Raw genomic sequence first — 57,671 nt, 5'->3', positions numbered from 1 at the left:
TGTCCGCCCTCGTCTCCGCCGTCGTTCTCGCCTCCCCGGCGTCCGCGCACGGCGCTCCGATGATGCCCGGCAGCCGCACCTACCTGTGCTGGAAGGACGGCACGACCTCAAGCGGAGCCATCCAGCCGAAGAACCCCGCCTGCGCGGCCGCGGTGGCCAAGAGCGGCACCAACGCGCTGTACAACTGGTTCGCCGTGCTGCGTTCGGACGGCGCGGGCCGGATGTCCGGCTTCATCCCGGACGGGCAGCTGTGCAGCGGCGGCGCGGTCGTCTACGACTTCAGCGGTTTCGACCTCGCCCGCGACGACTGGCCGGTCACCCACCTGACCTCCGGGGCGACCATCCAGTTCAAGTACAACAAGTGGGCCGCGCACCCGGGCACGTTCCGGTCGTACATCACGAAGGACTCCTGGAGCCCGACCCGCGCACTGGCCTGGAGCGACCTGGAGTCGACGCCGTTCGACAGCGTCACCGACCCGCCGAGCGTCGGCTCGGTGGGCACCGAGGACGGCCACTACTACTGGAACGCCCGCCTGCCCTCGGGTAAGAGCGGCCGCCACATCATCTACACCGTGTGGCAGCGCTCGGACAGCAACGAGACGTTCTACAGCTGCTCCGACGTCGTCTTCGACGGCGGCAACGGCGAGGTGACCGGCGTCGGCGAGACGGGCAACCCGCCCGTCAGCCCGTCCCCCAGCCCGCGCGTCTCCCCGTCGCCCGGCACCACGCCGGACACGTCGCCGAGCCCGCGGGTCAGCCCCACGGTGAGCCCGACCCCCGGTGGCAACGGCGGAGCCTGCTCGGCCACCTACAAGGTCGTCAGCTCGTGGGGCAGCGGATACCAGGGTGAGGTCACGGTGACGGCCGGCTCCTCGTCCATCGGCAGCTGGGCGGTGAGATGGACCCAGCCGAGCGGCGCCACGATCACGCAGGTCTGGAACGGCACGCTCAGCCAGTCCGGCAGCGAGATCACTGTGAAGAACGTCAGCTACAACGGCAGCGTGAGCGCCGGAGCCTCGACCACGTTCGGCTTCCTGGCCAACGGATCGGGCAGCGGCACCCCGACGCTGACCTGTTCGACGACCTGACCCGACCGGCCTCGGCGCGGCCCGCCTGACCCGGATCGCGCCGAGGATCGGCTCAGGCCGTGAGCTCGGCCGCCCGCGCTCTCGCCCACGCGTCCGCCGCGAGGACCTCCTCGACGGACGCCGCCGGGCCGGGGGTGTGGGCGGCCACCACGCGTTCCACCGTGTCCACGATGCCGAGGAACGGCAGAGCGCCCTTCAGGAACGCCTCCACGCATACCTCGTTCGCCGCGTTGTAGACCGCCGGCGCCGTGCCGCCCAGGGCTCCGACGTGACGGGCCAGCCCGACCGACGGGAACGCCTCGTCGTCGAGCGGCTCGAAGGTCCAGGTGTGGGCCGTGGTCCAGTCGACCGCACGCGCCGCGCCGGGCACCCGCTCGGGGTAGGCCAGCGCGAGCGAGATCGGCAGCCGCATGTCGGGCGGGCTCGCCTGCGCGACCGTCGAGCCGTCGGTGAACTCCACCATCGAGTGGATCATCGACTGCGGGTGGACCACCACCTCGATCCGGTCGAACCCGATGTCGAACAGCAGATGGGCCTCGATCACCTCCAGGCCCTTGTTCACGAGCGTCGCCGAGTTCACCGTGATGACCGGCCCCATGCTCCAGGTCGGGTGGTTGAGCGCCATCTCAGGGGTCACGTCCGTCAGCTCGGAGCGCTTCCTGCCCCGGAAGGGGCCGCCGCTCGCCGTCACGACCAGCCGCCGTACGGCCACCGGGTCGGCCCCGCCCGGACCGGCCGCCCACAGGCACTGGGCGAGCGCGGAGTGCTCGGAGTCCACGGGGATTATCTGCTCCGGCCCGGCCAAGCGCTTGACCAGCGGGCCGCCCACGATCAGCGACTCCTTGTTGGCCAGCGCGAGCACCCGGCCCGCCTCCAGCGCGGCGAGCGTGGAGGTCAGCCCCAGGGCTCCGGTGATGCCGTTGAGCACGATGTCGCAGGGCGACGCCGCGATCTCCGCCACCCCTCCGGGACCCGCCAGCACCCGCGCCCGCGCGCCCGCCGCCGCCAGGGCCTCGCGCAGCGCCGGTACGGCCGAGGGGTCGGCGACCGCCACCGCCTCGACCTCGAAGTCGGCCGCCTGCTTCGCCAGGAGGTCGACCCGGCCGCCGCCCGCGGCGAGCGCGGTCACGCGGAACCGTCCGGGGGCGTTGGCGACGACGTCGAGAGCCTGGGTGCCGATGGAGCCGGTCGAACCCAGCACGACGACAGACCGGGGCTGCGGCAGGGATTGGGAGCTCATTCCCTCATTGTCTCCGAGACGGTCCGCGGGCCCGCAACGGCACGCGGCCGTACGCGGAGGGGCCGCCGAGGGGGCGGGCGCCGCGTCCAAAGATGCTGGGGAGAAACAAGCACATATATGCCCGAATCTGCCCATAACCGTATCGGCAGATCGTGAGAAATCCAGTTGAAGGCGTCGCTACTTTCCCGCGTCAGGACATCCCGACACGGAGGTAGCCGAGCATGCACCCCAGGGCACGACGTCTCGCCGTTCTCGCGGTCCCCGCCCTCGCCGCGGCGACCGGGACAGGAACCGTCACGCGGTCGGCCGCGGCCCCACGGCCCGCCGTGCACGAGGCGGCCGACACGGCGAAGGAACAGACCACGGTCAAGAAGTTCTGGACCGTCGCGCGCATGAAGGCCGCGAAGCCGCTGGACGCCCCCGGCACCGGCGACCGGCACTTCGCCGCGGCCGGCTCCGCGGACGGCTCCGCGACCGGCTCCGCGGGCGGCTCGACGGCGGCCACGGCGCGGTCCATGACCGTCTCCCCCACGCAGATCTCCCCGACGCAGACCTCCGCCACGCAGACCTCCGCCACCCTGACCGCGGCCACGACGTCCGCCGCGGCCCAGCCCTCGTCGCGTACCTCCGGGTCGTCCTGGACGGCGGGCGGGACGGTGGCGAAGACGACGGGCAGGGTGTTCTTCACGGTCACGGCCGGATCGGACGCCGGGCGCAACGCCTCCTGCTCGGGCACCGCCGTCACCAGCGCCAACAAGAGCGTGGTCATCACCGCGGGGCACTGCGTGAAGCTGAACGGCGCCTTCCACGCCAACTGGGTGTTCGTCCCCGGATACGACCAGGGCAACCGGCCCAACGGCACCTGGCCGGCGACCACCCTGCTCACCACCCCGCAGTGGAACTCCGGCGAGAACATGAACTTCGACATCGCGGCCGCCGTCGTCGCGCCGCAGGGCGGCAAGAACCTCACCGACGTCGTCGGCGGCCAGGGCGTCGCGTTCAACCAGCCGCGCGGGCAGCAGACGTACGCGTTCGGCTACCCGGCGGGCGCGCCGTACGACGGGTCGAGGCTGGTCTACTGCGGCGGGCGCACGTTCGACGACTACCTCAGCTCGCAGGACCAGGGGCTGAGCTGCGGCATGACCGGCGGCGCCAGCGGCGGCCCGTGGTTCGTGCGGTTCGACACGCGCACCGGCAGCGGCCTGCTCAACTCGGTGAACAGCTTCAAGTACAACTTCGCGTCCTACTGGATGTTCGGGCCCTACTTCGGCCCGGAGGCCGAGGCGGTCTACAACACGGCCCAGAAGACGGCCCTCACCTGATTCACGGAAAGTAGCGGCAAGAACACGCCGGGTGGTACACACTCGGGAGCCATGACTCCGAGCCTCCCCTTGCTTGCCGTCACCGCCCTCGTCACCGGACTCCTGAGCGCCCCCGGCCGGGACATCTCCCCTGTGGGAGACGTCGTGGAGCACGTGGCCGGGCATGTTTCCGAGACCTACTGGACGCCGCAAAGGATGGCGGGCGCGGTCCCGATCGGGCTGCTGGGGGGTCTGCAGAAGATCGCCGCCGCCCGGCCCGCCGCCTCCTCGGTGCTGAAGCCGGCCGCTCCCCCGGCGTCCGTGCTGCCGCCCGTCGCCCGGGCCGCCCTGCTACCGGCCGCCGGCGTGGTCCTCGCCTCCGAGCAGGCGGCGCGTACCTCCACCGGAACGGCCAGGACGGGCACGACCAGCAGGACCGGCAGGACGGCCAGGGCCCGGCAGGCGGCGGCGATGCCCCCGGCGACGACGAGCGGCACACGCTGGGCGGCGGGCGGCTCCGTGACGAGGACCACCGGCAGGGTCTTCCTCACGCTGAACGGCGTGGACTTCTCCTGCTCGGCCAGCGCCGTGCGCAGCGCGAACAGGGACCTCGTCGTCACCGCCGGGCACTGCGTCAAGGACGGCGCAGGAGACTGGGCGGAGAACTGGACCTTCGTCCCCGGATACGACGGCGGGCGGCAGCCGTACGGCTCCTTCCCCGCACGGCGGATGTTCGTCGCCGGGCCCTGGTCGCGGTCGGGCAACGACGACTACGACGTGGGCATGGTCGCCGTGGACGACCTCGGCGGGCAGCACCTGACCGACCTGGTGGGCGGGCAGCCCATCGCCTTCGACCCGCCCCGGGGCCGCCGGACCTACGGATTCGGCTTCCCCGCGGATCCGCCGTACGACGGCGAGCGGCTGCTCTACTGCGCGGGCGTCCCCCACGGCGACCCACAGAGGCAGACCCGCGACCAGGGCCTGCGCTGCGACCTCACGGCGGGGGCCAGCGGCGGGCCCTGGCTCAGCGGCTTCGACCCCGCCTCCGGCCGGGGCACGCTGACGTCCGTCAGCAGCTTCAAATACAGCAACGACCACCGCACGATGTACGGCCCCTACTTCGGCTCCGCCGTACGCGACCTGTTCCGCACCGCCGAGCGGGCATGACGGGCTAGAAGAAGACAGGGGTACGCGCGTCGATCCGGCGGAGGAAGGCCCACCAGGTCCACGCCTGGACCGCAGTCACGAGCGGAATCACGACCACGAGGAACGCGGCCAGCGCGTCCAGAGCGGGCCCGGCGGCGAGTGAACGCGCGGCGGCCGGTTCCAGGCGGAGGCCGACGGGCACCGCCGGGACGGCCGCCGCGAGCGCGGTCAGGGCCGGCGCGATGCGGGGCCGGGCCGCGACGATCCTGACCGAGGCGACCAGGGCGACCACGGCCGTCGCCTCGGCGGCGACCGCCCCGGTCCCCTGCGAGGGCGATCCGGTGAGGAGACCGGCGCCCAGCAACACGGCGTACGACGCGGCGGCGGCAGGGGCCAGGCGGCGGACCACCCGCAGCGGACCCCCGATCAGGTCCGCGGGCAGGCGCACGACGAGAAACGCGGCACCGTGGACGAGAAAGACGACGGTCACGGTCAGCGCCCACAGCAGCGGATGCCAGCCGAAGGGCATCCGGACCGGCTCCGACCCCGGCGGCGTGGTCACCACGTTGCCTACAAGGAGTCCGAGCGCCGCCGCGAAGGCCGTGCTCGCCCCGGTGAGCACGCGGTCCCACCCCCGCCGCCAGCCCGGCCTCTCCAGCCGGCTCCGGAACCAGACGGCGGCGTCCCTGATCATCCAGATCACCAGCACGGCCGCGATGAGGGGGTAGTGGGTGCGGAACAGCGCTCCCTCTAGACGGGGCAGTACGGCCAGGAACGTCGCCACCGTGACCACCAGCCACACCTCGTTTCCGAGGAAGAACGGGCCGAACGCGGTGACCGTGGCGCGCCGCGCCCGCTCCCCGGATCCGCCGGCGCGCAGCAGCATGCCGGCACCGATGACCGTGCCGTCCAGCATCAGGTAGACGCCGAACAGCGCACCGAGCAGGCAGAACCAGAACGTGTTCACATGTGCTCCCGGATGCTCGACGATGTCAGATCACGGCGGTGCCGACCGGCCCGGCCGGTTCGGCCTGGCCGAGGGGCGTGCCGAACGCGCCGTCCTCCGGTCCCCGCCGGGCGAAGCGGGCGATCAGCAGGCAGCCGGTGACCGCGAGCACCAGCATCACTCCGGCCGTCACCAGGAAGGTCGTGAGAACGACGTTCGCCGACATGGGCGTCACCGCCTGCTCGGTGGTGAGCAGGCCGTAGACGGTCCAGGGCTGGCGGCCCACCTCGCGCACCAGCCAACCGGCCACGACCAGCCCGAACGGAACCGGGATCGCCGCGACCAGGACGCGTAGAGGCACGCGAAGCCGGATGATCCAGTCGCGGAAAAGCAACACCGCCAGAGCCACGGACAGGAGCACCAGCCCGAATCCGGTCCGCAGCATGACCTGGTAGGCGACGCCGATCCATTCCGGCGGCGCGTGGTCACCGGGACGGATCGCCTCCAGCACCGCGAGCTTCATCGGCTGGATGTCCTCGATGACGACGAGTTGCAGCATCCCCCAATGAACGGTGGCGAGCGTCCCGACGGGCAGGACCGCGACGGCCATCCGCAGCGAACGCCGGAAGAACGCCGCCTCGCCGGTGCGCCTGAGCAAGTGCCAGGCGCTCACGCCTGCCACGAACATCGAGCCGACGATCAGCGAGGCGAACACCACGTGCAGGAAGGCGTCCCCCAAGGCGGGGTTGCCCAGCAGCTCTCCGAACCCGGCGAGCGGGCGGCCGTCCGCGTCCCGCGTCCCGACCGGGTGCTGAAGAAACGCGTTGGCGACGAGAATCCACAGCGCCGACGCGTAGGCGGAGATCCCCACCAGCCAGATGAGGACCAGGTGGGTTTTCCTGCCGAGCACGCCCCAGCCGAAAACCCAGGCGCCGAGAAGCGTCGACTCCACGAAGAAGGCGGTCAGGGTCTCCAATGCCAGAGCGCCGCCGAACGCGTCGCCGAAACCCTTCGTCAGGGTGCCCCAGTTCAGCGCGAATTGAAGTTCGACGACGATGCCGCCGATGACGCCCACTCCGTAGTTGACGACGTACAGCCGGCCCCAGAACTTCGCCAAACGCTCGAACGACGCGTTGCCCGTGACGACGTACGCGGTCTCCATGGCGATCACGAAAACGACGAGGCCGAGCGACAGCGCGACGAAAAGGAAGTGGATCGACGCGGTGGTCGCGAACTGCAGGCGGGCGATCGTCGCCACATCCATCATCCCTCCGGCACGGTCACCTAGTCGGCGCCGTCACACAGTCGGCACAGCTTGCGCGGTTTGCGCGGTTTGCGCGGCTTGCGCGGTTTGCGCGGGGAAGCCTCCTGGTGACGAGGCTGCCGCAGGCCCGGATGCCCGTCATCGCGCCGTGGGCGCCCGGCGCGTACGACCCGGGGAAGGATTTCGCACCCCCGCGATGTCCGGCAGTCGTACGGCGGATAATCCCGCGGGATGATCCGCACGCGCCTGCGACGTCGTACGGTCGATTGAGTGGGTCGCGAGAGCTTGCGCCGGATGCCCAGGGCGTTCGTCGTCGACTGTGCCTTGTCCTTCGCCGTCGCCGTCTCCACCGTCCTCACCAGCGTCATAGCCGGAGGCCGGGCGGAGCAGGGCCCGCCCGACTGGGTCGGCCACCTGCTGCTGGTGGTGGCCGCCGCGTTCCTCGTGGCGCGACGCCGATATCCGCCGCTGGTGATGGTCCTCACCATGCTGGTGTCGCTTGTCTATTTCGGCCTCGGATTCGGAACCGGCGCCTTCACCATCGCACCCGCCCTGGCCGTCTACACCGCGATCACCGCCAAGCACAGGATCGCCGGATTCGCGGGTGCCGCCGTCTACCTCGTCATCGTGCTGCTGGCCGACAGCTCTCGCGGACCGCAGGACGTCTCCGAGGGCCACGTCTGGCTGGTCATCTGGATTTTGGTGATCGTCGTGGCGGGCGAGGTGTCGCGCAGCAGGGCCGAACACCTGCGGATGATCGCGGAGCAGGCGGCACGGGCCGAGCTCACCCGCGAGATGGAGGCACAACGGCGGGCCGATCAGGAGCGCCTGCGCATCGCGCGCGAACTGCACGACGTGCTGGCGCACAACATCTCGGTGATCAGCATCCAGGCGGGCGTCGCCGAGCATCTCCTGCGCAGGGATCCCGACAAGGCCCACGCCGCGGTGACGACGATCAAGCGAGTGACCAAGGACGTGCTGGTCGAACTCCGCTCGATCCTCGACGTGCTCCGCCGTGTCGACGAAGCCGGCGAGATCTTCCCTCCGTCCGGCATCGAGGACATCGAGCGGCTGGCGGGCATGGCGGCCGCGGGCGGCATCACGGTCGACCTCGACGTACGGGGCCAGGCGAGCCGCGTGCCCGCGGACGTCGGCCTGGCCGCCTACCGCGTTGTTCAGGAGTCGCTGACCAACGTGATCAGGCACTCCGGTGCGGCACACGCGAGTGTCGTCGTCCACGTGAACGAGGCCGACGTACTGGTTCGCGTGCGGGATGACGGGCGGGGCGCCTCGGGGGACGATGTCCGGGCCGGCAACGGAATAGCGGGGATGACGGAGAGGGTGAGAGCGATGTCCGGCACGATCACGGCCGCGCCCGCGGACGGGCGCGGCTTCGTGGTGGAGGCGTGGTTGCCGCTGCGACGGCCCGAGCCATGATCCGCGTCCTGCTGGCCGACGACCAGCCGCTCGTGCGCATGGGACTGCGTACGCTGCTCGACTCCGAAGACGACATCGAGGTGGTGGGTGAGGCGAGCCGGGGCGACCAGGCGGTCGGGATGACCGTGGCGCTCCGGCCGCACGTCGTCCTCATGGACGTCCGCATGCCGGGAGTCGACGGCATCGAGGCCACCCGCAGGATCGCGAGAGACCCGCGCCTCGACCATGTCCGTGTCGTCATCCTCACCACGTTCGAGAACGACGAGTACATCTTCAGGGGGCTGCGTGCGGGAGCCGTCGGGTTCCTGGTCAAGGACATAGAGCCGACCGGCCTGCTGGAGGCGGTGCGAGTGGTCGCCGCGGGCGACGCCCTGCTGTCCCCCACCGTGACCCGGCGGCTGATCGAGGAGTACGTCGACCGCAGCGGCGACCCTGTGCACTTCCCGGAGCTGCGGCACCTCACCGAGCGGGAGCGTGAGGTGCTCGTGCTGGTCGCGCGTGGACTGTCCAACAACGAAGTGGCCGACGCCCTCCGGTGCAGCCCCGCGACCGCCAAGACGCACGTCAGCAGGATCATGACGAAGCTCGCCGCCAGAGACCGGGTCAGGCTCGTCGTCATCGCGTACGAGTCGGGCCTGGTCCGGCCGGGGTGGAACGTCGGCTGAGGGGTCTAGAACGGCGACAGCGGCTCGGCGTTGTCCTCGTCCACGATGTCGGCGGCGGACACGACGGAGGCGTCGCGAAGCTTCCGCAGCTCGATCTGCGGCAGCCGCTTGTCCCGCCGGGTCTCGTCCGCCCGGCACCGCCGTTCGCGTCCCTCAGCGGGAGATCTCGTCGAGATGGGCGGCGACGTCGGGCGGCAGGACGAGGTCGAGCCCGGCGAGGTTGGCGCGCAGCTGGTCGAGCGTACGCGGGCCGACGATGACCGAGGTCACCTCCGGCCTGCTCCGCACCCAGGCCAGCGCCACGGCCGCCGGGGCGACGCCGAGCTTTGCGGCGGCGTCGGCGACGTGCGCGGCGATCGCGAGGTTGCGCTCGGTCAGAAAGCCCTCGGCCCAGGTGCGGGCCGCGGGGATGGGCGACGCCATGAGCCGCCCCAGCCGGGTGTCGGCTCCGGGGGTCTCGCCGCTGCGGTAGCGCCCGCTGAGCACGCCGCCGCCGAGGGGCGACCAGACGAGCGTGCCGAGCCCATACCGCTGGGAGACGGGCAGGATCTCCGCCTCGATCCCCCTGGCAACCAGCGAATACTCCGGCTGGAGGCTGACGAACGGCGTCCCGCCCACGCGCTGCGCGGCCCACTGGGCCTCCACGATCTGGGCCGCGGTGAAGTTCGAGCAGCCGATGTATCGCACCTTGCCCGACCGCACGAATCCGTCCAGAGTCGCCATGGTCTCCTCGATCGGAGTCGAGTCGTCCCAATGGTGGCATTGGTAGAGATCGATGTGGTCGGTCCCGAGCCGGCGCAGGCTGTTCTCCAGCGCCCTGGTGAGGTGGGCCCGGGACAGCCCGTGGTCGTTGGGACCGGGCCCCTGCGGCAGGAACGCCTTGGTGGCGAGCACCACCTCGTCCCGCCTGCCCCGCACGGCCCGCCCGACGATCCGCTCCGACTCTCCGCCGGTGTAGGCGTCGGCGGTGTCGATGACGTTCCCGCCCGCCTCCAGGAACGCGTCCACGATGCGGGTGGCCTCCGTCTCGTCGCAGCCTCCAGGGGCGCCGAAGTTCATCGTGCCGAGGCCGGCTGTGGAGACCCGGAGTCCCGAACGGCCGAGCGTCGCGTACTCCATCACGTATCCTCCCGTAGTATCAGGAACACCCGTTCCGGTTGGTTCGGGACGATACGGAACATGCGTTCCGGATGTCAAACGTGCGAGGAGGACGATGACCGGCGAAGCGAGGCCCCGGCGTGCGGACGCGCAGCGCAACCGGGAGCGCATCCTGGAGGCGGCCGAAGCCGTGCTGGCCCGCGAGGGGACGTCCGCGTCCGTGCGCGCGGTCGCCGGGGAGGCAGGGGTGGGGCTCGGCACGATCTACCGGCACTTCCCCACCCAGGAGGCGCTCTACCAGGCGGTGATCGTGGACCGTACGCGACGGCTCCTCGCTGAGGCGGACAGGCCGTCGCCGGATCCGGGCACGGCCTTCTTCACGTTCCTCGAGCGGATCGTGGCACACGCGGCCCGGACGAAGACCGCCGCCGACCTGCTCGCCGAGTCCGGGGCCGATCCCAAGGCCGGGACGGCCGACGTCAGCCGCGACATGCGACAGGCGATCGGGCGGCTGCTCACGGCCGCGCAGCAGGCGGACGCGGTGCGGCCCGACCTCCGGACGCCCGAACTGCTGGCCCTGCTGTGCGGGGTGTGCCTGGCGGCCGAACGCGACGAGTGGAGCGACGAACTGCGTCGTCGCGCCCTCGCCGTCTTCTTCGACGGCCTGCGCCCCCGTCCCTGACCACGCCCCATGTCCCGGGGCGACAGGTCCTGGGGCGGCCTCTCATGAGGCGGCCGCTGTCATACGGCGCCCGCCGGGAACGTCACGGCGACGTCGAGGCCGCCACCGGGATTCGGGCGCGCCGCGACGGCGGCCCCGTGCGCCGCCGCGATGGACGCGACGATCGACAGCCCGAGCCCCGCGCCCTGCCCTCGCGTCGTGTGCAGGCGGCGGAAAGGCGCGAAGAGGTCGCCGAAGCGTTCGGCAGGCACCTCGGGGCCGGTGTTGCGGACCCTCAGCACACCCCCGGCGAGCGTCACCTCGACGGAGCCGCCGGGGTGGTTGTAGCGCACGGCGTTGTCGACGAGGTTGGTGACGAGCCGGTTCAGCAGCACCGGGTCGCCGTGGACGAGGAACGGCTCGACGCGCGCCGTCACCGTCACCTCGCCCATGTCCGTCATCGCGCCCATGTCCGTCACCGCGCCCGTGTCCGTCTCGGCCAGGACGAGCCGTACGACCTCGTGGAAGGCCACCGGATCCCGCCTCTGCAGGCCGTGCTCGGCCTGGGAGAGGACCAGCAGGGCGTCGATGAGGCCCTCGATGCGGTGGTTGTGGACCAGGAGCGTGTCGCGGATCTCCCCGACATCCTCGGGGAGGCCGACCTCGATCGCCGTCCGCTGCACGGCCAGCGGGGTCCGCAGTTCGTGGGACGCGTTGGCGATGAACCGCCGCTGCCCCTCGACCGAGCGCTCCAGCCGGTCGAGCATGGCGTCGAAGGTGTCCGCCAGCTCCTTCAGCTCGTCACGCGGCCCGGTGAGGGCGATCCGCTCGTGCAGGGTGGACAGGGACAGCCGCTGCGCCGTGGCGGTGATCCGGTGGAGCGGCCGCAGGATCCGTCCCGCGATCAGCCAGCCCACGACCACCGACACAAGGGTCAGGACCCCGATCGCCAGCGCGCTCACGTCCCACTGATAGTGGATCAGGTCCCTGGCCAGCTCGGACAGGGGCGGGAGCGGCTCCACCCCGGCTTCGATGTCCGGGGCCGGCGGCGCCACCGGCGCCTCGCCCGGCAGCGGCGCCACGAGGCGTTCGATCCGCGCGTGCAGCGCCTGGCGCAGGAGCGTGTTGACGATGACCAGCAGCACGACGGAGGTGAGCAGGAAGAGCCCCGAGTAGATGAGCGTCAGCCTTACCCGGACCGTCGTCACAGCAGATATCCGGCGCCGGGAACGGTCTGGATGCACGGCGGTTCACCCAGTTTGGCCCGCAGGCGGCTGACCACGACCCGCACCACGGTCGTGAAGGGGTCGGCGTTCTCGTCCCAGGCCTCCTCCAGGAGCCGCTCGGCGCTCACCACCGCGCCCTCCGCCCGCATGAGCACCTCCAGGACGGCGAACTCCTTGAGCGACAGGTGCAGGTGCCTGCCGTCCCTGGACGCCTGGAGCCGATGCGTGTCGAGCACGATCCCGTGCCGGGTCAGCACCGGGGGCACCTGGTCGCGGCTGCGCCGTCCCAGCGCCCGCACGCGCGCGACCAGTTCGGTGAAGTCGAAGGGCTTGGGCAGGTAGTCGTCGGCCCCCATGCCGAGCCCGGCGACCCGCTCCGGCACCGACGACGCCGCCGTCATCATGAGGATCCGCGTACGGCTCCCGCGCGCGACCAGCTCGCGGCACACGAGGTCGCCGTGCAGCCCGGGCAGGTCGCGGTCGAGCACGAGGACGTCGTAGTCGCTGACCGCGAGCCGCTCGGCCGCGGCCGTCCCGTCGTACACGACGTCGACCGCCATGGCCTGGCGGCGCAGGCCCATCGCGACGAGGTCGGCCAGATCACGCTCGTCTTCGGCCACGAGAATCCGCATGCGAGCTTCGTATCCGAAGCGGGGTAACAGCGGCGTTAACGGTGTCGTTCACGGCCGTGCAACCCGTCGGTGGCCACGCTGACCGGCATGATCAGAACTCTTCCCGCCGCCGTCCTGCTGACGGCCGCCGCCTTGTCCACCGCTCCCCCGGCCCCCGCCGCGCAGGCCGGACCAGTGCAGGCCGGAACAGTGCGAGCCGAAACAGCGCAGGCCGAAACAGCGCAGGCCGCTGTCACGCGGGCCACTGCCAGTGGCGGCGCGTGTGCCCGGATAACCTCGCCGCCATCCGAGTCCGCGCCGCCGACGTCGGTGAACACGCTCCGGCAGGCGTACGAGTGCGTGCTGGACAACTACTACGGCGGGCCCGCGCTGGACCCGAGAGTCCTGTTGCGGGACGCCCTCTCCGCCTACACCCGGGAGCTGATGCGGCGCGGGGCCGACAAGCCCGGCCTCCGCCTGCCCGCGCTGACGGGGAACCGCGAGTCCGACTGGGCCGCGTTCGCCGGGATGATCGGCGCCGGCGACCCGGACGCGCTGCACGCGGCGATCACCGGCATGGTCGCGGGGCTGCACGACGACCACGCCGGGGTGGAGAAGATCACTCCCCCGCCGGAGGGCGGGCCGGTGGGGACGGGCATCGCCGGTCTGTCGGCCGCGCAGGGCCCGCGGCTCGACCCGGCCGCCCGGCCTCCCCTGTTCATCACCCGCGTCCTGCCCGGGAGCCCGGCGGACAAGGCCGGCATCCGGCCCGGCGACATCATCGAGAAGGCCGACGGCGTCCCGGCGTTCATCGGGAACACGGTGAACCAGAGCCTCGCCGACGTGTTCGCCTCCCACACCGTACGGCTCACGCTGAGGCGGCCCACGACGGGACGCGTGCGGACCGTGACCCTCACCGAGGGTCCCCTCCAGGAGCAGGAGCGGGCGGTGACGTCGAAGAAGCTCCCCGGCGGCGTCACCTACGTCGCGGTGCCCGGCTTCTTCCAGGGCGTGGCCGACCAGGTCATCGCCGCACTGAAGGGCACGTCCAAGGCGGCGGTCATCGACCTGCGCGGCAACGGCGGCGGGTCGCCGCGCGAGGTGACCCGGCTGCTCGGCGCGTTCGCGCACGGCAAGGTCACGAGCTACTTCTGCCCGTTCACCGGTGACTGCACGGCCAACCGCACCGACGACACCGTGCCGCTGCTCGGGCTGCGCCTGGTCGTGCTCACCGACCGCGCGTGCGCCTCGGCCTGTGAGGACTTCAGCGCGGCCGTGAAGGACAACGGCCTGGGCACTCTCGTCGGGACCCGCACCGCGGGGGCCGTCTCCGGGCCGGCCGAGGCGTATCTCCTCGACGACAACAGCGTGCTGCTGCTGCCCAGGGTCCGCCACCTCGGCCCGGCCCGGGAGATCATCGACACCGTCGGCGTCCCCGTCGACCATTACGCCCCCATGACGGCACTCGACCTGGCCAAGGGCCGCGACCCCGGCCTCGCCAAGGCGCTGAGCCTCCTCTAGACGGGGCTCCTACGAACGAGGGGTGCGGGGGACGGCGGTCCCCCGGACCCCTCGGACGCGTGGGGCTACAGCGTGAGGCCGGTGAGCACCATGACCTTCTCGTAGGTGTAGTCCTCCATGGCCGAGCGCAGCCCCTCGCGGCCCACGCCCGACTCCTTCACCCCGCCGTACGGCATCTGGTCGGCCCGGTAGGAGGGCACGTCGCCGATGATGACGCCGCCGACCTCCAGCTCGCGGTTGGCCCGGAAGGCGACGTCAAGGCTGCGGGTGAAGACCCCGGCCTGCAGGCCGTAGCGGGAGTCGTTGACCGCCGCGAACGCCTCGTCGACCGAGGCGACCCGCTGCACGATCATGACGGGCCCGAAGACCTCCTCGCGGGCCACCTTGGCGTCGGCGGGCACGTCGGCCAGCACGGTGGGGGCGAAGGCCGCGCCCTCCCTGGTCCCGCCGATCAGCAGCCGCGCCCCGGCCGCGACGGCCTCGTTGACCCAGCTCTCGACGCGGATCGCGGCGTCCTCGCTGACGAGCGGGCCGACCTGCGTCTTGTCGTCCGCGGGGTCGCCGGTCACGAGCGCTCCGACAGCGGCGACGAGCTTGCCGGTGAACGCGTCGGCGACCGCGTCCTCCACGATCACCCGCTGCACCGCGATGCAGCTCTGCCCCGCCTGGTAGTTGGAGAACAGCGCCACGCGGCTCGCCGCCCAGTCGAGGTCGGCGTCGGCCAGCACGACCGCGGCGGCGTTGCCGCCGAGTTCGAGCGTGACGTGCTTGCGCGGCACGCTGTCCATGATCGAATAGCCGACCGGGCCGGAGCCGGTGAAGGAGATGACCGGCAGCCGCGGGTCCTCCACCAGCGCGGACGCCCGGTCGTTGGGCACCGGCAGCACGGAGAACATGCCCTCCGGCAGGTCGGTCTCGGCCAGGATCTCGCCGAGGACGAGCGCCGACAGCGGGGTCGCGGGCGCGGGCTTGACCACGATGGGCGCGCCCACGGCGATCGCGGGAGCGACCTTGTGGGCCACCAGGTTGAGCGGGAAGTTGAACGGCGTGATCGCCAGCACCGGGCCGTACGGCACGCGTGAGACGTAGGCGAGCCGCCCCTGCGCGGCGGGCTCGGTGTCGAGCCGCTGCACCTCGCCGCTGAAGCGGCGGGCCTCCTCTGCGCCGAAGCGGAACGTCGAGATCGCGCGGCCCACCTCGCCACGCGCCCAGAAGATCGGCTTGCCGTTCTCCGCGCTGATCAGGCGGGCGATCTCCTCGGCGCGCTCGGTCAGCCGCCGGGCCACGTGGGCCAGCGCCTCTGCGCGTACGTGGATGGGCAGCGCGGCGGCCTGCTTGCGCACGGCGTCGGCGGCGGCCACGGCCTGCTCGACCTGCTCGGGGGTCGGCACCGAGTGGACGCCGACGACCCGGCCGTCGTGAGGATTGGTCACGGGCTGCTCGGCGTCTCCCGTCGCGGGGCGCCCGGCGAGCCAGAAGGGGCGGGGTTCGGAAGTGCGGCCTACGTCCATGTCTTCACGCTATGCCGGCTGGTGTGAGCCGGTCGTTACTCCGGACGGGCCAATCGCCACCCTCCACTGCGCCATCATGGACAACTCCCCGGATGTCACAGATGCGCGGCAATTTCATGATGTTTTCTGTTTCATCGCGGTTTGAAAGGCGAGCAGCATGGTTAAGTCATCATCCGGGTCTGTCGCGGGACCCCCAATATGAGAAGGGCTCGTCGCTGATGGGTACGCCGGCGCCGCTCGGTCTTCAGGGTGCCTACGCACGCGGCCATCGCAGCAACTATGACGAGCTGCGCACCCGTCTTCTCGATGTCGCCAACGACCTGCTCACCAAGGCCGGGCCGGAGAGTCTCACCGTACGCAGGATCGCCGCCGAGGCGGGCTGCTCCACCCAGGTCATCTACACGATGTTCGGCAGCAAGGAGGGCCTGGCCGAGGCGCTCTATCTGGAGGGCTTCGAACGGTTCCGGCGCAGGCTGGAGGCCGTGCCGCACCGCAGCGACCCGCTGGAGCACCTGAGCCTGCTCGGTCCCGCCTACCGGGAGGCGGCGCTGGCCGAGCCCGGTTACTACGGCCTCATGTTCGAGCGGGCCATCCCCGGCTTCGTGCCGAGCGAGCGCGCCCGCACGCTTGCGCGGGCCGCGCTCAACATCGTCGACCGGGTGATCGCCGACTGCATCTCCGCAGGTCACCTCGTGCCCACCCAGCCGAGGAAGATCGCCGACGCGCTGTGGGCCGCGGCCCAGGGCGCGCTCAGCCTGGAACGTGCCGGTCACCTGCCCGACGGCAAGACCTACGAGATCGTCACGGAAGCCGCCATCCGCGCCTTCCGCACGCATCCCCCGGCCTGAGCTGCACTGACAAGCACAGGGGTCAGAGGCACAGCGCGATCCACAGCTCGGCCCGGACCGCGGGGTCGTCCAGATCGCGTCCGAGCAGCTCGCTCACCCGCTTCATCCGATATCGCAGCGTGTGCCGGTGCACGCCCAGGCGCTGGGCCGCGGCGTCCCAGTGGCCGTTGCTGGCCAGGTAGGCGCGCAGCGACTCGACCAGGTCGGCGCGCGAGCCGTACTCGCGGAGCGGCGCGAGGATCGCCGCCGCGAACGACGCGGCGGCGGCGGGATCGAGCAGCGACAGCAGCCCGCGCCCGGCGAGCTCGCTGAAGCGCGCGACCGGCGAGGCCGAGACGAGCGCCCGCCGCGCCTGGTCGAGCGCCCGGTCGAGCGCGGCGGCAAGGGCCTGGTCGGGGACGCGATCGGGGACCCGGTCGGGTGCGCGGTCAGGTGCGCGATCGGAGACACGGCCGGAGACACGATCGAACCCGTCGGCGGCAACGGGACGGGACGCGCCCCGGTCGGCTGATCCGGCCGCGGCAGGCCCCGCGCGGCTGTCCATGCGACTGTCCATGCGACTGTCCGTACGGCTGTCGCCGCGGCTCTCGGAGCGGACGATCTCCACGCCGGGCGCGCTGACCCCGACCCGGCCATGCTGGGCGGCCAGCGCCACGACCTCGTCGGCGTACGAGTCCGGGGCGAGCACGACGAGCAGGCCTTCCCAGGGCGCGGTGAAGATGTCGTCATGCCGGCGGCGGGGGCCCGACACGGCCGCGAAGGCGCCGCGCGGGCCGGGCGCCGCGCCGGGCGGGGCCCCCGTCTGGGCCTGTCTCGGGGCCCCTGCCTGCGCCCCTGCCTGCGCCCCTGTCTGGGCCCCTGTCTGGGCCTGTCTCGGGGCGCCGGTCATGGCCCCCGTCATGGCTTCGGTGAGCGCCTCGGCCAGCGCCTCGGGATCGGAGGTGTCACAGGCGAGGACCGTGACCGGCTCCCCCGGCAGCCGCAGGCCCAGGGCCGCCAGCGTCTCCACGGCGGCCCCCGCCTCGCCGGCCAGCAGCAGCCGGAGCACCGCCGACCGCACCCGCGCCGCCGCCGAGCGCTGCTCCCTGCCCTGTTCCAGCGCCAGCGTCAGCAGCGACCCGGCGGCGTTGACGACCGTGTGCGCGATGGGCGAGAACGGCCGGGACGACCCCACCGCGAAGAACCCCCTGCGGCCCAGCGGCTGGACCACGACGTGCTCCTCCGGGGACGACAGGGCGAGGCTCGCCAGGGACGGCGCGGTCCGCAGCCGGGCGATCTCGGGCTCCAGCCACCGGGCCGTCTCGCCCGCCCAGTCCTCCGCCGTCCGGTCCTGCGCCATCCGGTCCTGCGCCGTCCGGTCCTGCGCCGTCCGGTCCTGCGCCGTCCGGTCCTGCGCCATCCAGTCCTGCGCGGCGCAGCCCCCCGCGGCGCGGTCCCCGGCCGCGCCGCTCCGGCCCGCCGTGCCCGCGTGCCTGTCACCCGGGCCCGCTCTCCCCGGCCCGGCATGGCGGCCGGTCGCGTCGGCGGCGTGCCGTACGGCGCCGGCGGGGTCGAGCAACAGCACCCAGCCGCCGATCTCCCTGGCCAGCCGGTCAACCACGGCCGGCGGCCCCTCGCGCTGGAGGGCGGCACGGGTGAGCCTGCCCTGTGCCGCGAAGGCACGGCTGATCTCCTCGTACTGTTCCCCCGCGAGCAGCTCGCTGACGGCCTTGCCGATCGCGATGAAGGGCGTGTCCCTCGGCACCTCGACCAGCGGCAGCCCGGCGGCCTCGGCCGCCTCGGCGAAGCCGGGCGGCACGGTGTCGTGGCTCAGCCCCACCCCGAACCCCAGCCCGGTGACGCCCCGGGCCACGAGCCGGGAAACGTACGGCACGGCGTCGCCGGCGGACAGCCGCATGCCGGTCGTGAGCACCAGCTCGCCGCCCTCGAGGAACGGCGTGGGGTCCTCCAGCTCGCTCACCGCGACCCAGCGGACCGGGCGGTCGAGACCGTTCCGCCCGGCGAGAACCTCCAGGTGGAGCGGTACGATCGCGGTGATCCGGCGCAGCGTGGGTGCCACTGCTCTTTCCCCCCGAACGGCCGGCTTGTCCGCACCGGCCAAAAGTACGCCTTCATTCTGACATAGCGGCATATCGGCTGGTGGCGACGGCGGCCGTACCGTCGGAGATATGAGCACTGCCACCACGCACGGCGGCCCGCAGCTTCCGCAGGAGCGCCGCCTCGTCACCGAGATCCCCGGTCCGCGGTCGCGCGAGCTGCTCGCGCGCAAGCAGTCCGCCGTGCCTCCGGGCATCGGCACCACGCTGCCCGTCTTCGTGACCCACGCGGGCGGCGGTGTGATCGTCGATGTCGACGGCAACTCGCTGATCGACTTCGGCTCCGGCATCGCCGTCACCAACGTCGGCAACGCCGCCCCCAGGGTCGTCGAGCGCGTGCAGAAGCAGGTCGCCGACTTCACCCACACCTGCTTCATGGTCGCCCCGTACGAGTCGTACGTCGCGGTGTGCGAGAAGCTCAACCAGCTCACGCCCGGCGACCACGAGAAGCGGACGTTCCTGGTCAACAGCGGCGCCGAGGCCGTCGAGAACGCGGTCAAGGTCGCCCGGCACGCCACCGGACGGCAGGCGGTCGTCGTCTTCGACCACGGCTACCACGGCCGCACGCTGCTGACGATGACGCTTACGGCCAAGAGCATGCCGTACAAGCACGGGTTCGGGCCGTTCGCGCCCGAGGTCTACCGGGTGCCGCTCGCCTACCCGTTCCGCTGGCCGACCGGCCCGGACAACTGCGCCGAGGAGGCCGCGGCCCAGGCGATCGACATGATCAACAAGCAGATCGGCGCGGAGAACGTCGCGGCGGTGCTCATCGAGCCGATCGCGGGCGAGGGCGGCTTCATCGAGCCGGCCCGCGGCTTCCTGCCGAAGATCGTCGAGTTCTGCCGCGCCAACGGCATCGTCTTCATCGCCGACGAGGTGCAGACGGGCTTCGCCCGCACCGGCAACATGTTCGCCTGCGAGGACGAGGACATCGTCCCCGACATCATCACCACCGCCAAGGGCATCGCGGGCGGCCTTCCGCTGGCGGCCGTGACCGGCAGGGCCGACCTGCTCGACCACGTGCACAGCGGCGGCCTGGGCGGCACGTACGGCGGCAACCCGCTCGCCTGTGAAGCGGCCCTCGGCGTGCTGGAGACCATCGAGCAGGACAAGCTCGTCGAGCGTGCCCGGCACATCGGCGCGACCATGCTGCCCCGCCTGCGCGCCATCCAGGAGCACAACCCGATCGTCGGCGACGTGCGCGGGCGCGGCGCGATGATCGCGATCGAGCTCGTCGTCCCGGGGACCAAGGAGCCCTACCCGGCCGCCGAGATCGCGCGCAGGTGCCACGAGCAGGGCCTGCTCGTGCTCACCGCCGGCACGTACGGCAACGTGCTGCGCTTCCTGCCTCCGCTGGTGATTCCGGACCACCTGCTGGAGGAGGGCCTCTCCATTCTGGAGAAGGCACTCAACGTAGCGTAGAACGTTTGATAGACACCAAAAGGGGCACCCGGTCTGTTCCGAGGTGTCCCTTTTGTTGTTATACGGCTTGCGTTATGCCTCGATTTAACCATCGCTTGGCCCGACTCGCGCCGATCACGAAGGGTAACCGCGTTATAACGGTTCCGATAGGCGATCGAGGGGGGACTTTGATGGGCTGGAACCCGAACGGCGCCGAGCGGCTCATGCTGACGTTCGACCCTGCCGGCCTCACCACCACGCAGCGCGACGGCGACGCCTGCGTCGTCTGCCACAAGAAGTGGCCCCGCCCCCGCGTCAAGGTCGGCATGCTCCCCGACAACGCCCCCGTCCACGCCTGCGACGACTGTGCCGAGGCCCTGCTGCCCGCCCCCGAGGGCAAGGTGCCGCTGCCCCGCCGCTCCCGGGCGGCCATGTCCTGACCTCAGTTCGCCGGTGGAGGGCCTTGGTCACCTACTCGTCGTGGTCACGGCGATCCTCCAGCAGGCGCGGCAGGATGCCCAGCACGCCGCCCCCTGCAGCGCCGCCGCCGAGCAGCGCGGTGGGCCAGGGGGCACCGGCGGCCAGGGCAAGCGCGCAGGCGATCGCCGCCACCAGGGCGGCACAGACGAGCAGGACCAGCAGGGGCAGAGGAATCATGTCTGTCGCTCCTGAAGCGGGTTCAGGGTGCCGGCGGTGTGGTCGTCGGCCCAGAACTCGATGAGTTCCGAGCTGGACAGCTCGCAGGGCGGCCGGTCGGGCGGGATGCGCCCAGTGGCCAGCACCCAGGTCGACACCAGCAAGATGAGCAACTGCCGCTCATCGCACCGGCCCCGGTCAGGTCGAGGGCCGGGTCGCGCGCCAGCGCAGCGCGGAGATGCGTTCGGGGCGGCACGCAACATGGGCTCGACTTTCACTTGGGGGATTGGACGGGCCCCACCTTGACCCGGCCAGGCTGGGGCCGCCACCGCTTCGGCACTGTCCGGACAACTCCGGATCATCTGGGCGGCACACGATCGCCGCCCGCACGCCACCGCTGATTCACCCCTCCCGAGGGGCGAGCCCGCCCCGCCCAGTTCGAGATCATCCGCTCCCGTCCCGTCTTATCCGGAGCCGTCCGGAATCATCCGGCAACGTTCGGAACCGTCTGGGTCCTGCCGGCGCGACAGGCTCAACAGAATTTCCGGATGAGGTGGGATATGCCAATCATGCGAACATCTGTCCCGCCCTGATGCCACCATGACCATCAGCAAGCGCTTCCGTAATTTGTGGATCTCTCTCCTTGCGGCTGAGGCGATGACCGAAGAAGCTCGCGTCGCGGCGTGCCGCGCCTTCCTCGCGCAGCTGAATACGCTGCACGAACAGGCAGGCTCCCCCACGATGTCCGAATTGGAAAAACTATCGGGCGGTACCGGCAATAACGGACACCAACCCCGACTTCTTACCAGGAGCACCACACACGACATATTGCGCGGAAAGCGGAAGAAGGTTCCCAGCTGGCCATGGGTTGCCTCGTTCGTGACCGCCTGTCACGCCGCAGCCGAGCAGACCGGTCTGCCGACCGAAACGATGGGCACACTGACGGACTGGCACGCCCGCTGGCGCGCCGCCCGGGGCGACCAGCCGGCCGTCGCCCTGGACAGCGAGGCGTCGGAAGAGCCGCTGGCGGAACCGTCGAGGGACCCAATGCCACCCGTGCCTTCGTCGCCGACTCCCGCGCCCGACGACGATCCCCTGCTGCCCGCCGAGGACGCGGGACAGCCGGACGAACACGCCCAGCGCATGCTGCAGGTCTACGGCAGGACGGGGGTGCGGTTGATGAAGGACTGCCCGTTCGACGTCAGGGTCGGAGTGAGCCTGGCGGTGATCGCGTTGCTGCGTGGACACGCCCATGAGGGCGTCCAGCGACTGAGGGAGGCCGCCCAGGCCGGCCACCGCGACGCCCTGGAGCTGCTGTCGCATCCACGCCGGCAGCAGATGGCCGCCGACTACGCCTACCGCTGCGGCCTCGGCTACCAGCGCGCCGACCGAACCGAGGTCGCGATGTTCTTCTACAGGATGGCCGCCGACCCGGGAGGCCATCCCGAAGCCGCCTACCAGCTGGCGCTGATCCATCGGGACAAGGGCGAGGGCTGGTCGGCCGCCTACTGGTTCCGCATCGCGGCCGCGAAGGGCCATCACCTGGCGACCGCTGCCTTCGACGGAATCTCCGAAGAGCTCAGCCATGCCCATCCCGGTGAGAGCTGGATGCTGCCGACTGACATGGTCGATTCGTCCCAGCCGCCGCCTCCATCCCTGACCGGCGACCCACCCGCACCGTTGATCTGACGCCCGGAATCTCTTCTCCGGCACCATTTCTATCGGTAGTGATGAGATCACTTCCCGTGAATGGCGGATTTCGCGTTCGCCGCGGCGGAAGGCCCGGCGCGCTTCCTCAGGTCGCCAGGTCGTCCAGATGAGCGGCCAGCACGGCGCTCGTACGGTCAGGGTGCATCGACTCCGGCCGGGTCAGCATGTGGATGGTCAGACCGTCGATGAGGGCGTGCAGCCGCGCCGCCTCGAACTCGGCGTCCCGATGGGCCGCGAGCTCTCCCTGCTCGGCGAGGGCGCGGACGGCCAGGGCCGTCGCCTCCGCCACTCCGTCGTCCGCGCGGCGCAACCAGGCGACGGCGGCCGGGTCGCCCTGGGCCCGCGCGGCAAGCTGCAGCCAGACCTCCGCCTCCGCGCGCCGCTCCTCGTCCATGGGCAGCAGCTCCTCCAGCAGGCGGCGTACGGCGACGCGCACGGGTCCGTCATAGACCGTGCTCTCGATACGCGCGCGAGCCCGCGCGATGACGTGCTCCATCGCGAAGGCGAGCAGCTCCGCCTGGGTCGAGAAGTAGTGCCGCAGCGCGCTCGGTGACCAGCCGGCCTCGGCCGCGATGCTGCGGACGGTGGCGGCGGCCACGCCGTCCCGGCGCACGACCCGCCACAACGCCTCGGCGATCTCCTCGCGCCGCACCTGGTGGTCCACGATCTTCGGCACAGCTACCTCCCGCCACGCACCCGCGCGCTTTTTATAGCACACTGTGTGATAAAGGTTAGTAGCACGCCGTGCGAAAAAGGAGCCGGGATGCTGTTCGGACTGATCGTCGCCTGCGAGATCGCGTTCTGGGTGCTGCTGGGCGCGGGGCTCGCCGTCCGTTATCTCCTGCGCAAACAGCGGCTCGGCGGCCTGCTGCTGCTCGCCGTCCCCCTGGTCGACCTGGTGCTCCTCGTCGCGAGCATTGTCGACCTCCGCACCGGCGGGCGGGCGGATTTCACGCACGGGCTCGCCGCGGCCTACCTGGGGTTCACCGTCGCCTTCGGCCACGACATGGTGCGATGGGCCGACGTCAGGTTCGCCCACCGCTATGCCGGAGGCCCGCCGCCCGACCGGCGCAAGCGTTACGGCAGGGAGCGGGCCCGAGACGAATGGCGCGCCTGGGGCAAGGGCATGATCGGCTGGGCCGTCGCCTGCGGCCTGCTGCTGGCCGGGGTCGTGGCCGTCGGCGACCTCGAACGCACGGCGGCGCTCCTGGAATGGGCCGGCCGCCTCACGTTCGCCATGGTGGTCTGGCTGGTGTTCTGGCCGCTCGCCTGCACCGTCTTCCCCACCCGCGCGCCGCGGGATGCCCGAGCACCCCATGCCCAAGCACCCCATGCCCAAGCACCCCATGCCCGCGGGTCCCACCCCGACCGGGTGCCGCACGGCACCGGCGAGCCGAAGTGACCGTAGCCCTCGCCGGATCAGGACACCCGGGTCAGGACACCCGAGGGGTCAGGACACGACGCGTGACCAGCGCTCCACCCACTTGTCGTACGCCTTGGGGCGCACCGCGAAGTAGACGCCCCGGAACGCCTGGGCGGTGCCGACACGGTAGTCCGCGCAGATCCGGCGGGCCGCGCCGGTGCACCCCTTGGGGTTGGCGGGGGCGAGCCCCATCCAGGACGAAACCCTGCGCTGCACGTCCGGCGACATCGTGAAGTCGAGCCACTTGTACGCGCACGAGGGGTGCGGGGCCTGGGCCGACACCATCCACGAGTCGGCCCAGCCGGTCACCGGCCGGTCCGTCAGCGCCCTGACCGGCTTGTGCCCGCGCCTGAGCACGTCCAGGTGGTACGGCGTGGCCTGCGCGAGCCATACGGACCCGGTCGCGAAGCCCTGGACGACCTCGACGGGGTCACGCCAGAACGTCCGCTGGTCGTCCCCGTCCGAAGTGAACAGGTCGGCGGCGGCGTCGAGCTGGGCGTCGGTGAGGTCGAACGGGTCCTTGATGCCCTCGCCGACGTCCGTGCCCTGGGCCTTGAGCACCAGCGCGGCGTCGGCCAGCGTCAGCGGACGGTCCCGGAACATCACAGGCCCCTTGTCCGTGAAGAGCGACTCCGGGCCGTCGGGGCTGACCTTGCCGGTGTCATAGAGGATCTCGTTGGTCGACCACACGTACGGCACGCCGTAGACGCGCCCGCCCCGGGTGACAGACGGCAGCGTGCGCAGCCGCTTGGGGATCTCGTCGTAACCGTGCAGCAGACCGGTGTTGAGCGGGGCGGCCTTGCCCTCGTCCATCAGCCGGCCGCCCACCTCGGGCGTCGCGGAGATCACGTCGAACGACTGCGGCGGGAAGTCGCCCGGCCGCTCCTGCGCGCGCGGGTCGTAGTAACGCAGGCTGACCTTGCAGCCCGTCGCCTTCTCGAACGTGCCGACCCACTTGACCTTGGGATCGACGCCGCCCCACTCGGCGTACCCGTCGATCGCGACCACGCTGAGCGTTCCCTCGCCGCGCCCGAGGGACGCGAGCGGGGTGGGCGTGGCGCCGGACGAGCGGGACGACGGGCTGGGTCCCGCCTCGCCCGCGGCGGCCGAGGTGCCCGGCGTGGCCACCTTGGTCGCGGGCGAAGGCCGACCGGCGCAGGCGGCGGCGAGCAGTCCCACGGCCGCGACCGTCATGACCAGGTGTGTACGGCGCACGCACGACCCCCCGTGACAGAAGACGGACGCCCCGAGCCTACTGGCCCCCGGCGGCCCGGGGCGTCGCCTGCGACGTCAGGCGTTGGTCGGGAAGCCCAGGTTCACGCCACCGTGGGAGGGGTCGAGCCACCGCGAGGTGACGACCTTGCCCCGGGTGTAGAAGTGGACCCCCTCGGTGCCGTGCACGTGGGTGTCGCCGAACAACGAGGCCTTCCAGCCGCCGAAGCTGTAGAAGGCCATCGGCACCGGGATCGGCACGTTGACGCCGATCATGCCGACCTCCACCTCGTTCTGGAAGCGCCGGGCCGCGCCGCCGTCGTTGGTGAAGATCGCCGTGCCGTTGCCGTACTCGCCGGTGTTGATCAGCTCAAGGCCCTCCTCGTACGAGCGGACGCGCACGATCGACAGCACCGGGCCGAAGATCTCCTCGCGGTGCACGCGGGAGTTCGGCGGCACGTGGTCGAGGACCGTCGGGCCGAGCCAGAAGCCGTTCCCCCGGCCCCCGCGCACGGGGGTCTCCCGGCCGTCGACCACGAGCTTGGCCCCCTCCTGGACGCCGAGGTCGAGGTAGGACGCCACCTTGTCACGGTGGGCGGCGGTCACGAGCGGGCCCATCTGCGACTCGGGGTCGGTTCCCGGCCCGACCTGGAGGTCCCGCACCCGCGACACGATCTTCTCGACCAGCTCGTCGCCGATCGGGTCGACCGCGAGCACCACGGAGATCGCCATGCACCGTTCCCCCGCCGAGCCGAAGCCCGCCGAGACGGCCGAGTCGGCGACCAGGTCGAGGTCGGCGTCGGGCAGCACGAGCATGTGGTTCTTGGCCCCGCCGAGCGCCTGCACCCGCTTGCCGTGCGCCGTGCCGGTCTCGTAGACGTACCGGGCGATCGGCGTGGAGCCGACGAACGACACGGCCCGCACGGACGGGTGCTCCAGCAGCCGGTCCACCGCCGCCTTGTCGCCCTGGACCACGTTGAACACGCCGTCCGGCAGGCCGGCCCGCTGCCACAGCTCGGCGAGCAGCAGCGACGCGGAGGGGTCGCGCTCGGAGGGCTTGAGCACGAACGTGTTCCCGCAGGCGATCGCCACCGGGAACATCCACATCGGCACCATCGCCGGGAAGTTGAACGGCGTGATGCCCGCCACCACTCCCAGCGGCTGGCGGATCGAGTAGGAGTCGACCCGGGTCGAGACGTTCTCCGAGTAGCCGCCCTTGAGCAGGTGGGGGATGCCGCAGGCGAACTCCACGACCTCAAGGCCGCGGGCCACCTCGCCCAGCGCGTCGGAGTGCACCTTGCCGTGCTCGGCCGTGATCAGCGCGGCAAGGTCGTCGCGGTGCGCGTCGAGCAGCTCGCGGAACCGGAACAGCACCTGGGTGCGCTTGGTGAGCGACGCGTCGCGCCAGCCGGGAAAGGCCCGGGCGGCGGCCTCCACCGCGGCGTCGACCTCCTCGGCCGTGGCCAGCGACACCCGGCCGCTCACCTCGCCGGTCGCCGGGTCGAACACCTCCGCCGTACGGCCCGCGCCCTCGGCGAGCGCGCCGTCGATCCAGTGGTTAACGTGCTTCATCGTTGACGGTCTCCAGAGCGGTGACGAGGATGCCCAGGCCCTCGCGGGCCTCGTCCTCGGTGAGCGTGAGCGGCGGGGCCATGCGCAGCGTGCTGCCGTACAGGCCGCCCTTGCCGGCGAGCAGGCCGAGCTTCTTGGTCTCCTCCATGAAGCGGGCGGCGAGGGCCGGGGCGGGCGCGCCGGTGGCGGGGTCGACCAGCTCGATCGCGAACATCAGGCCCTTGCCCCGCACGTCGCCCACGACGGGCAGCCGCCCGGCGGCCTCGCGCAGCCCGGAGATGATGATCTCGCCGGTGCGCGCGGCGTTGGCCTGCAGGTCGTGGTCGAGCACGTAGTCGAGCGTCGCGTTGGCCGCCGCCATCGAGATCGGGTTGCCGCCGAAGGTGGACAGGCCCACGGCGTGCGGGCCGTCCATGAGGTCGCCGCGCGCGACGATGCCGCCGACCGCGAAGCCGTTGCCGAGCCCCTTGGCGAAGGTCATCATGTCGGGCGTCACGCCGTGGTTCTGGATCCCGAAGAAGGCCGAGCCCGTACGGCCCCAGCCGGTCTGCACCTCGTCGGAGATGAACAGGATGCCCTCCTCGTCGAGGACCTCCTTGTAGGCGGCGAACAGCCCGTCGGGGGCCATCGTGAAGCCGCCGACGCCCTGGATCGGCTCGGCGATCAGCGCGGCGACGTCCTTGGTGACGGCCGTGGCGAGCACGTGGCGCAGGTCGTCGACGCAGGCCGCGATGTAGTCGGCGTCCGACATGCCGCGGAACTGCACGAGGTGGCGGTCGGCGCCGTGCAGGAAGTGCACGTTGAGCGGCGACAGCGAGTTGTTCTTCCACGACCGGTTGGAGGTCACGCTGATCGCGCCGAACGACCTGCCGTGGTAGCTCTGCCGCATGGCGAGCACCTGGTCGGACCCGCGGGCGTAGGTGGCCAGCAGCAGGGCGGTCTCGTTGGCCTCCGTGCCGGAGTTGGTGAAGAAGACCTTGGCGTCCGGGATGCCCGACAGGCGGGCGATCTTCTCGGCCAGCTCGACCTGGCTGCGGATCAGATACAGCGTCGAGGTGTGGACGACGCCGGTGGCGAGCTGGCGCTCGACGGCCTCCCGCACCTCGGGCACGTCATACCCGATCATGTTGGTGAGGATCCCGGCGAAGAAATCCAGATAGCTCTTCCCGTTCGCGTCGACGACGCGGTTGCCCTTGCCTCCGACGATTTCGATGGGCTCGTTGTAATAGAGGGCCATCCAGTTCGGCATGACCGCGCGATGGCGTGCGAGAAGGTCCGACATGCTCCGAGTATCCCGGCTGGCGGGTGACCGCCTCACCCGTCAGCCTGTCTGGGATATCTCGAACTTCACTTACACAGTGGTGGCCTGCGCGGGCTCCTCCGCGGAAGCCGGGTCTGCGGCCTTCCGGCGCAGGACCAGCAGCGCGACCAGAGCCGCCGCGAGCGAGCAGGCCGCGCCCACCCACGAGCCGACGGACATCGCCGACACGAACGCCTCGCGTCCGGCGGCGGCCACGGCCGGGTCGCCCAGGGTCGTCGCGACGCCGATCGACTCGCGCGCCGCCGGCGGCGCCGACTCCGGCATGGCCGCGGTGTACGCGGCGGCGAGCACGCTGCCGAGGACGGCCACGCTCAGCGCCATGCCGACCTGCTGCACCGTGTCGTTGAGCGCGGAGCCGACCCCGGCGCGCTCGGGCGGCACCGCGCCCATCAGCGTCGCGTACGCCGCGGGACCGGCCAGGCCGCCGCCGACTCCCATGACCAGGAGGCCGGCGATCAGCGTGCCGTATCCGCCGGTGAGCGTGGACAGCAGGGCGAACCCGGCGACCATGACGACCAGGCCCGAGGCGATGAGCACCCGGTTGCTCACCTTCCTGCCCAGCGACGCGCCAAGCACGTTGAACACCGCCGCCGCCACCACGTAGGGCAGCAGGGCGAACCCGGCCTTCAACGGGTCGTAGCCCAGGACGAACTGCAGATACTGCGTGATGGCCAGCATGAGCGCGCCCGCGCCGAACGACAGCAGCACGATGGAGAAGCACGCCCCGCTGAACGAGCGGTCCCGGAACAGGCCGAGCGGCAGCATCGAGTGGGGGTTGCGGCGCTCCCACAGCACGAACGCCAGCAGGGCGGCGGCCGAGAGCGCCACCGCGAGGGGGTTGAAGTGCCCGCCGGGCGCGGAGATGACGGCCCAGACCAGCCCGCCCATCCCGGCAGTGGACAGGATCACCCCGAGCGGGTCGGCCCGCCGCGTCTCGCCGTACGTCTCCGGCATGAGCGCGAAGGCCGCGATGATCGCCAGCACCGCGATCGGCACGTTGAGCAGGAAGACCGAGCCCCAGTAGTAGTGCTGGAGCAGGAACCCGCCGACGGTGGGACCGGCGATGACGCCGACCATGGCGACCGAGCTCCACACGGCGATGGCCTTGCGCCGCTCGCTCTCGTCGAACACCGTGATCAGGATCGACAGGGTCGACGGCATCACGCAGGAGCCGCCGACCCCCATCAGCGCGCGGGCCGCGATGAGCTGCCAGGGCTCGGTGACCAGCGTGGCCGCCAGCGACGCGCCACCGAAGAACGCCAGGCCGATCACGAGCATCCGCCGCCTGCCGTACCGGTCGGACAGGCTGCCCGCGGTGAGCAGCAGGCCCGCGAAGACCAGGACGTACGCGTCGATGACCCACTGGACGTCGGACGGCGTGGCGCCGAGGTCGCGCATGAGCGACGGGATCGCGAGGTTGAGGACGGTGTTGTCCACGACCAGGGTCAGCAGGCTCAGACAGAGGACGCCGAGGATCCACCAGCGCCGGGGATGGGACATGAAGGTCTCCTCGAACAGTGTGCGAGTAGTGTCGGACACTGTACGACTCCATCGAACACTGTGCGAGCGAATATTGTGAGGCCGTGTCAGCGAAGCCGTTCTCCTCGGTCTGGACCCGCGAGCGCAAGGGAGGGCGCGAGCAGGGCCTCAGCCGCGACCAGATCGTCCGGGCGGCCGTGGAGCTGCTCGACGCCGAGGGTCTCGACGCACTCAGCATGCGCAGGCTCGGCGCCCGGCTCGGCGCGGGGGCGACCAGCCTCTACTGGCACGTGGCCAACAAGGACGAGCTGATCGAGCTCGTGATGGACGAGGTCTACTCGGGCGTCGTGGTGCCCGAGGAGGCCGACTGGCGGGAGGCGGCGAGCGTCTTCGCCTACGCCATGCGTCAGGCGGTCTTCGACCATCCGTGGAGCGCGAGCCTCATCGGCGTGGTCCCCGGGCTCGGGCCGAACGCGCTCACCGCGGCCGACCGGTTGATGGGCGCCTTCGTCCGCGCGGGGTTCGAGGGCATCGACGTGGACTACGCCATGACGGCCGTCGTGTCGTACACGCTGGGCGCCACGATCCCCGAGGTCGCCTTTCTCAGCTCGCTGAAGGCCACCGGCAAGAGCGTGACGGAGCTGCAGGCCGCGGTGGACCCGCTCCTGACGAAGCTGTCGGCCGACCTGCCCAACCTGCGGGAGCGCTACGGTTCCTACGCGCACCAGGACTTCGACCCGATCGTGGCCCGGCGGCTCGCCTTCGACTACGGGCTGATGGCCCTCCTCGACGGCCTCGGCACGCGCCTGCGCTGAGATCCGGACGCGACCTGCGCCGAGATCAATGTGTCAGCCGGTGGAGGGTCATCCTTACATTGTGATCAGGTAGCCTCTGAGCATGCTCCCCACGGTGGCAGACGTGCTCGCGCTGGACGCGGTCCGGCGTGGCAGCCCCAGGGTGGTGGCGGGCGGCGACCGGCTGGACACCCGGGTCCGATGGGTGCACGTGGGCGAGGTCCACGACATCGCCCATCTGTTACGCGGCGGCGAGCTGGTCCTCACGACCGGGGTGGCGCTGCCGAGCGAGCCCGACAAGCTGGCCGACTATGTCAGCGACCTGGCCGCCGTCGGCGCCTCGGGCCTGATCGTCGAGCTCGGCCGGCGGTTCGTCCGCGAGCTGCCGAGGGCGGTGGTCAAGGCGGCGGAGGAGCACGGGCTGCCGCTGATCACGCTCGCCCGCGAGACGCCCTTCGTCCAGATCACCGAGTCGGTCCACGCGCGCATCATCGACATCCAGCTCCAGGAGCTGCGGGCCTCCGAGCAGTTGCACGAGGTGTTCACCGAGCTGTCGGTCGAGGGCGCCTCTCCGGCCGAGGTGCTCAACCAGGTCGCCCGCTTCTCCGGCCGCCCGGTGCTGCTGGAGAACCTGGCCCACCAGGTGCTGGCGTGCGACGCGGCCGGGGGCGACACCGGTAGCGTGCTGGCCAACTGGGAGGCCAGGTCGCGCGCGGTGATGCCGTCCGAGCGGACCGCGTACGACGCCGCCGCCGGCTGGCTCGTGACCATGGTCGGCGCCCGCGGCCAGGACTGGGGACGGCTCATCCTGCTGTGCGACGGCCGGCCCAGCCCCCGCGACATCGTGCTCGCCGAACGCGCGGCGACCACGCTCGCACTGAGCCGCCTGCTGGAGCGCCACCAGGAGTCCCTGGAACGGCAGGCGCACGGGACCATACTGACCGGCATCCTCACCCACGCGTACGCCGATCCCGACGAGGCCGCCGCCCGCGCCCGCGCCGTCGGGGTCCCGCTCACCGGGCGCAGGCTCGTGAGCGCCGTGATCCGGCTGACCGCGTCCGTCGGCACCGCGCTGGGCGAGCAGGCCAGGCTGGGCGAGCTCGCCGAGGCCGGCGCCGCCGCCTGCCGCGAGGCCAAGCTGCCCGCCCTGGTCGGGGCGCTGGACCAGAGCCGCGTCGGAGTGCTGCTGCCGCTGCCGCCCCGCATGGCCGCCGAGGCCGCGCTCGGCGCGCTGGCCGAGCGCCTGCGGGCGAACTTCGCCACGCCGTTCGTGCTGGCGGCCGGCTCGGTCGTGGAGTCGATCAAGGACGTACGGCGCGGCTTCCTGGAGGCCGAGCAGGTGGCGGAGGTCGCGGTGCGCCAGCCCGACGGGCGGCCGTTCTACCGCCTGCCCGACCTGCGGCTGCGCGGCCTGCTCCACCTGCTGCGCGACGACGCCCGGCTGCAGACCTTCGCCGAGCGCGAGCTGGGGGCCCTGCTGGCCCACGACGCCCAGCGGCACGGCGACCTGACCAGGATCCTGCGCATCTATCTCGACTCCGGGCGCAACAAGGCGGTGGCCGCGCAGAAGGCCCACCTGTCCCGGCCCGCGTTCTACGACCGGCTGCGGCGGCTGGAACGGGTCCTCGACACCGACCTCGACGACGTCGAGTCGTGCCTGTCGCTGCACGTCGCGCTGCTCGCCCTGGAGACCTTCCGCCGCGAGGCCACCTGATCGCGAACCCGGGACCGTCGTCGAGAGTATGGGAGTGTCGTTGCGAGCACGGGATTTCGGCATCGTCGTGGGCACCGGAACACCTGGCGGGCACAACGCCATCACCGACGTTCCGGGCGTGAAGGTCGGGCACACCACGCTGATCAGCGGGAGCGGCCCACGGGTGGTCGGCGAGGGCCCGGTGCGCACCGGCGTCACCGTGATCGTCCCGCACGACGGCTCGGCCTTCGACGAGCCTGTCTACGCGGGGCTGCACTGGCTCAACGGCAACGGCGAGATCACCGGGATGGCGTTCCTCCAGGAGTTCGGGCTGCTCGCCTCGCCGATCGGGCTGACGAACACGGGCTCGGTGGGCGTGGTCCGCGACGCGCTCGTCGAGATCGAGGTCGGCTCGCTCGGCAAGGGCCGGCAGGCGTGGTCGCTGCCCGTCGTCGGCGAGACCTGGGACGGCATGCTCAACGACATCGACGGACAGCATGTGAAGGCCGCCCACGTCCGGGAGGCGTACGAGAAGGCGGCGGGCGGGCCCGTCGCCGAAGGCGCGGTCGGCGGCGGCACCGGGATGATCTGCCACGGCTTCAAGGGCGGCATCGGCACGGCCTCCCGCGTCGTGGACGGCTACACGGTGGGCGTGCTCGTCCAGGCCAACCACGGACGGCGGGACCGGCTGACGGTCAACGGCGTCCACGTGGGCAGGAGCCTCCCGGCCTCGGCGCTGCGCCACGAGGAGGCGGGGTCGATCATCGGGATCGTCGCCACCGACGCGCCTCTGCTGCCGCACCAGTGCCGGAGGGTGGCGCAGCGCGCGGGGCTCGGTGTGGCGCGTACGGGCGGCGCCGGGGAGAACTCCAGCGGCGACGGGTTCCTGTGCTTCTCGACCGGCAACCGCAACCTGCCGGCCAGCGCCCTCGACGCGGCCCCTCCGCGCACGTTCCAGGTCACGGTGCTCGCGGACGACTACCTCGATCCGCTCTTCTACGCGGTCATCGAGGCGACCGAGGAGGCCATCGTCAACGCGCTCGTCGCGTCCGAGACGATGACGGGGGCAGACGATTTGACCGTTACAGGGCTCGATGGGCGACTCCTCGCGGAGTTGGTGACACCCGGAACGTAGGTATGTCGTCCCGGGTGTAAGTCCTATCGCACCTGACTACTCTTCGTATACTCGCGCTCACTGGGTGAATCATGCTTACCTCGAAACGTGCCGACGATAAGCGAACCCAAGATCAGCCCGACGGTCGTCGTGCGGGCCCTGTCCGCGCGATTCCCCAAATGGACCATCTGGTGGGGCGAGGCCACCGCGCACTACTGGGGCATGTCCCGGAGGCGTGACGGGCTGCTCGTCCACATCGAAGCCCGGTCCGCACAGGAGTTCGTCCAGCGCGCCCGGGAGATCGATTCCGATCCTCCCTGACGTTTTATGGGCTTATGCCCCTAATGTCCGGCTGTTGTTGGGAAATTCATGCGCTTCGCCGCGTTTCGGTCGTCTCCGGTGGAAATTGTCGCCACGATGGTCCCGCAAGGATCACCGATGGGGAGTAATCGCATGAGACGCCGCCTTGTCGTCGGGGCCGCCCTGCTGGCCCTGACGACGACCATCCCTTCGGCCCCGGCCGCCGCCGAGCCCGTCGCCGGGCTGCCGACGACGAGCTTCCCGCTCGGCGAGCCCGGGATCCCGAAGTCGGCGGCCAAGAGCCTGGCCCCCGGAGTCAGCTACTTCACGCTCCGCCACGGCACGCCGCAGGACGGATACACGGTCAGCGTCGTCGTCAAAGGCAAGGACTTCATGTCGGAGGCCAACGCGCAGGCCCAGGCGACAGCCGTACAGATGGCCGGACTCGAGCCCGTCATCGTGAAGTTCACCCGGCCCGCCGTCGCCGACCACCCCGCCGGCGACTACTTCATGGTGCGGGTGGGCAGCTGGCCGCTCGACCAGAAGGCCGAGGCCGCCGCGGTCGTCAAACAGCTCAAGGACGCCGGGGTGAGCGCGAAGGTCGACTTCCAGGGCGACGACGGCTTCGTCACCACCGGCCCCTGGAGCGTGCGGGTCATCGTCGTCGACCCGCGCGCCTTCCGCGGCTCGTACCAGGCGTCCCTGGGCACGAGCGTCGCCAAGCGGGAGAAGGTCTCGGCCATGGCCTCCGCCGCCAAGGCCCTCGCCGCCGTGAACGGCGGCTTCTTCGACATCCACACGCTGCCCGCCTTCCGCGGCGACCCCACGGGCATCTCCGTCGTCGGCGGCAAGCTGCTCAGCGAGGCCGTGGCCGGCCGCGTGGGCCTGGTCCTCCGGGGCCGTACGGCCCGCGTCACCGAGTTGTCGTCCTCGGTCGCCGCGCGGGCGGCCGACGGAGCCACGGCCGAGGTGACCGGCCTCAACCGGGTGCCGAAGCCGGACGAGCTGGTCATGTACACCGAGGAGCTCGGACGGGACACCCCGAAGGACGACGGGATCGAGGTGGTCCTCGACGCCTCCGGCAGGGTGACCGCCGTCCGCGCGTCCGGTGGTCCCGTGACACCCGGCACCCGTGTGCTGCACGGCGTCGGGGCCGCCGCCGGCTGGCTGTCGCAGCACGCGGGCGAAGGCACGGCCGTCACGGTCACGACCCGGGTCACCGACCTGCGGACGAACAAGGCCATCCCGCTGACCCCGGAGACCAACATCATCGGCGGCGCGATCGGCCTGGTCAGGAACGGCAGGACCTCCATCACCGCGGCGCGGGACGGCATGGCCAACACCAACATGATCCTGCGGCGCCACCCCCGTACGCTCGCGGGCGTCACCCGCGACGGCAAGCTCCTCGTCGCGGTCGTCGACGGCCGCGCGCCGGGCAGCACGATCGGCGCCTCGTTCTTCGAGGCGGCCGAGCTCATGCGCTGGCTCGGCGCGCGCGACGCGATCAACCTGGACGGCGGCGGATCGACCACCATGGTCATCGGCAAGAAGGTGGTCAACCGTCCGTCCGACGGCGCCGAGCGGGCGGTCGGCGACGCCCTGCTGATCGTCGGCGCGCGCTGAGCCTGTTTTCGGGCCGCTTACGCGGCCTGCACGCGGGGCTGTTTCCGGGCCTGCTTACGCGGCCTGCTCGCGGGGCTGTTCGCGGGGCTGCGTACGAGCCTGCTCAGGCCGAGGACGTCGTGAGCAGGCGGGCGATGGACTCGTCGTCGCAGGTGTCCCAGAACGTCCCGACCGTGTCTTCGAGGTGGTCGAACGAGGCCGCCTCGAAGAGCACCTCCTGATATTTCGTGATGTCGTACTGGGTGGTCCCCATCGCGGCGAGGTCGAGCGGGCGGATGTCCATCCCGCGAAACTCCTCGATCTCGCCGTACGAGCTGAGGATTCCCGCGCCGTACGCCCTGAGCTCGCCGTCCTCCCGCATCACGCCGAACTCCAGGGTGAACCAGAACACCTTGGACACGAACTCCAGCGCCTCGTCGGTCTCCACCCGGCGGGCAGCACGGCCGGCGGCCCGGTACAGCTCCGCGAAGCGGGGTGAGGCGAGGGTGTTCGCGTGCCCGATCACCTCGTGGATGACGTCGGGTTCGGGGGTGTAGAAGGGCACGGAATGGTGCCGGATGTACTGCGTGGAGTGGAACAGGCCGTCCGCCAGGACGCCGTAGAACTCCCGGAGCGGGACCAGCCCGGCCGCCGGCAGGTAGCGGAAGCCGGTCAGCGGCTCCAGCAGGTCGCCGACCTCCTGGAGCTGCGGGATGCGGTCCTCGGGCAGGCCGAGCCGCTTGCTCGCGTCGAGGAACTCGCGCACCGCGTACTTCTGGTGCTTGACCGCCAGCTCCTTGGTGACGAGCGCCCACACGTGGTGCTCCTCGTCGGTGTACTCGGCCGTGGGGATGGGGTCACCGGGGGTGTGACCGAGCGCCAGCGCCGCGATCGCATTGCGCCGCTCGCGGTAGACGGCGTCCGCGAAACCGGGGTGGCTCGTGGCCAGCTCGACGACGACGGATCCGTCATCCTTCGTCGCGACCGGGGCGAAATACTGCGCTTCTTCGAACATACTCCCATAGGACAGCAACTATTCGTTTGGCTGGCAAGAGTGACCAGTTCAGGTGTGCGAAACGCTCAAAAAAGCGCATTCGAGGTGGATGCCACTGGTCGATCCGCTCAGTCGAGGCGTACCCTCGGCGCATGCTCGACGCGCTCGACAGCCGCCTCCTGATCACCATGCGGGCCAACCCCCGGATCGGGCTCACCGAACTGGCCCGCCTCCTCGGCGTCGCCCGCGGCACCGTGCAGGCGCGGCTCGACAAGCTCACCGCGCGCGGCGTCATCAGCGACTTCGGCCCGACGATCACGACCGAGCAGATCGGCTATCCGATCCTCGCCTTCGCGTCCCTGCAGATCGCCCAGGGCCGGCTGACCGAGGCCGTGCAGTGGCTCGCGGACGTCCCGGAGATCCTGGAGGTGTACGGCACCAGCGGCCAGGCCGACCTGCTGTGCCGCGTGGTGGCCCACAGCACCCCGCACCTCCAGGAGATCATCGCCCGGATCCTCGCCTCGCCCGCCATCCAGCGGACCGACACGACGATCGCCCTGTCGACCCAGATCCCCTTCCGCATCGAGCCCCTGCTGAAGGCCGCGGTCACGCCTCCCCCGGCATAACGGCCGGACTCAGGCCGATCGGGCCGGGCGGAGGGCGCGGGACGATGGGGCTCACCCGCGGACAGCTACGGCGGATGCCGGCGACCGAGGCGGTGCTGCTGACGGTCGTGGCCACCCTGCTCGGCACCGTGATCGGCATCGGCTTCGCCTGGGCCGGCTGCGAGACCATCGTGAAGCGGGCTCTCCGCGACGCCACCATGCACATCCCGTGGTCGTCACTCGGCGCCGTCGTCCTTCTCCGCCCTTGCGGGACTCCTCGCCGCTGTCCTCAAGAGCCCCTGCCCCACAGTTAACCAGCCGCCCCACACCCGACCAGCCGCCCCCGCCCCGGTGTTGACCCTTCTCCCACGGCCTGCCGACTGCTTTCCCTCTCGGCTTTCCCTCTCGGCTTTCCCTCTCGGCTTTCCCTCTCGGCATCGCCGATCGCCCCGCCGCGTGCCTGCTATTCCCATCCCCGGCGCCGCCCGTCACCCCACGGCCCGCTGACTGCACGCCCCAGCGCGTCCCTCGACCTGCGGGCCTGCCGGCTCCTCAACCGTCTCCCCCACCAGCCCCCGACCAGTGCCGATCGACACCCCCGGAAACCGCCCCCGGACATGCGAAAGCCCCGGCCACACCCCGGCCGGGGCCACCACACCACCCACCACACCCACACCCACCGCCCACACACGCAGGAACAAGCAGCGGAAACCAACACCAGCAACCCCGGGAACAAACCCGCGAAAAAGAAAGGTGCCCGGAAATGCGGAAGGGCCACCCCAAACGGGATGGCCCAACCACATATCAAAGATTGTCCGGCGGTGTCCTACTCTCCCACACCGTCCCCGGTGCAGTACCATCGGCGCTGACAGGCTTAACTTCCGGGTTCGGAATGTAACCGGGTGTTTCCCTGCCGCTATGACCGCCGTAACCCCACGAAACACACAACCTAGTGGTTGCTGTCTCTGAGATCACATAGTGAACGCGAACATCTATGGTCAAGTCCTCGGCCTATTAGTACCGGTCAGCTCCACACATTACTGCGCTTCCACTTCCGGCCTATCAACCCCATCATCTCTAGGGGGCCTTACCCACACATGGTGGTGGGAGACCTCATCTTGAGGCGAGCTTCCCGCTTAGATGCTTTCAGCGGTTATCCCTACCGAACGTAGCCAACCAGCCGTGCTCCTGGCGGAACAACTGGCACACCAGAGGTTCGTCCGTCCCGGTCCTCTCGTACTAGGGACAGCCCCTCGCAAGTCTCCTGCGCGCGCAGCGGATAGGGACCGAACTGTCTCGCGACGTTCTAAACCCAGCTCGCGTACCGCTTTAATGGGCGAACAGCCCAACCCTTGGGACCTACTCCAGCCCCAGGATGCGACGAGCCGACATCGAGGTGCCAAACCATCCCGTCGATATGGACTCTTGGGGAAGATCAGCCTGTTATCCCCGGGGTACCTTTTAGCCGTTGAGCGACACCGCTTCCACACGCCGATGCCGGATCACTAGTCCCAGCTTTCGCTCCTGCTCGACCCGTCAGTCTCACAGTCAAGCTCCCTTGTGCACTTACACTCGACACCTGATTGCCAACCAGGCTGAGGGAACCTTTGGGCGCCTCCGTTACCCTTTAGGAGGCAACCGCCCCAGTTAAACTACCCACCAGACACTGTCCCCCACCCGGATCCACGGGCGCGGGTTAGACGTCCAAAACGACCAGAGTGGTATTTCACCAATGACTCCACGATGACTAGCGTCACCGCTTCCCAGTCTCCCACCTATCCTACACAAGACGCTCCAAACGCCAATGTCAAGCTGTAGTGAAGGTCCCGGGGTCTTTCCGTCCTGCTGCGCGAAACGAGCATCTTTACTCGTACTGCAATTTCACCGGGCCTGTGGTTGAGACAGCGGGGAAGTCGTTACGCCATTCGTGCAGGTCGGAACTTACCCGACAAGGAATTTCGCTACCTTAGGATGGTTATAGTTACCACCGCCGTTTACCGGCGCTTAAGTTCTCACCTTCGCCAACACAAGTGCTGGCTAAGCGGTCCCCTTAACGTTCCGGCACCGGGCAGGCGTCAGTCCGTATACATCGTCTTACGACTTCGCACGGACCTGTGTTTTTAGTAAACAGTCGCTTCCCCCTGGCCACTGCGACCCCCACCAGCTTCGAACGCAAAGTCCTACACCAGCAGAGGTCCCCCTTCTCCCGAAGTTACGGGGGCAATTTGCCGAGTTCCTTAACCACAGTTCACCCGACCGCCTTGGTATTCTCTACCTGACCACCTGAGTCGGTTTAGGGTACGGGCCGCCGCGACACTCACTAGAGGCTTTTCTCGGCAGCATAGGATCACCCACTTCGCCACAATCGGCTCGGCATCACACCTCAGGCTTGTGTGCTGCGGATTTGCCTACAGCACGCCCTACATGCTTACCCCGGGACAACCACCGCCCGGGCTGGGCTACCTTCCTGCGTCACCCCATCGTTTACCTACTACCAGATCAGGCCAGGCGTTCACCCTGACGCCGGCTCCGAAGAGCCAACCGGGCTAAGGACCCTTAGTATCACTGGATTCGATATGGGCGCATCACAGCGGGTACGGGAATATCAACCCGTTATCCATCGACTACGCCTGTCGGCCTCGCCTTAGGTCCCGACTTACCCTGGGCGGACGAACCTGCCCCAGGAACCCTTGGTCATCCGGCGCAGAAGATTCTCACTTCTGACTCGCTACTCATGCCTGCATTCTCACTCGCACGACCTCCACCACACGATCACTCGGCAGCTTCACCGGCTCGCACGACGCTCCCCTACCCACCACCAGCACAAGTGCCAGCGGTGCCACGACTTCGGCGGTGTACTTGAGCCCCGCTACATTGTCGGCGCAGAATCACTTGACCAGTGAGCTATTACGCACTCTTTCAAGGATGGCTGCTTCTAAGCCAACCTCCTGGTTGTCACTGCGACTCCACATCCTTTCCCACTTAGCACACGCTTAGGGGCCTTAGTCGGTGATCTGGGCTGTTTCCCTCTCGACCACGGAGCTTATCCCCCGCAGTCTCACTGCCACGCTCAACTTACCGGCATTCGAAGTTTGGCTGACGTCAGTAACCTTGTCGGGCCCATCAGCCATCCAGAGCCCTACCTCCGGCAAGCACACGCAACGCTGCACCTAAATGCATTTCGGGGAGAACCAGCTATCACGGAGTTTGATTGGCCTTTCACCCCTACACACAGGTCATCCCCCAGGTTTTCAACCCTGGTGGGTTCGGTCCTCCACGCAGTCTTACCCACGCTTCAACCTGCCCATGCGTAGATCACCCCGCTTCGGGTCTACAGCATGCGACTCAAACGCCCTATTCAGACTCGCTTTCGCTACGGCTCCCCCACACGGGTTAACCTCGCCACACACCATAACTCGCAGGCTCATTCTTCAAAAGGCACGCAGTCACATCACAAACAAGCAAGCTTGTTTACGCTCCTACGGCTTGTAGGCACACGGTTTCAGGTACTATTTCACAACCCCTCACCGGGGCGCTTTTCACCTTTCCCTCACGGTACTCGTCCACTATCGGTCACCAGGAAGTATTTAGGCTTACCAGGTGGTCCTGGCAGATTCACACAGGATTCCTCGAGCCCCGTGCTACTCGGGAACACCCCCAGCAGTCGGCAAGATTTCGCCTACCCGGCTATCACGGTCTACGGCCGCCCTTCCCAGAGCGTTCGACTACCCCACCGATTTCTCACTGCCTGAAGAGACGGCGGTCTCCTCCGGAAGGTCCCACAACCCCGCACACGCAACGCCCGCCGGCTATCACACGCGCACGGTTTAGCCTCCTCCGCTTTCGCTCACCACTACTCACGGAATCACTATTGTTTTCTTCTCCTACGGGTACTGAGATGTTTCACTTCCCCGCGTTACCACCAACCGCCCTATACATTCAGACGGCGGCAACACCACATGACTGGTGCTAGGTTTCCCCATTCGGACATCCCCGGATCAACGTCTGGTTGGCGACTCCCCGAGGCTTAACGCAGCCTCCCACGTCCTTCATCGGCTCCTGATGCCAAGGCATCCACCGTGTGCCCTAACTAACTTGGCCACAAAGATGCTCGCGTCCACTATGCAATTCACAAACAACAACCAGACAACCAGCCCACCCCACCACCAAACACCCGAACCCCCACCGCAAGCCCACCCACAACAGGCGAACCCACAAGCAAGGACCCCGGCCGGTATGGCAGGAGACCAGCCCTGGAGAAAACCAACCCCACCACGACCACCACAACCAGCAGCGGCCAGGCGAACGGGCCCGTTTCCTCAGGACCCAACAGTGTGCCCAACCAGTCACAACCCCCAAAGCCCACGCTCCCACTCCGTGATCACTCACGGCGGTACTAGCAGACCCGGCAACCACGACCGGCTGAATAACCAGTGCTCCACTAATGAGCACGCCACGCACCAGACACTCGCTGATGACCGTGACGATGGACCAGACCCGAGACCACCACACCAACGTGTGGCAGCACCAACCAGGCCGGCCGAGTGCTCCTTAGAAAGGAGGTGATCCAGCCGCACCTTCCGGTACGGCTACCTTGTTACGACTTCGTCCCAATCGCCAGCCCCACCTTCGACCGCTCCCCCCACAAGTGGTTGGGCCACGGGCTTCGGGTGTTGCCGACTTTCGTGACGTGACGGGCGGTGTGTACAAGGCCCGGGAACGTATTCACCGCAGCGTTGCTGATCTGCGATTACTAGCGACTCCGACTTCATGGGGTCGAGTTGCAGACCCCAATCCGAACTGAGACCGGCTTTTAGGGATTCGCTCCACCTCACGGTATCGCAACCCTCTGTACCGACCATTGTAGCATGTTTGCAGCCCAAGACATAAGGGGCATGATGACTTGACGTCATCCCCACCTTCCTCCGAGTTGACCCCGGCAGTCTCCCATGAGTCCCCACCACCCCAAAGGGCGTGCTGGCAACATGGAACAAGGGTTGCGCTCGTTGCGGGACTTAACCCAACATCTCACGACACGAGCTGACGACAGCCATGCACCACCTGTACACCAGTCCAAAGGAGGCACCCATCTCTGAGTGTTTCCGGTGTATGTCAAACCTTGGTAAGGTTCTTCGCGTTGCGTCGAATTAAGCAACATGCTCCGCCGCTTGTGCGGGCCCCCGTCAATTCCTTTGAGTTTTAGCCTTGCGGCCGTACTCCCCAGGCGGGGCGCTTAATGCGTTAGCTACGGCACAGGAATCGTGGAAGACCCCCACACCTAGCGCCCAACGTTTACAGCGTGGACTACCAGGGTATCTAATCCTGTTCGCTCCCCACGCTTTCGCTCCTCAGCGTCAGAACTGGCCCAGCAAGCCGCCTTCGCCACCGGTGTTCCTCCTGATATCTGCGCATTTCACCGCTACACCAGGAATTCCGCTTGCCCCTACCAGCCTCTAGCCTGCCCGTATCCACCGCAGACCCGTAGTTAAGCCACGGGCTTTCACGGCAGACGCAACAAGCCACCTACGAGCTCTTTACGCCCAATAATTCCGGACAACGCTCGCGCCCTACGTATTACCGCGGCTGCTGGCACGTAGTTAGCCGGCGCTTCTTCTACAGGTACACGTCAACTTCGTCCCTGCTGAAAGAGGTTTACAACCCGAAGGCCGTCATCCCCCACGCGGCGTCGCTGCGTCAGGCTTCCGCCCATTGCGCAATATTCCCCACTGCTGCCTCCCGTAGGAGTCTGGGCCGTGTCTCAGTCCCAGTGTGGCCGGTCGCCCTCTCAGGCCGGCTACCCGTCGTCGCCTTGGTAGGCCATCACCCCACCAACAAGCTGATAGGCCGCGAGCCCATCCCCAACCGAAAAAACTTTCCACACCCACACCATGCGGAGGAGTGTCGTATCCGGTATTAGACCCGGTTTCCCAGGCTTATCCCAGAGTCAGGGGCAGGTTACTCACGTGTTACTCACCCGTTCGCCGCTCGAGTACCCCGAAGGGCCTTTCCGCTCGACTTGCATGTGTTAAGCACGCCGCCAGCGTTCGTCCTGAGCCAGGATCAAACTCTCCAAACAATGCTTGAAAAGAGATCACTCTGGCCGGCACCCCCCGGCTAAGGAAAGGCGCCGTCAAAGGAATCCGCCACCGATGAAAACCACCGGTAGACGGGGTCATGCATGATTCATGCACTGGCTTTTAGCACACTGTTGAGTTCTCAAGAAACGGACGCGACCACCATCACCCGAAACCCTGAAAGGTCCCACGCTCCGGGGCGTTTCACCGTTTGTTTTTCTTTTGTCTTGCTGGTCTTAATTCTTCCCGACCGGCTCTTTCGTGTCAAATCCGCCCCACCGGGACTTCATTTGACCCGAAACCCGCCGACCGACAGGAATTCCGACCCCCCGTTTCCGGGGCAACCCCTCTAACTTACCCGAACTCCCAGCCCGGCGCAAAACCACCAGATCCGAAAGATCAAAAAGCAGAGGAGAGCGCCGACGACAACCCGCGCACACGCAAGACAACCACCGAAGTGATCGAAGAGGAGTGCGCCGAACCGCGCCGACACCACAAGATTACCAGGGCCTGCCGACGACTTGGCCCGGCTAAGCTCCAACGCACCTGTGCGGAGACCTATTCCAGCAGGTCACCCACTGGGTGGAAGGTCCGCACGAATCGAACGACGCCCGACCCGGCTTCATTCCCGTCACGACTCGCCCGCGCGGGCAAGGGTAGGGGCCGGGGCGTGCTACGACTGATCCACCTTGCACAGCCTTTCCACAGGGAGAAGGGGTAGGTACGGGACGTGACTCGACAGGGGTTCCCTCGCGCCCTGATCGTGCTGGTCTGTGCCGCGGCCGCAGTGATCACCCTCGCCGGCGTCCAGGCGGTGGGCTCGATCGTCGGCCCTGTCGTCCTGGCGCTGACCCTCGTCATCGCGGTCGCCCCGGTGCGCGGCTGGCTGGCTCGCCACAACGCGCCGGTGTGGTTGCAGGTGGCTCTCCCCCTCGCGGTGGTGCTGCTGGTCCTGCTCGGCATGGTCGCGGTGCTCAGCCTCGCCGCCGCGCAGCTCGCCATCCTGGCTCCCACGTACGCGGTGCAGTTCAACGCGATGGTGGCCGACCTCCAGCACTGGGCGGCGAGCCTCGGCTACGGAAGTGAACAGCTCAACAAGGCGCTGTCGTCGCTCGATTTCAGCAAGTTGATCGGTCTCGCCCAGAGCGTGTTGAGCAGCCTTCTGGGCGTGCTGTCGAGCCTGTTCCTGATCGTCGTGCTGCTGTTGGCCATGAGCCTCGACGCTCCCGTGTTCGCCCGGATCGTGGACGCCGCGTCGGCCGAACGTCCCGCCCTCGCCCGTGCGCTCAAGTCCTTCACGTACAGGACTCGTCGTTACCTCGTCGTCTCGACCGTCTTCGGCCTCATCTGCTCGGTCCTGGACATCATCGTGTTGTACGTGCTGAGCGTGCCGCTCCCGCTGCTGTGGGGGGTGCTCGCCCTCATCACGAACTACATCCCGAACATCGGGTTCATCCTGGGCCTCATCCCGCCGGCGCTGCTCGGACTGCTGGAAGGCGGGCCCAAGACGATGCTGCTGGTGATCATCGCCTACATCGCCATCAACGTGGTGATCCAGTCGTTCATCCAGCCGAAGTTCCTGGGTGACGCGGTGGGCTTGTCCACCACGGCCACGTTCCTCTCGCTGATCGTCTGGACGTGGGTGCTCGGTCCGCTCGGCGCGCTGCTGGCGATCCCGCTGAGCCTGCTCGTCCGCGCTCTGCTCGTCGACAGCGATCCGGACGGCGCCTGGGCCGCCGCGCTCATCTCAGGACGACTACCGGAGCGCTCCCCCAGCTCCGATCCCGGCTCCAAACCCAGCTCCCAACCCGACCCCCGGCCGGAACAGGCCGGAGGGCCCGAACAGTCTGAGCAGCACGAGCAGTCCGAACAGCACGAGCCTCGCTGAGGCTCAGACCGTCCGGGCGCAGACCGTCCGGGCGCAGAGCCGTGGGCGACATTTCGGGTGGAGCTGCGAGGACGGAACCCGACACGGAGCGCTTGCGGAGTGCGCCGCCGTGCTCCGGCTTAGGGTCTGATCATGCGGCGATGGGACAACGACGAGCGCCTCACCGGGATCGCGGACGCCTCGGCGATGGAGCCACAGGTGTCCGCCCTGCTCGATGCGATGGCACGAGACGGGTGGGTGGCCGAGGAGCCCGAGGCGCATCTGCTCCCCCACCTGCGCCGGGCGTGCGGATCGGAGTGGCTGCTGACCGGTGAACGGCTGCTCGACGACGGCGTGTACGAGGTGACGGTCTCGCTGGCCGGCGACAGAGAGGGCGTCCACGTGCAGCGCGACGTGATCCGGCTGCTGTCGGCGATCGCCGAGACCGTCTTCTTCGTACGGCAGGCCGCACCGGGCGTGTTCGAGTGCGTGACCGGGATGCTCGACGGCGACTCCGGCTACGCGAGCCACGGCCACATGGTCCGCCTCATCGTGACCTGAGGCGTGACCCGAGATGTGACCTGAGGCGTTGACCTGAGACGCGACCGGAGACCGGGGCCCCGGCTCAGGTGGCGGGGACGCTCTCCCTCTCCCCCGGAAGCGAATCCGGCGTGATCTCCGTGTTCCTGCGCCGCCACGGGATCGCCGCGATCAGCACCGGGAAGAGCACCAGCGAGCCGATCGACCACGGCACGTGCAGCTCGCCCCACTTGGGCCCGGGGAACTGGGTGAGCACGATGTATCCGATCGCCGCCCACAGCGAGCTGCCGATGATCGCCGGCCAGGCCCAGCGGGTGGGCCGGGCGGCCAGGAACGGCATGAACCACAGCAGATACTGCGCGCCCAGGCGCGGCGTGAAGATCATGAAGGACAGCAGGATCGCGATCGTGACGTCGACCGGATCGGCCTTGCGCCACCAGAACAGGCAGGCGACGATCGCGGCGTAGATCATGTACTGGCCGATCCTGGCCGGGGTCGGGTCGAGGTTCCAGTGTCCGCCGCTCACCACAGCGGTCCAGCCCCAGTCACCCGTGATCGGGCGGACGTCGCTGGGCCGCAGCCCGATGGTGTTGAGCACCTCGGGCAGCTGCCGCCACTCCGTCCAGCCGCCGATCGGGAGCGTCAGCAGGAAGAACACCGGCGAGACGCCGGTCGCGACCAGTGTGACCAGGCGGCTGCGCAGCCCCGGCAGGAACATCAGCAGAGCCGGCACGAGGATCACCGGCCAGCTCTTGGCGCAGAGCGCGAGCCCCATGAGCAGACCCGCCCACACGGCCCGGCCCGTCGCCGCGCGGTCCTCGTCCGACGGGTGGACGATGCGCCGCACGATCTCGGCCGGCGAAATCCACGGCAGCGGCAGGTCGCGGTTCGCGAGCCGTATGTGGGCCCACGGCAGCGGCTCGGGGCGCCGCCATTCTCCCGGGCCGCGCGCCACGACGTACGCCGCGACCCCGAAGACCAGGGAGACCGGCTCGACCTGGCCGTGCACGGAGGCGACGAGGATCGCGAGCGGGTTGCAGGCGTACTGGAACGCGCGCAGCTTCTCGGTCCGCGCCCCGGCCAGCTTGCCGACCAGCGGAATCAGCACAACGTCGGCGACGACGGTGACGATGCGCCCGGCGTACTCCCACGGGATGCCCAGCCACAGCAGCAGGCCGTACATGTACGGGATGGTGGGGAGGAAGTGCCATCCGCCGTTGCTCTCGAGCACCGGATCGCGGTGGTCGAGGATCGCCACACCGGCGGGCTGGAAGCTGTTGACGTAGTCGACCGGCTGCCAGTGGGTGTCCCTGGCCGACAGAACCATGATCAGCACGCGTACGGCGATGCCGAACGTGAGCGTGACGGCGAGGGACGGCCGCCAGCCCTTCCATTGGGCGACAAGGGCGAGCACGACGCCGGCGACGAGGACGATGCTGGTGGGGATCGCGTATTCCATGACGTGCCAAGCCTGCCTGACGAATGGGCGTACAGGCGACTCGTTCCCCGATTCGGGCCGTCGGCCATCGCGGTCCGTCACATTTCGGGGTATTGTGACCACGGAGCGTTACATTCGGGAGACTTCGATGAAAATTCGCCTGTGGATCACCGTTGCCGTGGCCATGATCGTCGGAATGTTGATCGGCCTGCTCGCCCCCACGCACGGGGGCGACCGGCACGGCGGGTAGGGGGGTCATCCCCGCCGAGCCGACCGCCTGCTCATGGCGGCCCGACTCGCGTCGGTCCGTACTCACATCAGTCCGTGCTCGCGTCGGTCCGTACTCACAACGGTCTGGGCTCGCGACGGTCTGGGCTCACAACGGTCTGGGCTCACAACGGTCTGGGCTCACAACGGTCTGGGCTCACAACGGTGCGCGCTCGCATCCGCGCGGGCGGCGAGGGATCCGGTCCGGCGGGCCGTGCCCGGATCCCTCTGGCCGTCGAGAGGCGGACGGGTCAGAAGCCCGCGGTGATCCGCGTGAAGTCCCAGTCGTTCTGCGCGATGCCGCTGCAGTTCGACACCACGCCCCCACCGGGACAGCCGCGGTCGCGGTTGACCGCCCAGAAGGCGAGCCGGCCGAGGCCCTTGGACTTGGCCCAGTCACGGATCTGGGTCCAGGTGGCCACGGAGGTGAGCTCCTGCTGGTCGGACAGGCCGTTCATGCCCGAGATGCCCATGTGCGCGTACGCCTGCGCGTCACTCCAGCCCCAGGCCGACTTGAGCGCGTTCTTCAGGCCCTCGGCCGCGTTGACGGTGTTCTGGTACATGTTCGCGCCGCCGCCGAAGTCGAACGGCATGATCGTGTAGTTGTCGATGTTCACGCCCAGCGCCTTCGACTGGTTGATCAGGCGGGTGCCCCACCAGCTCGGGCCGGTCGTGGTGGTGCCGAAGGTGACGACGACCTTGACGTTCGGGTTGTTCTGCTTGACGATCTTCAGCCCGCCGAGGATGCGGTCCTGCACGGCCTCGTTCTCGAACTCGTCGCTGTTCTCGATGTCGAAGTCGACGACGGCCGGGCTGTAGGCGTTGATGACCTGCTGGACGGCAGAGGCGAAGGCGGACGAGCTGGAGCAGTTGGGGCCGAGCTTGTTGCCCGACCAGCCGCCGAAGGAGATCTGGACGTTGCCGCCCGCGGCCTTGATCTGCGAGATCGCGGTGGCGTCAGGGCTGCCGGACAGCGGGCGGGAGCCGTCCCAGGCCGGGTTGCAGCCGCCGCTGGAGAGCATGAAGGCCATCGTGAACTGCTTGACGCCGGTGGCGTTCATGACCGTCGCCGGGTTCGGCGGGTTGCCCCAGCCCATGTACAGGTAGGGCGCGCCGGGCAGCTTCCCGCCGCTCGCGGGACAGCCCGTGGTGGTGCCGGTCACCGAGCCGCTCGCCGCGGACTCGCCGTTCGAGTTGTACGCCTTGACGGTGTACGTGTGGGTGGTGCAGGTGCCGAGGCCGGAGATCGTGGCGCTGGTGCCGCCGACGGTCGCCTTGACCGAGGTGCCCTCGTAGACGCGGTAGCCGGTCACGGTGCCGCTCGACCCGCCCCACGACAACGAGATCGACGAGTTCGTGGTGCCGGTGACCGACGGGTTGCCCGGCTTGCCTGGCGCGCCCGCGGGCGGCGTCGGCGACGGGCTCGGGGACGGGTTGCCGCCGCCGCTGACCTTCTTCCACAGAGCCGGGACGATCGGGGGCTCCCAGCCGACCAGGGACGTGTGCGCCTGGATGCACTCGTAGTCGACGCCGTTGTAGGTCACGCGGGCGCCGATGGCGTACCAGGTGTTCGGGGCCCATGCCGGGTAGGCCAGCATGACCACGCTGTTCGGGGCCGCCGAGGCGGACGCGGCCGTGCCCGCGACCAGTCCGGCGACGGCCATGAGGAGGGAGGCGAGCAGAGCGAGGGCCGTCCTCGCACGCCGGCCGGTACCAAAGCGAAGGTGCATTTCTCCTCGCAAGGGTTGGGGGGTGGGTGGGGGGATCACTTCAGGGCGTCGAGATACGCCCTGTGGGAACGGGAGAACTCGGAGCCCGCGTACCTGTCCCAGTTGACGGACCAGGCCATGAGGCCATGCAGGCCGGGGAAGGTGCCGTGCGGCCGGTAGGAACCGCAGCCCGTCCCCTTCGCCAGGCAGGTGAAGGCGCTCTGCACCTCGGCCGTGCTCGTGTAGCCGTTGCCGGCGTACGGCGCGGCCGGCAGGCCGATCGCCACCTGGTCGGGACGCAGCGGCGGGAACGTCGCGCCACCGGCCACGGGGAAGCCGGTGAGCAGCATGTCGGTCATGGCGACGTGGAAGTCGGCCACGCCCATCGTGTGGTACTGGTTGTCGAGGCCCATGATCGGCCCGGAGTTGTAGTCCTGGACGTGCAGCAGCGTGAGGTCGTCACGCAACGCGTGGATCACCGGCAGGTACGCCCCCGAGCGGGCGTCGGCGGTGCCGTTGCGGCCCAGGCCGTAGAACTGGTAGCCGAGCTGGACGAAGAACGTCTCGGGGGCCATGGTGAGCGTGAACTTCGCGCCGTACCTGGCCTTGAGCGTCTTGATCGCCGAGATGAGGTTCACGACCACCGGGGTGGTCGGGTTGCGGAAGTCGGTGTCACCGGCGTTCAGCGACAGCGAGTGGCCTTCGAAGTCGATGTCGAGGCCGTCCAGGCCGTACCTGTCGATGATCGCCGAGACGGACTGGACGAACTTGTCGCGGGCGGTGGTGGTGGTGAGCTGGACGATCCCGTTCTGGCCGCCGATCGAGATCAGCACCTTCTTGCCGGCCGCCTGCTTGGCGCGGATGGCCGCGACGAACTCGGCGTCGCTCTCGACGTTCGGGCACTCCGTGGCCGGGCAGCGGGTGAACCGGATGTCGCCGGAGGTGGGCGAGGTCGGCTCGCCGAAGGCGAGGTCGATGATGTCCCACGCGTCGGGGACGTCGGCCATCCGGACGTAGCCGGAGCCGTTGGCGAACGAGGCGTGCAGATATCCGGCCATCAGCCGATTGCCGCCCGGCGGTGGCGGCGCGCTCGGCGAGGGTGACGGGGACGCCGACGGGGACGGCTTCGGGCTCGCCGATGGGCTCGCCGACGGGGACGGGGACGGGCTCGCCGAAGGTGACGGAGAGGGCGAGGGCGGGGTGCCGGGGCCGTCGAGGACGACGTCGTCGGCAAAGTAGGTGCCCTGGCCGTACCAGCCGTTGACGTAGATCGTCACGCTCGTCGTGGACGACCCTGTCGTGAACGACGTCGAAAGCTGCGACCACGCCGATCCCGGCGACGCCCACGTCTGGGCGTTCACCCCGGTGCCGGTCGCACCGAGGAACACGTAGTTCCCCCGCACCCACGCCGACAACGCGTACGTCGTGGACGGCCTGACGGTGACCGTCTGCTCGCACCGGGCGTAGTCGCTGCCGGCCGGGGTCGCGGACAACGCCCCCGATCCGCCGTGGACCGGGCTCGACACCGCCTGCGCCGTGGACGCGCACGTCCAGCCCGACAGACCCGACTCGAACCCCGGATTGGCCGCGATGTTGGCGGCCAGGGCCGGGCCGGTGAACGTCGCCGTGAGCAGGCCCGCGAAGGCGACGGACGCCGCCGCGCCCAGGCCGATGAGCTTCTTCATGTGCGTCATCCCGTGTACGAAGCGAAGATCTTGGAGAACTCGTAGGGCGACTGGGGGATGTTGGTGCAGGAGTAGAGCGCGCCGGTGCAGGCGTTGCGGTCGCGGGTCATCTCCCAGAAGGCCAGCAGCCCGAGGTGTTTGCCCTTGGCGAAGGCGACGAGCTGGCGGGCGTCGTCCTGGTTGTAGATCCGGCCGTCGTCGTTCTGGCCGAGCATCGGCGTGACCCCGACCATCCGCCACACCTGGGCGTCGGACAGGCTCGGATAGAGGCTCTTGAGCTGCGCGAAGACGCTGTTCGCCGCCTGGACCGCCGCGTCGCCGTAGTCGACGGACTGGTAGTAGTCCATGGCCATGACGTTGACGGCGTCGAGCCGCACTCCGGCGTCGCGGGCCGACCGCACCACGTTGAGGCCGTCGGAGGTCAGGCCGTTCGGCAGCACGGGCAGCGTGAGCGAGATCTTCAGGTCGGGATGGGCCTGCTGCAGCCGGGCGAGCGCCTGCGACCTGCGGGCGATGGACGCGGGCTCGGCCGCCGCGGATCCCTCGATGTCGAGGTCGATGTATTTCAGGTCGTACGCGGTGACGACGGCGTCATACTCGGTGACCAGCGCGTTGACGTCCGTGCACGCCTGGGCGAGCTCGATGCCGGTCGCGCCGCCGAAGGACACCTTGACGTCACCGCCGCCGGCCCGGATCGCGTCGATCTGGTCCTTCGCCCACTTCTGCCGTGGGTCGTACGCGTTGAACCACATGGCCTTGCAGCCCGACGCGGTGACGAACGCGAGGGTGAAGCTCTTCAGGCCGGAGGCCGAGGCCATCGCAATCAGGCTCGGGGTGGGCCAGGCGCCCATGTCCACGTACGGCGCGGCGCGCAGGGGCACGGGCGGCGGCGAGCTCGGAGAGGCGCTCGGCGACGGGCTCGGGCTTGGTGACGTGCTGGGGCTCGGCGACGGGGACGGCGAGGTCGTCGCACCGTCGCACGGGCCACCGTTGAGGCGGCAGTTGACCGGCTTGCCGGGCCCGCCGTTCACCCACCCGAACGTCGTGGCGGCGCCGGGAGCCAGGCCGCCGTTGTATTCGCGGTTCCTGAACGTGTAGTGGTCGCCGGAACGCGTCATGAGCGCGTCCCAGTAGGTCCCGACAGTCGAACCCGCCGGAAGGTCGAACTCGACCGTCCAGCCGGAGATCGCCGCGGTCCCGGTGTTGGTGATGGTGTAGCGGCCCTGATAGCCGGAGCCCCAGTCGGAGTCGGCCGAGAAGACGGCCTTGACCGTGGCGGCCTCGGCGGGCAGCGCGACGAGAGCGAGCGCGAGTGCGGCCATCGCTGCGAGCGCACGCCAGACGTACCTGATCTGCATGGACACAACCTCTGTGGGGGGTGAACGGGGAGGTCATGGGAATCCGTACGGCCGGCGCCTGACGGAGGCGGCCGATCGGAACGGCACCGGCCGTACGGCACTCAAGGGCGTCTGGTGACGGGACGCGAGAGGAAGGCGCTAGAGGTTAGGAAGGGCCATATGCGGCTCCCGGTCGTTCTTTTAGGAAAGTTTCCTAAGAGTTGTACGGATCGTAGCTTCGCGGTCGCGGGTCCACAAGACCCAATTCGACAGCGTTCCTAACGAACCGTGTCATCGCCGCTCGGCGTACGGGACCTGGTTATGCGCGTGTTAAGGGCCGGCTGCTCGGCCATTAAGGTCCACACCGCCTGTCAGAGGCGCCCGGACTTCCCGCGCGGGGTGCGTCGGACATGTCGAGCGCGCCACATCGTGGGCGGCACCCGCCTGTCAGGTCACGTCCGTCGGTTGCCTCCGCGGACGATCGGGCACGTGATGAGACGAAGCGTGTGTTCTCGACTGCGGAACGTGCTTTACCTTCCCTTGGCGATTCGTTACTGTCGGTCCGTAACCGTGTGTAAATGGATAAGTCAGGCGTTCCGTGCCACGGACATCAGGGGAGCTCATGCACCGGACAGCCATAACTGCCTTGGCTTTCGCGACCGCCGCAACGGCGGTGTCCCTCATCGCCACCCCGGCGAGCGCGGCCGCGAAGCCGAGTCTCCGCGCCTGTTACGACGGGAAGTGCACGATCACTATCACGAAGCCGGTCAGCTTCCGCGTCGCCAGCCGCTACCACCTGTCCAGGGTGCGCGTCGCCAGGGTGCACAGCGGTTTCTTCAACAGTCCCATGGTCCACGTGTGGGGGCCCGGCGTCAGCGTGACGCTCGGCGAAGGCGCGCGCGGCAGCCTGAACGGCCTGTCGGTGCGCGTCCTGTCGATCACCAGCCGGGGCGCGAAGGTCCGCTTCTCGGGCTGACGGCTCAGTCGGGGAACGGGAACGGGGAACGGGGAACGGGGAACGCCGCCATCGCCGCTCCCCCAGCCAGGAGACCGCCCCGGCCTGCCCGGGCAGGGCACCGCGCGCAGGCCGGGCAGCCGTCGCGTACAGGTCGCCGTGGCCGCCGGGTGGGGCACCGCGCGCAGGCCGGGCAGGCATCGCGTACAGGTCGCCGTGGCCGCCGGGCGGGGCACCGCGAGTAGGTCGGCGAGGGCGGCTCAGCGCAGGATCGCGCCTTCGCGGACGGCGTGCCGGCCCTCGCGCTGGACGTTGACGAAGTCGACGAGGCCGACCATCCTCTCCAGCTCGAACCCGGCGTCGATGCGATCGGCGCCGGCGGGCAGGTAGACCGTGAGCAGATAGTGGCGGCCGGTGGCCTCGCCGAGCGCGTCGAGCTGCGCGCGGAACTCGGCCAGCAGGGCCGTCAGATTCCGCCTGTCATCGGCACCGGTGTGGTTGCCCAGGTGACCCCCGCCACCCGGCCACTCCCAGTCGATGTCGATGCCGTCGAAGACGCCCGCCGCGCTGCCCGGGCCGCCCCTGCCTCCGGCTCCCGGCAGGTCGCCCCTGATGTAGGCGTCGAGACACGACTTCACGAACCTCTGCCTGGCGGCGGCGGTGCGGGCGACGTCCGAGAAGTATTTGGAGTAGGTCCAGCCGCCGATCGAGATCAGTGCCTTCAGGCCAGGGTGGCGAGCCTTGAGCTTCTTCAGCTGGTTGAAGTTTCCCGCGAGCGGGGCGTCCGGAGGGTCGGCGACACCGTCCAGCGACTCCGCGGCCGTGAAACCACGCTGGTAGTCGGCCCAGGCGTCGCCCGCGCCGTCGCCCTGGTCGGGGTCGTTGGGGTCGGGCGCGAGAGGCTGGGTGACCCCGCTGAGACAGGTCAGCGACTCGGGGTCGAGGTTCGCGAATGCGTACAAGACGTGGGTCAGCCTGCCCGCCAGCCCGCTGGTGTCGAGGTCGCGCACGGTGGACGTCGCACCGTACGCGCCGCGCTGCGAGACGTAGCCCACCCTGATGCGGCCCGGCGAGGGGGACGGCGACGGCGTGACGGTGACGGTGACCGTCACCTCGGGCACGGGTGCGGCGGCCCGCGCAGACGCGGCCTGCTCGGGAGAGGCCGGCTGCGGCGGTGCGGCCTGCGCGGGAGCGACCGCGGCCTGGGCCGGTGCCGCCTGTGCAGGAACGGCCCCCTGCGCGCCTGCGACCGCGGCCTGAGCGGGTGCGGCCTGGGCCGGAGCGACGGCGGCCTGTGCCAGAGCGGCCCCCTGCGCCGATGCGCCCTGCGCGGGAGCGACCACGACCCGCGCCGGCGTGCCCTGGGCCGGCGCGGCAGCGGCCTTGCGCACCACGACACGCGTTCTGGCCTGCGTCTGGCCGACGGCGCTGACGCCGGTCTCGGTGGCGCGGACCAGGTCGTAACAGGCCACGAACAACGAGGACAACACGGCGCTCAGGACCACGACGGCGAAGGCGCCACGCGTGATCGCTCCCATGGTGGGCTCCGAACAAGGACGAGCCTCCGCGACGAACATGGAGGCGGGAAGAGGAATGCCGCGGGAGCGTAGTGACGTCATCGCCGGACGTACAAGCGGCGCAGTCTTAAGCCCGGGTTATGCGCGTCTCATGTCGCAGGTGGGCGCGTTCCAGGGGCATCACCTGCGGTTATCCGCGATGCCGCCCTTCTCTGCAAGTTTCACCCCAGCCGCTTCTGCCCTGCCGCTCGCGCTCGCCACTTCCACCCGCTGCTGGCCCTGCCGTCTTCACCCGCCGCTCATCCTCACCGCGATCGGCGAGACCGCCGCCCGCGCTCGCTACTTCCACCCAGCCGCTCGCGCTCGCCGCTTCTGCCCGCCCCTGACCCTGCCGTCTTCACCCACCGCTCACCCTCACCGCGACCAGCGAGACCGCCGCCCACGTTCGCTACTTCCACCCAGCCGCTCGCGCTCGCCGCGACCGGCGAGACCGCCGCCCGCGCTCGCCATGGTGCCGACACCGTGCCGACACCCTGCCGACACCCTGCCGACGCTGCGCGAGTCTCATTCCGGCTCCGTGCCAGCACGGTGCCAGCTTCCGGCCAGCCCTCCGCCAGCCCTCTGCCAGCCCTCTGCCAGCTCCGTGCCAGCACGGGCGGCGACCGTCGGAGCATGACGTACGCGATTGAGGCCCACGGCCTCGTGAAGAGATACGGCGACAAGGCCGCGCTGGCGGGGGTCGACCTCGCCGCGCCGCCGGGCACGGTGCTCGGCGTGCTCGGCCCGAACGGCGCCGGCAAGACCACCGCGGTCCGCATCCTCGCCACGCTCGTCTCCCCCGACGAGGGCCGGGCGGCGGTCGGCGGGCACGACGTGGTGAAGGCGCCGGCCGAGGTGCGGAGGCTGATCGGGCTGACCGGCCAGTACGCGTCGGTGGACGAGAAGCTCACCGGGCGGCAGAACCTCGTGATGATCGGACGGCTCCTCGGCATGAGCCGGGCCGACGCCCGGAGCAGGGCGGCGGCGCTGCTCGCCGAGTTCACGCTGGAGGACGCAGCCGACCGGGCGGCGGGGTCCTACTCCGGCGGCATGCGGCGTCGGCTCGACCTCGCCGTCAGCCTGGTCGGCCGGCCGTCCATCGTCTTCATGGACGAGCCGACGACCGGGCTCGACCCGCGCGCCAGGGCGGACCTGCGGCGCATCGTGCGCGAGCAGGTGGCGGGCGGGGCGACCGTGCTGCTCACGACGCAGTATCTGGAAGAGGCCGACCAGCTCGCCGACGAGATCGTGCTCATCGACCACGGCGTGGTGGCCGCGACGGGCACGCCGGGCGAGCTGAAAGCCAGGGCGGGTGACCGGCGTCTGGAGATCCGGCCCGAGCACGACGCGGACAAGGCGGAACTGATCCTCGCCGAGGTCACCGGGCTGACCCCGCACCGCGGCGAGAACGGGCTGATCAGCGTGCCACTGCTGAACTCCTCCGTGAGCCTGGCCGTGTTCCGGCGGCTGGAGGAGGCCGGCGTCTCCCTCGCCGAGCACGCCGTCCGGCGGCCCACGCTCGACGAGGCGTTCCTCGCCCTCACCGGCACCACGACCTCGGGGAGGACGCGTTGACCGTCGCACCCACGACACGAGTGAGACCGGCCGACGACCGCGGGGAGAACGCGATGACCGCCACACCGTTCACGACCGGACGCAGGGGCGCGCTCGCCCAGGGCATGACCCTCGCCTGGCGGAGCCTGGTGCCGCTGCGGAACGAACTCGGCCGGCTCATCCAGTTCCTGCTCCAGCCGGTCTTCATGATCGTGGTCTTCGTCCTGATGTTCGGGGCCATGTCCGGCGACCCCGATCATGCCGCGCGCTATCTGGTGCCCGGCGTGCTCACACAGGTGACCCTCATCTCGACGAACACCACGGGCATGAACCTCGCCGAAGACATCGTGAAAGGCGTGTTCGACCGATTCCGGAGCATGCCGATCGCGCGCTCTGCCCCGCTGATCGGGCGGGTCGCCGCGGACGCGTTGATGACGACGGTCACCATCGCGGTGTCCCTGCTCGCCGGCATCGCGGCCGGGTTCCGCATCACCGCCGCGCCCCTGGAGGCGCTGGCCGGTGTGGCCCTCCTGCTGCTGTTCGCCCTGGCCCTGAGCTGGGTGTCGGCATGGCTCGGGCTGAAGGCCAAGTCCGTCGCCTCGATGCAGGGCATGGCGACCGTGATCCTGCTGCCGCTGACGTTCGGCAGCAGCGCGTTCATCCCCCCGGCCAACCTGCCGGCCGCGCTGCGCTGGTGGTCGTCGATCAACCCGATCTCCCACCTGGCCGACGCCGTCCGGGCGCTGCTCCTCGGCACTCCCGTGGGACCGCACGTCTGGGTCACGCTGGCCTGGGCCGCCGCCGTCACCGCGTGTTTCGCCCCGCTCGCCGTACGCGCCTATGCCCGGAGGATCCGGTGAACGCCCCGGGGAGGAGTCCGGGGGTCCCCGTCCCCGTGCCGGCCTGGGCCCATGAGCTCCCCGACGGCCGGGACGTGTGGACGCCCATGCGCGACGGCACCCGGCTCGCCGCGACCGTCTGGCTGCCCGCGCCTCACGGGCGGCACCCCGTCCTGCTGGCCCGGACCCCGTACGGCAGGGCGCCGTACGGGCCGGGACTTCGGCTCGACGTCGCCCGGCTGCTGTCGGCTGGCTACGCGGTGATGGTGCAGGACGTGCGCGGCACCGGGGAGTCGGAGGGCGACCTGCGGTTCCTCACCGGAGAGGCCGCCGACGGGCACGACACGGTGACCTGGACCGCACGTCAGCCCTGGTGTGACGGGCAGGTCGGGATGTTCGGCGACTCCTATCTCGGGATCGCCCAGCTCCTCGCCGCGAGCGAGCGGCCGGACGGGCTGCGGGCCATCGCGCCTTCCGTCTGCCCCGCCGGGCTGCACGACGTGGTGTACGCCGGCGGCGTTCCCAGGCTGGGCGTCATCCTGCCGGTCCTGGCTGCCGTCATGGCGCCGCTCCACCTGGCCCGCCGCGCACGGCTCCACGCGAGCGAAGCCTCCCTTGCGGCACGGCTCGGCGAGCTGCTCCGCCGCCTGCCCGTCGAGGACCAGCCGGAGATCACGGCGCTCTTCCCCTTCTATGCCGACTGGCTCGCGCACCCCGACCCGTCGCACGAGCTGTGGAGGGAAACCGACCTGGAGGCCCGCTACGACAGGATCGAGGTGCCTGCGCTGCTGTCGACCGGGTGGTACGACTACTTCCGCGACAGCACCATCCGCACCTACCACGCGCTGCGCGACCGGGCCCGCCTCGTCGTCGGCCCGTGGAGCCACGCCCTCCGCGAGCGGACTCTGGCCGGGCGCGACTACGGCGACCAGGCGAGCGGGGAGGCCGTGGACTGGACGGGCCTCCACCTCGACTGGTTCGGCCACTGGATGCGCGGCACACCGCTGCGGGACGACGCGAAGGTGCGGGTGTTCGTCACCGGCGCCTGCGAATGGCGGACGATGGCCGGCTGGCCGCCCGAGAACGAGACTGTCCGCTATCACCTGGGAGACGGTGGTTCGCTCGGGCCCGAGGCGGCGCTGCGCGCCTGCTTCCTGTCCGACCCCGATGATCCCGTGCCGACCATGGGCGGCGGCGTGGTCGAGTTCCTGCCGCCGGGCCCGGGGCCGGTGGACCAGCGGCCGCTCGCCGGCCGGTCCGACGTGCTGCGCCACACGACCGGGCCGCTGCCGGCGCCGCTTGAGGTCATGGGCGCGGCCGAACTGGTGGTGACCG

At 69.8% G+C, this 57,671-nt stretch carries 46 protein-coding genes and 3 rRNA genes (2 of these 49 running past the window's edge); 25 read left to right on the top strand and 24 right to left on the bottom strand.

The features are described from left to right. Positions 1-1,088: the 3' portion of a lytic polysaccharide monooxygenase gene (locus tag OHB01_RS21030; RefSeq protein WP_221890022.1), read on the top strand. 58 nt of this gene lie to the left of the window's left edge; the window shows 1,088 of its 1,146 coding nt (coding positions 59-1,146); its start codon lies beyond the left edge, outside the window; its stop codon occupies positions 1,086-1,088. A gap of 52 nt (positions 1,089-1,140) precedes the next feature. Here the strand turns inward: OHB01_RS21030 and dxr are convergent, their stop codons facing one another. Then, positions 1,141-2,328, bottom strand: coding sequence for a 1-deoxy-D-xylulose-5-phosphate reductoisomerase (dxr, locus tag OHB01_RS21025; RefSeq protein ID WP_142651911.1), 1,188 nt, complete (start codon positions 2,326-2,328; stop codon positions 1,141-1,143). Positions 2,329-2,549: 221 nt separating this feature from the next. Between dxr and OHB01_RS21020 the strand changes: the two genes are divergently transcribed. Then, a complete protein-coding gene (locus OHB01_RS21020; RefSeq protein WP_328853866.1) occupies positions 2,550-3,650 on the top strand; it encodes a peptidase in 1,101 nt (366 codons plus the stop codon). 51 nt (positions 3,651-3,701) lie between these two features. Further along, entirely contained in the window at positions 3,702-4,796 is a 1,095-nt protein-coding gene (locus OHB01_RS21015) for a trypsin-like serine peptidase (protein ID WP_147944969.1), read from the top strand. Between the two features lie 4 nt (positions 4,797-4,800). Here the strand turns inward: OHB01_RS21015 and OHB01_RS21010 are convergent, their stop codons facing one another. Together OHB01_RS21010 and OHB01_RS21005 are read right to left on the bottom strand one after the other, a co-directional pair. Continuing rightward, entirely contained in the window at positions 4,801-5,742 is a 942-nt protein-coding gene (locus OHB01_RS21010; RefSeq protein ID WP_328853865.1) for a cytochrome d ubiquinol oxidase subunit II, read from the bottom strand. Positions 5,743-5,767: 25 nt separating this feature from the next. Next, positions 5,768-6,979 carry a cytochrome ubiquinol oxidase subunit I gene (locus OHB01_RS21005; protein ID WP_328853864.1) on the bottom strand — a complete coding sequence of 404 codons (1,212 nt, stop codon included), beginning with the start codon at positions 6,977-6,979 and terminating at the stop codon, positions 5,768-5,770. 276 nt (positions 6,980-7,255) lie between these two features. On the opposite strand from OHB01_RS21005, the gene OHB01_RS21000 reads away from it, so the two are divergent. Both OHB01_RS21000 and OHB01_RS20995 read left to right on the top strand, forming a co-directional pair. Next, positions 7,256-8,422 (top strand): sensor histidine kinase, encoded by a 1,167-nt coding sequence (locus OHB01_RS21000; RefSeq protein ID WP_147944967.1) that lies wholly within the window; start codon positions 7,256-7,258, stop codon positions 8,420-8,422. Next, positions 8,419-9,087: a response regulator gene (locus OHB01_RS20995; RefSeq protein ID WP_142651915.1), complete on the top strand. Its 669-nt coding sequence runs from the start codon at positions 8,419-8,421 to the stop codon at positions 9,085-9,087. Before OHB01_RS21000 ends, OHB01_RS20995 begins: the two co-directional genes overlap by 4 nt. 153 nt (positions 9,088-9,240) lie before the next feature. Here the strand turns inward: OHB01_RS20995 and OHB01_RS20990 are convergent, their stop codons facing one another. After that, complete coding sequence (locus OHB01_RS20990; protein WP_328709472.1) at positions 9,241-10,206, bottom strand: aldo/keto reductase; 966 nt, start codon at positions 10,204-10,206, stop codon at positions 9,241-9,243. A gap of 94 nt (positions 10,207-10,300) precedes the next feature. Between OHB01_RS20990 and OHB01_RS20985 the strand changes: the two genes are divergently transcribed. Beyond that, the gene (locus OHB01_RS20985; protein ID WP_328853863.1) at positions 10,301-10,867 is read left to right on the top strand and encodes a helix-turn-helix domain-containing protein; all 567 of its coding nucleotides are present in this window, start codon (positions 10,301-10,303) and stop codon (positions 10,865-10,867) included. A 59-nt stretch (positions 10,868-10,926) separates the two neighbouring features. Here OHB01_RS20985 and OHB01_RS20980 read toward each other — a convergent pair whose 3' ends face one another. Beyond that, on the bottom strand, positions 10,927-12,054 hold the full coding sequence (locus tag OHB01_RS20980) for a sensor histidine kinase (RefSeq protein WP_328853862.1): 1,128 nt from the start codon (positions 12,052-12,054) through the stop codon (positions 10,927-10,929). Then, on the bottom strand, positions 12,051-12,704 hold the full coding sequence (locus OHB01_RS20975) for a response regulator transcription factor (RefSeq protein WP_142651919.1): 654 nt from the start codon (positions 12,702-12,704) through the stop codon (positions 12,051-12,053). Before OHB01_RS20975 ends, OHB01_RS20980 begins: the two co-directional genes overlap by 4 nt. Before the next feature lie 309 nt (positions 12,705-13,013). On the opposite strand from OHB01_RS20975, the gene OHB01_RS20970 reads away from it, so the two are divergent. Further along, complete coding sequence (locus tag OHB01_RS20970) at positions 13,014-14,204, top strand: S41 family peptidase (RefSeq protein ID WP_142651920.1); 1,191 nt, start codon at positions 13,014-13,016, stop codon at positions 14,202-14,204. 65 nt (positions 14,205-14,269) lie between these two features. Here OHB01_RS20970 and OHB01_RS20965 read toward each other — a convergent pair whose 3' ends face one another. Further along, positions 14,270-15,715, bottom strand: coding sequence for an aldehyde dehydrogenase family protein (locus OHB01_RS20965; RefSeq protein ID WP_142651921.1), 1,446 nt, complete (start codon positions 15,713-15,715; stop codon positions 14,270-14,272). A gap of 218 nt (positions 15,716-15,933) precedes the next feature. Between OHB01_RS20965 and OHB01_RS20960 the strand changes: the two genes are divergently transcribed. Further along, on the top strand, positions 15,934-16,563 hold the full coding sequence (locus tag OHB01_RS20960) for a TetR/AcrR family transcriptional regulator (protein WP_328853861.1): 630 nt from the start codon (positions 15,934-15,936) through the stop codon (positions 16,561-16,563). Between the two features lie 22 nt (positions 16,564-16,585). Here OHB01_RS20960 and OHB01_RS20955 read toward each other — a convergent pair whose 3' ends face one another. Beyond that, positions 16,586-18,622: a PucR family transcriptional regulator gene (locus OHB01_RS20955; protein WP_419197544.1), complete on the bottom strand. Its 2,037-nt coding sequence runs from the start codon at positions 18,620-18,622 to the stop codon at positions 16,586-16,588. Positions 18,623-18,731: 109 nt separating this feature from the next. On the opposite strand from OHB01_RS20955, the gene gabT reads away from it, so the two are divergent. Together gabT and OHB01_RS20945 are read left to right on the top strand one after the other, a co-directional pair. Next, the gene (gene gabT / locus OHB01_RS20950; RefSeq protein WP_142651922.1) at positions 18,732-20,081 is read left to right on the top strand and encodes a 4-aminobutyrate--2-oxoglutarate transaminase; all 1,350 of its coding nucleotides are present in this window, start codon (positions 18,732-18,734) and stop codon (positions 20,079-20,081) included. Between the two features lie 170 nt (positions 20,082-20,251). Then, positions 20,252-20,500 carry a hypothetical protein gene (locus OHB01_RS20945; RefSeq protein ID WP_139576006.1) on the top strand — a complete coding sequence of 83 codons (249 nt, stop codon included), beginning with the start codon at positions 20,252-20,254 and terminating at the stop codon, positions 20,498-20,500. A 31-nt stretch (positions 20,501-20,531) separates the two neighbouring features. On the opposite strand, the gene OHB01_RS20940 is transcribed toward OHB01_RS20945, so the two are convergent. Next, positions 20,532-20,717: a hypothetical protein gene (locus OHB01_RS20940; protein ID WP_142651923.1), complete on the bottom strand. Its 186-nt coding sequence runs from the start codon at positions 20,715-20,717 to the stop codon at positions 20,532-20,534. Continuing rightward, positions 20,714-20,869, bottom strand: coding sequence for a hypothetical protein (locus OHB01_RS20935; protein ID WP_168066557.1), 156 nt, complete (start codon positions 20,867-20,869; stop codon positions 20,714-20,716). The genes OHB01_RS20940 and OHB01_RS20935 overlap by 4 nt, the downstream gene beginning before the upstream one ends. A 427-nt stretch (positions 20,870-21,296) precedes the next feature. Here OHB01_RS20935 and OHB01_RS20930 point away from each other — a divergent pair, with 427 nt between their 5' ends. Beyond that, a complete protein-coding gene (locus tag OHB01_RS20930; RefSeq protein ID WP_147944962.1) occupies positions 21,297-22,385 on the top strand; it encodes a sel1 repeat family protein in 1,089 nt (362 codons plus the stop codon). 106 nt (positions 22,386-22,491) lie between these two features. On the opposite strand, the gene OHB01_RS20925 is transcribed toward OHB01_RS20930, so the two are convergent. Further along, on the bottom strand, positions 22,492-23,082 hold the full coding sequence (locus tag OHB01_RS20925) for a TetR/AcrR family transcriptional regulator (RefSeq protein ID WP_142651925.1): 591 nt from the start codon (positions 23,080-23,082) through the stop codon (positions 22,492-22,494). An 87-nt stretch (positions 23,083-23,169) separates the two neighbouring features. Here OHB01_RS20925 and OHB01_RS20920 point away from each other — a divergent pair, with 87 nt between their 5' ends. Then, positions 23,170-23,808, top strand: coding sequence for a hypothetical protein (locus OHB01_RS20920; protein ID WP_205831159.1), 639 nt, complete (start codon positions 23,170-23,172; stop codon positions 23,806-23,808). Between the two features lie 48 nt (positions 23,809-23,856). On the opposite strand, the gene OHB01_RS20915 is transcribed toward OHB01_RS20920, so the two are convergent. From OHB01_RS20915 to OHB01_RS20900, 4 genes are all read right to left on the bottom strand, one after another. Beyond that, positions 23,857-25,023, bottom strand: a complete 1,167-nt coding sequence (locus tag OHB01_RS20915) for an extracellular solute-binding protein (RefSeq protein WP_147944960.1) — start codon at positions 25,021-25,023, stop codon at positions 23,857-23,859. A 96-nt stretch (positions 25,024-25,119) separates the two neighbouring features. Further along, positions 25,120-26,613, bottom strand: coding sequence for a CoA-acylating methylmalonate-semialdehyde dehydrogenase (locus OHB01_RS20910; RefSeq protein WP_142651927.1), 1,494 nt, complete (start codon positions 26,611-26,613; stop codon positions 25,120-25,122). Then, positions 26,600-27,895, bottom strand: coding sequence for an aspartate aminotransferase family protein (locus tag OHB01_RS20905; RefSeq protein WP_142651928.1), 1,296 nt, complete (start codon positions 27,893-27,895; stop codon positions 26,600-26,602). The genes OHB01_RS20910 and OHB01_RS20905 overlap by 14 nt, the downstream gene beginning before the upstream one ends. A 69-nt stretch (positions 27,896-27,964) precedes the next feature. After that, complete coding sequence (locus tag OHB01_RS20900; RefSeq protein WP_328853860.1) at positions 27,965-29,473, bottom strand: MFS transporter; 1,509 nt, start codon at positions 29,471-29,473, stop codon at positions 27,965-27,967. 44 nt (positions 29,474-29,517) lie between these two features. Here OHB01_RS20900 and OHB01_RS20895 point away from each other — a divergent pair, with 44 nt between their 5' ends. The 5 genes from OHB01_RS20895 (at position 29,518) to OHB01_RS20875 (ending at position 34,937) form a co-directional block, all read left to right on the top strand. Then, on the top strand, positions 29,518-30,228 hold the full coding sequence (locus tag OHB01_RS20895) for a TetR/AcrR family transcriptional regulator C-terminal domain-containing protein (protein WP_142651930.1): 711 nt from the start codon (positions 29,518-29,520) through the stop codon (positions 30,226-30,228). Between the two features lie 82 nt (positions 30,229-30,310). Further along, complete coding sequence (locus OHB01_RS20890; protein ID WP_142651931.1) at positions 30,311-31,921, top strand: PucR family transcriptional regulator; 1,611 nt, start codon at positions 30,311-30,313, stop codon at positions 31,919-31,921. A 40-nt stretch (positions 31,922-31,961) separates the two neighbouring features. Further along, entirely contained in the window at positions 31,962-33,035 is a 1,074-nt protein-coding gene (locus tag OHB01_RS20885; RefSeq protein WP_222709703.1) for a P1 family peptidase, read from the top strand. Between the two features lie 87 nt (positions 33,036-33,122). Beyond that, positions 33,123-33,335 carry a hypothetical protein gene (locus OHB01_RS20880; RefSeq protein WP_142651933.1) on the top strand — a complete coding sequence of 71 codons (213 nt, stop codon included), beginning with the start codon at positions 33,123-33,125 and terminating at the stop codon, positions 33,333-33,335. Between the two features lie 132 nt (positions 33,336-33,467). Beyond that, entirely contained in the window at positions 33,468-34,937 is a 1,470-nt protein-coding gene (locus OHB01_RS20875) for a phosphodiester glycosidase family protein (RefSeq protein WP_142651934.1), read from the top strand. A gap of 103 nt (positions 34,938-35,040) precedes the next feature. Here OHB01_RS20875 and OHB01_RS20870 read toward each other — a convergent pair whose 3' ends face one another. Beyond that, the gene (locus OHB01_RS20870) at positions 35,041-35,931 is read right to left on the bottom strand and encodes a phenylalanine 4-monooxygenase (RefSeq protein WP_142651935.1); all 891 of its coding nucleotides are present in this window, start codon (positions 35,929-35,931) and stop codon (positions 35,041-35,043) included. Positions 35,932-36,062: 131 nt separating this feature from the next. Between OHB01_RS20870 and OHB01_RS20865 the strand changes: the two genes are divergently transcribed. Both OHB01_RS20865 and OHB01_RS20860 read left to right on the top strand, forming a co-directional pair. Further along, positions 36,063-36,536 (top strand): Lrp/AsnC family transcriptional regulator, encoded by a 474-nt coding sequence (locus OHB01_RS20865; RefSeq protein WP_142651936.1) that lies wholly within the window; start codon positions 36,063-36,065, stop codon positions 36,534-36,536. Between the two features lie 44 nt (positions 36,537-36,580). Beyond that, entirely contained in the window at positions 36,581-36,829 is a 249-nt protein-coding gene (locus OHB01_RS20860) for an ABC transporter permease (RefSeq protein WP_328709460.1), read from the top strand. A gap of 499 nt (positions 36,830-37,328) precedes the next feature. Here the strand turns inward: OHB01_RS20860 and rrf are convergent. The 3 genes from rrf to OHB01_RS20845 form a co-directional block, all read right to left on the bottom strand. Continuing rightward, positions 37,329-37,445, bottom strand: a 5S ribosomal RNA gene (gene rrf / locus OHB01_RS20855). Positions 37,446-37,509: 64 nt separating this feature from the next. Next, positions 37,510-40,616 (bottom strand): 23S ribosomal RNA (locus OHB01_RS20850). 454 nt (positions 40,617-41,070) lie between these two features. Then, positions 41,071-42,591: ribosomal RNA gene (locus OHB01_RS20845) — 16S ribosomal RNA — on the bottom strand. The 16S, 23S and 5S rRNA genes sit together here, the layout of an rRNA operon. Before the next feature lie 728 nt (positions 42,592-43,319). On the opposite strand from OHB01_RS20845, the gene OHB01_RS20840 reads away from it, so the two are divergent. Together OHB01_RS20840 and OHB01_RS20835 are read left to right on the top strand one after the other, a co-directional pair. Next, a complete protein-coding gene (locus tag OHB01_RS20840; RefSeq protein WP_142650516.1) occupies positions 43,320-44,477 on the top strand; it encodes an AI-2E family transporter in 1,158 nt (385 codons plus the stop codon). Positions 44,478-44,609: 132 nt separating this feature from the next. Then, the gene (locus OHB01_RS20835; protein ID WP_142623512.1) at positions 44,610-45,017 is read left to right on the top strand and encodes a hypothetical protein; all 408 of its coding nucleotides are present in this window, start codon (positions 44,610-44,612) and stop codon (positions 45,015-45,017) included. A 64-nt stretch (positions 45,018-45,081) separates the two neighbouring features. Here the strand turns inward: OHB01_RS20835 and OHB01_RS20830 are convergent, their stop codons facing one another. The 4 genes from OHB01_RS20830 to OHB01_RS20815 all read right to left on the bottom strand — a co-directional run bounded on the left by OHB01_RS20830 (position 45,082) and on the right by OHB01_RS20815 (position 51,453). Further along, positions 45,082-46,455 (bottom strand): hypothetical protein, encoded by a 1,374-nt coding sequence (locus tag OHB01_RS20830; protein WP_142650515.1) that lies wholly within the window; start codon positions 46,453-46,455, stop codon positions 45,082-45,084. Positions 46,456-46,952: 497 nt separating this feature from the next. Beyond that, on the bottom strand, positions 46,953-48,365 hold the full coding sequence (locus OHB01_RS20825; protein ID WP_240971900.1) for a carbohydrate-binding protein: 1,413 nt from the start codon (positions 48,363-48,365) through the stop codon (positions 46,953-46,955). 101 nt (positions 48,366-48,466) lie between these two features. Further along, a complete protein-coding gene (locus OHB01_RS20820; protein ID WP_142650513.1) occupies positions 48,467-50,095 on the bottom strand; it encodes a chitinase in 1,629 nt (542 codons plus the stop codon). Positions 50,096-50,100: 5 nt separating this feature from the next. Next, on the bottom strand, positions 50,101-51,453 hold the full coding sequence (locus OHB01_RS20815) for a cellulose binding domain-containing protein (RefSeq protein WP_328710741.1): 1,353 nt from the start codon (positions 51,451-51,453) through the stop codon (positions 50,101-50,103). 625 nt (positions 51,454-52,078) lie between these two features. Between OHB01_RS20815 and OHB01_RS20810 the strand changes: the two genes are divergently transcribed. Next, positions 52,079-52,408: a hypothetical protein gene (locus OHB01_RS20810; RefSeq protein WP_142650511.1), complete on the top strand. Its 330-nt coding sequence runs from the start codon at positions 52,079-52,081 to the stop codon at positions 52,406-52,408. Positions 52,409-52,647: 239 nt separating this feature from the next. Here OHB01_RS20810 and OHB01_RS20805 read toward each other — a convergent pair whose 3' ends face one another. Beyond that, positions 52,648-53,925 (bottom strand): glycoside hydrolase family 18 protein, encoded by a 1,278-nt coding sequence (locus tag OHB01_RS20805; RefSeq protein ID WP_328853859.1) that lies wholly within the window; start codon positions 53,923-53,925, stop codon positions 52,648-52,650. Positions 53,926-54,576: 651 nt separating this feature from the next. On the opposite strand from OHB01_RS20805, the gene OHB01_RS20800 reads away from it, so the two are divergent. The 3 genes in view from OHB01_RS20800 to OHB01_RS20790 are tightly spaced (at most 53 nt apart) and all read left to right on the top strand, a layout consistent with a single transcriptional unit that may run on beyond the window. Then, complete coding sequence (locus OHB01_RS20800; RefSeq protein ID WP_142650510.1) at positions 54,577-55,518, top strand: ATP-binding cassette domain-containing protein; 942 nt, start codon at positions 54,577-54,579, stop codon at positions 55,516-55,518. Between the two features lie 53 nt (positions 55,519-55,571). Then, positions 55,572-56,357, top strand: coding sequence for an ABC transporter permease (locus OHB01_RS20795; protein ID WP_142650509.1), 786 nt, complete (start codon positions 55,572-55,574; stop codon positions 56,355-56,357). Further along, positions 56,354-57,671, top strand: the 5' portion of a protein-coding gene (locus OHB01_RS20790; protein WP_147944338.1) for a CocE/NonD family hydrolase. Its footprint extends 431 nt past the window's final position; 1,318 of the gene's 1,749 nt are visible here — the first part of the coding sequence; it begins with the start codon at positions 56,354-56,356; its stop codon lies beyond the right edge, outside the window. The genes OHB01_RS20795 and OHB01_RS20790 overlap by 4 nt, the downstream gene beginning before the upstream one ends.

Origin of the sequence: Microbispora hainanensis (genome assembly GCF_036186745.1) — a bacterium.
In the GTDB taxonomy this organism is placed as follows: Bacteria; Actinomycetota; Actinomycetes; order Streptosporangiales; family Streptosporangiaceae; genus Microbispora.
This window is presented reverse-complemented; position numbering and strand designations above follow the sequence as displayed.

What these genes read in the sequence shown, in the direction of transcription:
- dxr (WP_142651911.1), bottom strand. Translation starts at nt 2,328, where the DNA reads ATGAGCTCCCAATCCCTGCCGCAGCCCCGGTCTGTCGTCGTGCTGGGT.
- OHB01_RS21020 (WP_328853866.1), top strand. Translation starts at nt 2,550, where the DNA reads ATGCACCCCAGGGCACGACGTCTCGCCGTTCTCGCGGTCCCCGCCCTC.
- OHB01_RS21015 (WP_147944969.1), top strand. Translation starts at nt 3,702, where the DNA reads ATGACTCCGAGCCTCCCCTTGCTTGCCGTCACCGCCCTCGTCACCGGA.
- OHB01_RS20995 (WP_142651915.1), top strand. Translation starts at nt 8,419, where the DNA reads ATGATCCGCGTCCTGCTGGCCGACGACCAGCCGCTCGTGCGCATGGGA.
- OHB01_RS20990 (WP_328709472.1), bottom strand. Translation starts at nt 10,206, where the DNA reads ATGGAGTACGCGACGCTCGGCCGTTCGGGACTCCGGGTCTCCACAGCC.
- OHB01_RS20985 (WP_328853863.1), top strand. Translation starts at nt 10,301, where the DNA reads ATGACCGGCGAAGCGAGGCCCCGGCGTGCGGACGCGCAGCGCAACCGG.
- OHB01_RS20975 (WP_142651919.1), bottom strand. Translation starts at nt 12,704, where the DNA reads ATGCGGATTCTCGTGGCCGAAGACGAGCGTGATCTGGCCGACCTCGTC.
- OHB01_RS20965 (WP_142651921.1), bottom strand. Translation starts at nt 15,715, where the DNA reads ATGGACGTAGGCCGCACTTCCGAACCCCGCCCCTTCTGGCTCGCCGGG.
- OHB01_RS20960 (WP_328853861.1), top strand. Translation starts at nt 15,934, where the DNA reads ATGGGTACGCCGGCGCCGCTCGGTCTTCAGGGTGCCTACGCACGCGGC.
- gabT (WP_142651922.1), top strand. Translation starts at nt 18,732, where the DNA reads ATGAGCACTGCCACCACGCACGGCGGCCCGCAGCTTCCGCAGGAGCGC.
- OHB01_RS20945 (WP_139576006.1), top strand. Translation starts at nt 20,252, where the DNA reads ATGGGCTGGAACCCGAACGGCGCCGAGCGGCTCATGCTGACGTTCGAC.
- OHB01_RS20940 (WP_142651923.1), bottom strand. Translation starts at nt 20,717, where the DNA reads ATGATTCCTCTGCCCCTGCTGGTCCTGCTCGTCTGTGCCGCCCTGGTG.
- OHB01_RS20930 (WP_147944962.1), top strand. Translation starts at nt 21,297, where the DNA reads ATGACCATCAGCAAGCGCTTCCGTAATTTGTGGATCTCTCTCCTTGCG.
- OHB01_RS20920 (WP_205831159.1), top strand. Translation starts at nt 23,170, where the DNA reads ATGCTGTTCGGACTGATCGTCGCCTGCGAGATCGCGTTCTGGGTGCTG.
- OHB01_RS20915 (WP_147944960.1), bottom strand. Translation starts at nt 25,023, where the DNA reads ATGACGGTCGCGGCCGTGGGACTGCTCGCCGCCGCCTGCGCCGGTCGG.
- OHB01_RS20910 (WP_142651927.1), bottom strand. Translation starts at nt 26,613, where the DNA reads ATGAAGCACGTTAACCACTGGATCGACGGCGCGCTCGCCGAGGGCGCG.
- OHB01_RS20905 (WP_142651928.1), bottom strand. Translation starts at nt 27,895, where the DNA reads ATGTCGGACCTTCTCGCACGCCATCGCGCGGTCATGCCGAACTGGATG.
- OHB01_RS20890 (WP_142651931.1), top strand. Translation starts at nt 30,311, where the DNA reads ATGCTCCCCACGGTGGCAGACGTGCTCGCGCTGGACGCGGTCCGGCGT.
- OHB01_RS20875 (WP_142651934.1), top strand. Translation starts at nt 33,468, where the DNA reads ATGAGACGCCGCCTTGTCGTCGGGGCCGCCCTGCTGGCCCTGACGACG.
- OHB01_RS20870 (WP_142651935.1), bottom strand. Translation starts at nt 35,931, where the DNA reads ATGTTCGAAGAAGCGCAGTATTTCGCCCCGGTCGCGACGAAGGATGAC.
- OHB01_RS20865 (WP_142651936.1), top strand. Translation starts at nt 36,063, where the DNA reads ATGCTCGACGCGCTCGACAGCCGCCTCCTGATCACCATGCGGGCCAAC.
- OHB01_RS20860 (WP_328709460.1), top strand. Translation starts at nt 36,581, where the DNA reads ATGGGGCTCACCCGCGGACAGCTACGGCGGATGCCGGCGACCGAGGCG.
- OHB01_RS20835 (WP_142623512.1), top strand. Translation starts at nt 44,610, where the DNA reads ATGCGGCGATGGGACAACGACGAGCGCCTCACCGGGATCGCGGACGCC.
- OHB01_RS20830 (WP_142650515.1), bottom strand. Translation starts at nt 46,455, where the DNA reads ATGGAATACGCGATCCCCACCAGCATCGTCCTCGTCGCCGGCGTCGTG.
- OHB01_RS20825 (WP_240971900.1), bottom strand. Translation starts at nt 48,365, where the DNA reads ATGGCCGTCGCCGGACTGGTCGCGGGCACGGCCGCGTCCGCCTCGGCG.
- OHB01_RS20820 (WP_142650513.1), bottom strand. Translation starts at nt 50,095, where the DNA reads ATGAAGAAGCTCATCGGCCTGGGCGCGGCGGCGTCCGTCGCCTTCGCG.
- OHB01_RS20815 (WP_328710741.1), bottom strand. Translation starts at nt 51,453, where the DNA reads ATGCAGATCAGGTACGTCTGGCGTGCGCTCGCAGCGATGGCCGCACTC.
- OHB01_RS20805 (WP_328853859.1), bottom strand. Translation starts at nt 53,925, where the DNA reads ATGGGAGCGATCACGCGTGGCGCCTTCGCCGTCGTGGTCCTGAGCGCC.
- OHB01_RS20800 (WP_142650510.1), top strand. Translation starts at nt 54,577, where the DNA reads ATGACGTACGCGATTGAGGCCCACGGCCTCGTGAAGAGATACGGCGAC.
- OHB01_RS20795 (WP_142650509.1), top strand. Translation starts at nt 55,572, where the DNA reads ATGACCGCCACACCGTTCACGACCGGACGCAGGGGCGCGCTCGCCCAG.